The 43142-nt window shown below is 72.9% G+C and carries 40 protein-coding genes and 3 pseudogenes; 13 read left to right on the top strand and 30 right to left on the bottom strand.

Features of this window, described 5'->3' with window-relative positions; translation table 11 throughout:
- Both JWP64_RS22870 and JWP64_RS22865 read right to left on the bottom strand, forming a co-directional pair.
- A pseudogene (locus JWP64_RS22870) lies at window positions 1–212 on the bottom strand (alpha/beta hydrolase); the annotation flags it as partial.
- A complete protein-coding gene (locus JWP64_RS22865) occupies window positions 209–1021 on the bottom strand; it encodes an SOS response-associated peptidase (RefSeq protein ID WP_297500669.1) in 813 nt (270 codons plus the stop codon). The gene JWP64_RS22865 and the pseudogene JWP64_RS22870, both read right to left, overlap by 4 nt.
- Before the next feature lie 104 nt (window positions 1022–1125).
- On the opposite strand from JWP64_RS22865, the gene aroA reads away from it, so the two are divergent.
- From aroA to JWP64_RS22845, 4 genes are all read left to right on the top strand, one after another.
- The gene (aroA, locus tag JWP64_RS22860; RefSeq protein WP_297500666.1) at window positions 1126–2412 is read left to right on the top strand and encodes a 3-phosphoshikimate 1-carboxyvinyltransferase; all 1287 of its coding nucleotides are present in this window, start codon (window positions 1126–1128) and stop codon (window positions 2410–2412) included.
- 10 nt (window positions 2413–2422) lie between these two features.
- On the top strand, window positions 2423–3445 hold the full coding sequence (gene rsgA, locus JWP64_RS22855; RefSeq protein WP_297500664.1) for a ribosome small subunit-dependent GTPase A: 1023 nt from the start codon (window positions 2423–2425) through the stop codon (window positions 3443–3445).
- Window positions 3446–3507: 62 nt separating this feature from the next.
- Window positions 3508–4326, top strand: a complete 819-nt coding sequence (locus JWP64_RS22850; RefSeq protein WP_297500661.1) for a hypothetical protein — start codon at window positions 3508–3510, stop codon at window positions 4324–4326.
- Between the two features lie 65 nt (window positions 4327–4391).
- Window positions 4392–4958, top strand: a complete 567-nt coding sequence (locus JWP64_RS22845; protein ID WP_297500659.1) for a DUF1707 domain-containing protein — start codon at window positions 4392–4394, stop codon at window positions 4956–4958.
- A 19-nt stretch (window positions 4959–4977) separates the two neighbouring features.
- Here the strand turns inward: JWP64_RS22845 and JWP64_RS22840 are convergent, their stop codons facing one another.
- Genes JWP64_RS22840 through JWP64_RS22820 form a run of 5 tightly spaced genes read right to left on the bottom strand, consistent with a single transcriptional unit; the run spans window position 4978 to window position 9808 of the window.
- Window positions 4978–5745: an SDR family oxidoreductase gene (locus tag JWP64_RS22840; RefSeq protein WP_297500656.1), complete on the bottom strand. Its 768-nt coding sequence runs from the start codon at window positions 5743–5745 to the stop codon at window positions 4978–4980.
- Window positions 5742–6626 (bottom strand): crotonase/enoyl-CoA hydratase family protein, encoded by an 885-nt coding sequence (locus JWP64_RS22835; protein WP_297500675.1) that lies wholly within the window; start codon window positions 6624–6626, stop codon window positions 5742–5744. Before JWP64_RS22835 ends, JWP64_RS22840 begins: the two co-directional genes overlap by 4 nt.
- Window positions 6627–6640: 14 nt before the next feature.
- Window positions 6641–7438 carry an enoyl-CoA hydratase gene (locus JWP64_RS22830; RefSeq protein WP_297500652.1) on the bottom strand — a complete coding sequence of 266 codons (798 nt, stop codon included), beginning with the start codon at window positions 7436–7438 and terminating at the stop codon, window positions 6641–6643.
- 14 nt (window positions 7439–7452) lie between these two features.
- Window positions 7453–8565: an acyl-CoA dehydrogenase family protein gene (locus JWP64_RS22825; protein WP_297500649.1), complete on the bottom strand. Its 1113-nt coding sequence runs from the start codon at window positions 8563–8565 to the stop codon at window positions 7453–7455.
- A 28-nt stretch (window positions 8566–8593) separates the two neighbouring features.
- Window positions 8594–9808, bottom strand: coding sequence for an acyl-CoA dehydrogenase family protein (locus tag JWP64_RS22820; protein WP_297500647.1), 1215 nt, complete (start codon window positions 9806–9808; stop codon window positions 8594–8596).
- Window positions 9809–9938: 130 nt separating this feature from the next.
- Between JWP64_RS22820 and JWP64_RS22815 the strand changes: the two genes are divergently transcribed.
- A complete protein-coding gene (locus JWP64_RS22815) occupies window positions 9939–10568 on the top strand; it encodes a TetR/AcrR family transcriptional regulator (protein ID WP_297500644.1) in 630 nt (209 codons plus the stop codon).
- Window positions 10569–10593: 25 nt separating this feature from the next.
- Here JWP64_RS22815 and JWP64_RS22810 read toward each other — a convergent pair whose 3' ends face one another.
- The gene (locus tag JWP64_RS22810; RefSeq protein ID WP_297500641.1) at window positions 10594–11568 is read right to left on the bottom strand and encodes a DUF559 domain-containing protein; all 975 of its coding nucleotides are present in this window, start codon (window positions 11566–11568) and stop codon (window positions 10594–10596) included.
- A gap of 227 nt (window positions 11569–11795) precedes the next feature.
- Here JWP64_RS22810 and JWP64_RS22805 point away from each other — a divergent pair.
- A pseudogene (locus JWP64_RS22805) lies at window positions 11796–12076 on the top strand (transposase); the annotation flags it as partial.
- A gap of 84 nt (window positions 12077–12160) precedes the next feature.
- On the opposite strand, the gene JWP64_RS22800 reads toward JWP64_RS22805, so the two are convergent.
- The 9 genes from JWP64_RS22800 to JWP64_RS22760 form a co-directional block, all read right to left on the bottom strand.
- Complete coding sequence (locus tag JWP64_RS22800) at window positions 12161–13216, bottom strand: phosphotransferase family protein (protein WP_297500638.1); 1056 nt, start codon at window positions 13214–13216, stop codon at window positions 12161–12163.
- On the bottom strand, window positions 13203–13970 hold the full coding sequence (locus JWP64_RS22795) for an enoyl-CoA hydratase/isomerase family protein (RefSeq protein WP_297500635.1): 768 nt from the start codon (window positions 13968–13970) through the stop codon (window positions 13203–13205). Before JWP64_RS22795 ends, JWP64_RS22800 begins: the two co-directional genes overlap by 14 nt.
- Window positions 13963–15687 carry a class I adenylate-forming enzyme family protein gene (locus tag JWP64_RS22790; RefSeq protein ID WP_297500632.1) on the bottom strand — a complete coding sequence of 575 codons (1725 nt, stop codon included), beginning with the start codon at window positions 15685–15687 and terminating at the stop codon, window positions 13963–13965. The genes JWP64_RS22795 and JWP64_RS22790 overlap by 8 nt, the downstream gene beginning before the upstream one ends.
- A gap of 9 nt (window positions 15688–15696) precedes the next feature.
- A complete protein-coding gene (locus JWP64_RS22785) occupies window positions 15697–16641 on the bottom strand; it encodes an SMP-30/gluconolactonase/LRE family protein (protein WP_297500629.1) in 945 nt (314 codons plus the stop codon).
- 40 nt (window positions 16642–16681) lie between these two features.
- Entirely contained in the window at window positions 16682–18235 is a 1554-nt protein-coding gene (locus JWP64_RS22780) for an AMP-binding protein (protein ID WP_297500625.1), read from the bottom strand.
- A gap of 58 nt (window positions 18236–18293) precedes the next feature.
- Window positions 18294–19685, bottom strand: a complete 1392-nt coding sequence (locus tag JWP64_RS22775; RefSeq protein ID WP_297500622.1) for a phosphotransferase family protein — start codon at window positions 19683–19685, stop codon at window positions 18294–18296.
- Between the two features lie 31 nt (window positions 19686–19716).
- Window positions 19717–20373 carry a TetR/AcrR family transcriptional regulator gene (locus JWP64_RS22770; RefSeq protein ID WP_297500619.1) on the bottom strand — a complete coding sequence of 219 codons (657 nt, stop codon included), beginning with the start codon at window positions 20371–20373 and terminating at the stop codon, window positions 19717–19719.
- An 84-nt stretch (window positions 20374–20457) separates the two neighbouring features.
- Window positions 20458–21381, bottom strand: coding sequence for a cyclase family protein (locus JWP64_RS22765; protein WP_297500617.1), 924 nt, complete (start codon window positions 21379–21381; stop codon window positions 20458–20460).
- On the bottom strand, window positions 21381–22634 hold the full coding sequence (locus JWP64_RS22760) for an acyl-CoA dehydrogenase family protein (protein ID WP_297500614.1): 1254 nt from the start codon (window positions 22632–22634) through the stop codon (window positions 21381–21383). The genes JWP64_RS22765 and JWP64_RS22760 overlap by 1 nt, the downstream gene beginning before the upstream one ends.
- 71 nt (window positions 22635–22705) lie before the next feature.
- Between JWP64_RS22760 and JWP64_RS22755 the strand changes: the two genes are divergently transcribed.
- Together JWP64_RS22755 and JWP64_RS22750 are read left to right on the top strand one after the other, a co-directional pair.
- Window positions 22706–23482 carry an enoyl-CoA hydratase/isomerase family protein gene (locus tag JWP64_RS22755; protein WP_297500611.1) on the top strand — a complete coding sequence of 259 codons (777 nt, stop codon included), beginning with the start codon at window positions 22706–22708 and terminating at the stop codon, window positions 23480–23482.
- Window positions 23483–23505: 23 nt separating this feature from the next.
- Window positions 23506–24312, top strand: coding sequence for a crotonase/enoyl-CoA hydratase family protein (locus JWP64_RS22750; RefSeq protein ID WP_297500608.1), 807 nt, complete (start codon window positions 23506–23508; stop codon window positions 24310–24312).
- Between the two features lie 246 nt (window positions 24313–24558).
- On the opposite strand, the gene JWP64_RS22745 is transcribed toward JWP64_RS22750, so the two are convergent.
- Both JWP64_RS22745 and JWP64_RS22740 read right to left on the bottom strand, forming a co-directional pair.
- The gene (locus tag JWP64_RS22745; RefSeq protein WP_297500605.1) at window positions 24559–25071 is read right to left on the bottom strand and encodes a hypothetical protein; all 513 of its coding nucleotides are present in this window, start codon (window positions 25069–25071) and stop codon (window positions 24559–24561) included.
- Window positions 25072–25088: 17 nt separating this feature from the next.
- Window positions 25089–26498 carry a wax ester/triacylglycerol synthase family O-acyltransferase gene (locus tag JWP64_RS22740; RefSeq protein ID WP_297500602.1) on the bottom strand — a complete coding sequence of 470 codons (1410 nt, stop codon included), beginning with the start codon at window positions 26496–26498 and terminating at the stop codon, window positions 25089–25091.
- On the opposite strand from JWP64_RS22740, the gene JWP64_RS22735 reads away from it, so the two are divergent.
- The 3 genes from JWP64_RS22735 (at window position 26497) to JWP64_RS22725 (ending at window position 28838) form a co-directional block, all read left to right on the top strand.
- On the top strand, window positions 26497–27291 hold the full coding sequence (locus tag JWP64_RS22735) for an RNA methyltransferase (RefSeq protein ID WP_297500600.1): 795 nt from the start codon (window positions 26497–26499) through the stop codon (window positions 27289–27291). The genes JWP64_RS22740 and JWP64_RS22735 overlap by 2 nt on opposite strands.
- Window positions 27292–27354: 63 nt before the next feature.
- Entirely contained in the window at window positions 27355–28575 is a 1221-nt protein-coding gene (locus JWP64_RS22730) for an alpha-hydroxy acid oxidase (protein ID WP_297500597.1), read from the top strand.
- Between the two features lie 44 nt (window positions 28576–28619).
- The gene (locus JWP64_RS22725; protein WP_297500594.1) at window positions 28620–28838 is read left to right on the top strand and encodes an antitoxin; all 219 of its coding nucleotides are present in this window, start codon (window positions 28620–28622) and stop codon (window positions 28836–28838) included.
- A gap of 53 nt (window positions 28839–28891) precedes the next feature.
- Here the strand turns inward: JWP64_RS22725 and JWP64_RS22720 are convergent, their stop codons facing one another.
- Together JWP64_RS22720 and JWP64_RS22715 are read right to left on the bottom strand one after the other, a co-directional pair.
- The gene (locus JWP64_RS22720) at window positions 28892–29311 is read right to left on the bottom strand and encodes an HAD-IA family hydrolase (RefSeq protein WP_297500591.1); all 420 of its coding nucleotides are present in this window, start codon (window positions 29309–29311) and stop codon (window positions 28892–28894) included.
- A complete protein-coding gene (locus tag JWP64_RS22715) occupies window positions 29304–29759 on the bottom strand; it encodes a MarR family transcriptional regulator (protein ID WP_297500588.1) in 456 nt (151 codons plus the stop codon). The genes JWP64_RS22720 and JWP64_RS22715 overlap by 8 nt, the downstream gene beginning before the upstream one ends.
- 95 nt (window positions 29760–29854) lie before the next feature.
- On the opposite strand from JWP64_RS22715, the gene JWP64_RS22710 reads away from it, so the two are divergent.
- On the top strand, window positions 29855–30436 hold the full coding sequence (locus tag JWP64_RS22710) for an Rv3235 family protein (RefSeq protein WP_297500585.1): 582 nt from the start codon (window positions 29855–29857) through the stop codon (window positions 30434–30436).
- A 78-nt stretch (window positions 30437–30514) separates the two neighbouring features.
- Here the strand turns inward: JWP64_RS22710 and secA are convergent, their stop codons facing one another.
- From secA to ahcY, 9 genes are all read right to left on the bottom strand, one after another.
- Window positions 30515–33490 carry a preprotein translocase subunit SecA gene (secA, locus tag JWP64_RS22705; protein ID WP_297500582.1) on the bottom strand — a complete coding sequence of 992 codons (2976 nt, stop codon included), beginning with the start codon at window positions 33488–33490 and terminating at the stop codon, window positions 30515–30517.
- 207 nt (window positions 33491–33697) lie between these two features.
- Complete coding sequence (raiA, locus tag JWP64_RS22700) at window positions 33698–34366, bottom strand: ribosome-associated translation inhibitor RaiA (RefSeq protein ID WP_297500579.1); 669 nt, start codon at window positions 34364–34366, stop codon at window positions 33698–33700.
- Window positions 34367–34623: 257 nt separating this feature from the next.
- Window positions 34624–35292 carry a hypothetical protein gene (locus JWP64_RS22695; protein ID WP_297500576.1) on the bottom strand — a complete coding sequence of 223 codons (669 nt, stop codon included), beginning with the start codon at window positions 35290–35292 and terminating at the stop codon, window positions 34624–34626.
- A 95-nt stretch (window positions 35293–35387) separates the two neighbouring features.
- Window positions 35388–37127: an LpqB family beta-propeller domain-containing protein gene (locus JWP64_RS22690; protein ID WP_297500574.1), complete on the bottom strand. Its 1740-nt coding sequence runs from the start codon at window positions 37125–37127 to the stop codon at window positions 35388–35390.
- The gene (gene mtrB, locus JWP64_RS22685; protein ID WP_297500672.1) at window positions 37124–38791 is read right to left on the bottom strand and encodes an MtrAB system histidine kinase MtrB; all 1668 of its coding nucleotides are present in this window, start codon (window positions 38789–38791) and stop codon (window positions 37124–37126) included. The genes JWP64_RS22690 and mtrB overlap by 4 nt, the downstream gene beginning before the upstream one ends.
- A 127-nt stretch (window positions 38792–38918) precedes the next feature.
- Window positions 38919–39596 (bottom strand): MtrAB system response regulator MtrA, encoded by a 678-nt coding sequence (mtrA, locus tag JWP64_RS22680; protein WP_297500571.1) that lies wholly within the window; start codon window positions 39594–39596, stop codon window positions 38919–38921.
- Window positions 39597–39712: 116 nt separating this feature from the next.
- Window positions 39713–40354: a dTMP kinase gene (locus JWP64_RS22675; RefSeq protein WP_297500568.1), complete on the bottom strand. Its 642-nt coding sequence runs from the start codon at window positions 40352–40354 to the stop codon at window positions 39713–39715.
- Between the two features lie 19 nt (window positions 40355–40373).
- Window positions 40374–40862: an NUDIX hydrolase gene (locus JWP64_RS22670; RefSeq protein ID WP_297500565.1), complete on the bottom strand. Its 489-nt coding sequence runs from the start codon at window positions 40860–40862 to the stop codon at window positions 40374–40376.
- Window positions 40863–40937: 75 nt separating this feature from the next.
- Window positions 40938–42449 (bottom strand): adenosylhomocysteinase, encoded by a 1512-nt coding sequence (ahcY, locus tag JWP64_RS22665; RefSeq protein ID WP_297500562.1) that lies wholly within the window; start codon window positions 42447–42449, stop codon window positions 40938–40940.
- A gap of 352 nt (window positions 42450–42801) precedes the next feature.
- Here ahcY and JWP64_RS22660 point away from each other — a divergent pair.
- Window positions 42802–43142 (top strand): annotated as a pseudogene (locus JWP64_RS22660) (hypothetical protein); the annotation flags it as partial.

Below are 43142 nucleotides of genomic sequence, written 5' to 3'. Positions count from 1 at the left end.
GCGACCCGGTAGGGCTGCTCGACGAGCGCGACGTGCAGCCCGGCGGCGAGCGCGGCCGCCGCGGCGGCCTTCAGGTCCGGGGCCTCGACGCCGCCGCCGGCCCCGTGGCCGAGCAGCAGGACCGCATCGGGATCGCCGTCCGTGCGGTGTACGTGGACCCGGGCGGGGCCGTGCGGGGTGTCGACCTCCGTCGTCGTCGGCCCGGGGGTCATCCGAGCAGGTCGAGCTGGATCGGCTCCTCCACCTGCGCCGGGTCCAGTGGCGTCAGCAGGTCCGCGGAGTTGTTCTTGACGCTGTTCACCCTGTCCGACACCGGGACGATCTCCAGGGAGGCGACGAGCTCCTCCGACGGTGGTCGCAGCCAGGCCTGCACCGAGTCCGCCTTCGCGTCCGTGTCCGGGTCCAGCCAGGCGTCCCACGCGTCCCGCGGGAGGACGAGCGGCATCCGGTCGTGCACCTGGGCGAGCGGCCCGACCGCCCCGGTGGTGAGCACCGTGGCCGTGACCAGGCCGTCCGGGTACTTCTCCAGCAGCTCGCCCTCCTTCGGCCGCCAGAACTCCCACAGCCCGGCCATGGCCAGCGAGCCCCCGTCCGCGTAATGGGTGAAGTACGGCTGCTTCGACGCCTTGTGGTCCTTGGTGGCGGCCCGGCGCTGCCACTCGTACCAGCCGTCGGCCGGGAGCAGGCAGCGGCGCGCCGCGAGCGCCTTGCGGAACGCGGGCTTCTCCGCGGCCGTCTCGGAGCGGGCATTGATCATGCGGGCACCGGCCGAGGGGTCCTTGGCCCAGAACGGCACCAGGCCCCAGCGGACCAGCCGGAGGCTGCGCTCGGTGGTGTCCGGGTCCGCGTTGCCCTCGGCGTCCCGCGGGTGCCGCTGCACCACCGCGATCACGTCCCGGGTGGGCGCGACGTTGTAGTCCGGCCGGCGTTCCTCCCCGGCCTTCTCGGACACGGCGTCGACGGCGGTGAACTCCTCCGCCAGGTCCGTGGGCGCCTTCGTCGAGGCGTACCTCCCGCACATGTGCCCATCGTGGCACGCGACACCGACGGTCGTGGCCCGCGGAAGGACCACCGCGGGCGGCGCGCCCGACCTGCGCGGGTCGGGCACGGAGGTGATGCGGAATCATGGGGTCCGTGGCCGACACACAGCTCTATGCGGCGCCGGTGGCGGGCGGGCCCGTCCGCGGCGTCGTCGCCGTCCCCGGGTCCAAGTCCGTGACCAACCGCGCGCTGCTGCTCTCCGGCCTCGCCGCGGGCCCGTCCGTCGTGCACGGGGCGCCCGCCACCCGGGACACGGCGTTGATGTGCGGCGCGCTGCGGTCCCTCGGCGTCCCGGTCGAGGTCGACGGCGAGCGGGTCGCCCTCGGCGGGGACGGCTCGCTGACCGGCGGCGGGACGGTGGACTGCGGTCTCGCCGGCACGGTCATGCGGTTCGTCCCGCCCGCGGCCACGCTGGCGGACGGCGCCGTCCTGTTCGACGGGGACCCGCACGCCCGCACCCGCCCGATGGGCGCCGTGCTGGAGGCGCTGCGCGCGCTCGGCGCGGTGGTCGACGGGGACCGGCTGCCGTTCGTCCTGCACGGGACGGGCGGCCTGGCCGGCGGGGACGTGACGATCGACGCGTCCGCGTCGTCCCAGTTCGTGTCGGGCCTGCTGCTCTCCGGGGCGCGGTTCGACAAGGGCGTCACGGTGCTGCACGCCGGTGCGCCGGTGCCGTCGCTCCCCCACATCGAGATGACCGTGGCGATGCTGCGCGAGGCGGGCGTCGTGGTCGACGACTCGCAGCCCGACGTCTGGCGGGTGGAGCCCGGACCGATCGCCGCCCGGGAGTGGACGGTCGAACCGGACCTGTCCAACGCGTCGGTCTTCCTGGCCGCGGCGGCGGTCACCGCGGGCGAGGTGACGGTCGCGGGCTGGCCCGCCGGGTCCACCCAGCCCGGCGCCGAGATCCTGCCGGTCCTCGAGCGGTTCGGCGCGACGGTCACGCCGTCGGACGCGGGCATGACCGTGCGCGGGCCGGACCGGCTCACCGGGGTGGACGTGGACCTGCACGAGGCCAGCGAGCTCACCCCCACGGTCGCGGCGATCGCGGCCCTGGCCTCGACCCCGTCACGGATCCGGGGGGTCGCGCACATCCGCGGGCACGAGACGGACCGGCTCGCCGCCCTCGTCGCCGAGCTGACGGCGCTGGGCGCGGACGTGAACGAAACCGACGACGGCCTGGAGATCCGCCCGCGCGCCCTCACCGCGCCGGCGGACCGGCCGTGGGGCGCCTACGCGGACCACCGGATGGCCACGGCCGGGGCCGTCCTCGGGCTCGTCGTCCCCGGTGTCACGATCGACGATGTGGCCTGCACGGAGAAGACGTTCCCGGACTTCCCGGGCCGGTGGGCCGCACTGCTGTCCGGATGAGCCGGCCGAGATGAGCCCCCGCGAGTACGACGAGACGGACGTCCGCATCCGCCCCGGGCGCCGGGGTTCCCGGCCGCGCACCAAGCGCCGCCCGGACCACGCGGACGCCGAGGAGGCCATGGTCATCGCCGTGGACCGCGGCCGCTGGACCTGTGCTCCCGGTGGGGACGCGAAGGCGCCGCCGGTCACGGCCATGCGGGCCCGCGAGCTCGGCCGCACCCCGATCGTCGTCGGGGACCGCGTCGGGCTGGTCGGGGACCTGTCCGGGGCCCCGGACACCCTCGCCCGGATCGTGCGCGTCGAGGAGCGGCGGACGGTCCTGCGCCGCACCGCCGACGACACCGACCCCTTCGAGCGGATCGTCGTCGCCAACGCGGGCCAGCTCGTGATCGTGACCTCGCTGGCGGACCCCGTCCCGCGCACCGGGTTCGTGGACCGCTGCCTGGTCGCCGCGTTCGCGGGCGGCCTCACCCCGGTGCTGTGCCTGACGAAGGCGGACCTGGCCGACCCCGCACCGTTCGCGGCGCACTACGCGGAGCTGGAGTTCCCCGTCGTCGTGACCCGGCGGGACGAGCCGCCGGACAGGCTCGCCGAGCTGCTCGACGGCGGCGTCTCGGCCCTGGTCGGGCACTCCGGCGTCGGCAAGTCCACGCTGGTCAACGCACTGCTGCCGGAGGCCCGCCGGCTCACCGGCGTCGTGTCGGGGGTCGGCAAGGGGCGGCACACGACGGTCGCCGCGGTGGCGCTCCCGCTGCCGGACGGCGGCTGGGTGGTCGACACCCCCGGCGTGCGGTCCTTCGGGCTGGCGCACGTCACGTCGGACGACGTCATCAAGGCCTTCGACGATCTCGCGAGCGCCGTCGAGGAATGCCCGCGCGGCTGCGGGCACCTCGGACCGCCCGCGGACCCGGAGTGCGCGCTCGACGCGCTCGTCGCGGCGGGGACCCTGCGGCCCGGCCGGCTCGACGCGCTGCGGCGCGTGCTCGTCGCACTGCGCCCGGGCCACGCGGGGGCGCCGAGCCCGGACCGATAGCCTCCACCTGGGGAGATCGGACCGGAGGCGGAGCCCAGGTGAACGGAGCGGGATCGAGGTCGATGCCGACCTGGATCTTGTTGCTGGCCGTGCTCGGCGCGTCACTCGCCGGATGCGCGGGGGCCCCGCCACAGCAGACCGCCGCCCGCGGGCTCCCCAAGGTCTACGACGTCCGCGAGCTGCTGGACGCCGTCACCGCCCGCCAGCGCACGGACCGCACCGCCATGCTGCAGGTCGCCGGGCACGTCGAGGACGGCACGCGCGCCTCCGGTGAACCGGCGATGACGGTCGGCGGCACCGGGGCGCTGCGGATCGAGGACTCCGGGGTGTCCGTGGACTTCGCCCAGACCCTCACCCACTCCGGCGAGGCGCCGCAGAGCACCGGGTTCGTCGTGCTGCCGGGTCAGGTGTTCCTGCGGTTGCCGTCCGCGCAGCCCGGGGACCCGCGGCCGTGGACGAAGGTCGACGCGGAGAGCGGGGACGCGGCGGAGCGCACCCTCGCGACGCTCGCCACGAACGTCGTCGACAGCGCGGACCCGACGGCGAACATCAGCCGCTTCGCGGACGCGAGCCTGGTCGCGGACGCCTCGGACGACCCCGTCGACGGGACTCCCGCGGTCCGCTACACGATCGTCGTGGACCTGAACCGGGCCGCGGAGCTGGAGCGCGACCCCGGCGTCCGCGCGCAGCTGCAGCAGCAGGTCGCGGGCGGGCTGACCCGGATCAGCAGCACGCTGTGGGTCGACGCGGAGAGCCGCCCGGTGCGCAGCGAGGCGCGGCAGGACATGCCCGGGATCGGGACCCTGGCGATGACCGCGGACTACCGGAGCTGGGGAACGCCGGTGCTGATCACACCGCCCCCGGCCAGCCAGGTGCGCTGAGGTCCCGGCCTCGGTGCCCGCGTCATGGAGCCAGGACGCAGCTCCCCGAGTGGCACACTCGTGCCATGACGGTGGGGGACGGCGAGGTGGCGGGCCGGGACGTCCGACCGAGGTCCGACGGGCTCCTGGGGCCCCTCGAGACGGGGCCGGGCAAGGCACTCGAGCCCGTCACGGCGGAGGCGCCGAAGCCGGCCGGGCCGCCGCCGTTGCGGATCGGCACGGCGGAACGCGAGTCCGCGGCCCGGGCGCTGAACGCGCATCTCGAGGCGGGACGGCTGGACGTCGAGGAGTACGCGGACCGTTCCGCGCGCGCCGCCGAGGCGACGGTCGCGAGCGAGATCGAGGAGCTGTTCACGGACCTGCCCGCGCCGCACCCGGACCTGCCGACGGCGTCCGGGGCCACGAGGGCCCCGCTCGCGCCGGCGGCGGCGTCCTCGGTCGCGGAGCCCGGCCCGTTCTCGGGCTGGCTGCCGCGGATCGCGGCCGCGACCCCGATCGTCGCGACGATCCTGTTCTTCGTCTTCATCGGCGTGTTTCCGCAGGCCTGGATGTTCTTCCTGCTCATCCCGCTGATGGGCGCCCTGGGCTTCTCGAAGGGCCACCGGGACAGGGAGATCCGCAAGGACGACTGACCCGACATGGGCGCCGAGGTCAGAACAGGGAGTACCCGCCGTCGACCAGGAACGTGTCCCCGGTGTGGAACGTCGTCCCCGGACTCGCCAGGTAGACCGCGATCGTCTCGAAGTCCGACGGCTCACCCCACCGGCGCACCGGCATCCGCGGCATGACCTTCGACGTGAAGTGCGGGTCGTTGAGTGCCCCGTCCGTCATCGTCGAGTGGGTCCAGCCGGGCTGCAGGGTGTGCGCCCGGATCTTGTACCGCGCCAGCTCGACGGCGAGCCCGCGCATCATCGAGAGCAGCGCGCCCTTGCTCGCCGCGTACGGGTGCCCGCGCGGCTGGCCCTGCTCCGCCGCGAGGCTCGACGTGCCGACGAGCACGCCGCCCTCGCCGCGCTCGATCATGTGGGCGGCGGCGGCCCGCATCGTGAGGAACGCGCCCTCGACGTTGACCCGGAACACCCGGCGCAGCTCGCCGAGCTCGAGCTCCTGGAACTTCGCGCCCCGCCCACCCACGCCGGCGTTGGCGAAGCAGGAGTCGACCTTGCCGAACTCGGCGAGGGTCGTCGCGAAGCTCTCCGCGACGGCCTGCTCGTCCCCGACGTCGCACTGCAGTGCGCGGACCTTGGTGCCGTGCTCGGCCAGCTCGGCGGCCGCCTTCTCGTTGTTCTCGGCGTTCGTGCCCCAGATGCAGACGTCCGCGCCGGCCTTCGCCAGCCCGTGCGCCATGCCCAGCCCGATCCCGGAGTTGCCCCCGGTGACGAGGGCGACCTGCCCGGTGAGATCGAAGTACGGGTTCATTCCATCGTCTCCGGGCGGACGGGCCACGGCGGCACGACGTCCTGGTAGTCCGTGCTGACCCGGTCCGGGAACGACGGGGTCCGTTTCTCCAGGAACGACATGACGCCCTCCTTGACGTCGTCGCCCTGGCCGAGGGCGTAGATCGCCGCGGAGTCCAGCTTGTGTGCCTCCCACGGCGTCGACGCGCCGAGCATCGACCACAGCAGCTGCCGGGACGCTGCCACGGAGATCGACGACGTGTTGTCCACGATCTCCTTCGCGATCGCGTAGGCGGCGGGCAGCAGCTCGTCGTCCGGGAGGACCTTCGAGACCAGGCCCCCGGCCAACGCCTCGTCGGCCTTGAAGACCCGGCCCGTGGCGACCCACTCCATGGCCTGCGAGATCCCGACGACGCGCGGCAGGAACCAGCTCGACGCCGCCTCCGGCACCAGCCCCCGCCGGGCGAAGACGAACCCGAACTTCGCGGACTCCGCGGCGAGCCGGATGTCCATCGGGAGGGTCATCGTGGCGCCGATGCCGACCGACGGGCCGTTGATCGCCGCGATGACCGGCTTGCGGCAGGCCGCGATGCGCAGGGAGACGATGCCGCCGCCGTCGCGCGGGACGCCGCCGATGGTCTCGAAGTCCTTGCGCTCGGCCGCGCGCTCCGGGTCGTTCGCGTCGAACGTCGCCCCACCGCGGCCGAGGTCAGCGCCGGCGCAGAACCCGCGGCCCCGCCCGGTGACCACGACGACGCGCACCGAGTCGTCCGCGTCGATCTCGTCGAACGCGGCGACCAGCTCCCTGGCCATCGTCGTGGTGAAGGCGTTGAGCCGGTCCGGGCGGTCCAGGGTGATCGTCGCGACGTGGTCCGCGACGTCGTAGGCGATCTCCGTGTACATGCTCTGCGTGGTCGTCACTTGACCGCCCACTTTCCCGTGAACTCGGGGTCGCGCTTCTCCATGAACGCCGTGAAGGCGGCGGGCGCGTCCTCCGTGGCGAAGTTGATCGCCTGCGTACGCGCCTCGCTGGACAGCGCGTCCCGCATCGTGCGGTCCGCGTTCTCGTTCAGCAGCTGCTTGGACTGGCGTAGGGCGACGGGGGGCCCGTCGGCGAGCCGCTTGGCCAGGTCCGCGGTGAAGCCGTCGAGCTCACCGGGCTCGACGAGGTAGGTGACCAGGCCGAGCTTCTCGGCCTCCTCGGCGCCGATGATCTCGGCGAGCAGCGCGAGCCGCTTCGCCTGCTGCAGCCCGACGATCTTGGGCAGCAGCCAGGAGCCGCCGAGGTCCAGCGAGAGCCCGCGCTTCGCGAAGATCTGCGAGAACCGGGCGGTGCGCGAGGAGACGACGAGGTCGCAGCCGAGCGCGAGGTTCCACCCGGCTCCGACGGCGACGCCCTCGACCTTCGCCACCGTCGGGATCGGCAGCTCGTGCAGCAGCAGCGCGATCTCGTTGACCCCGCGCATGCGCTGCAAGGGGTGCACGTCACCGCGGTCCCCGCTCAGGTCCGCGCCCGCACAGAAGTCCCCGCCCGCCCCGGTGAGCACCAGGACCCGGACCTCCGGGTCGTCGCCCGCCCGCGCGAACACGGCGCGCAGGCCGTCCCAGGAGGCCTGGTCCAGGGCGTTCTTCCGCCGCGGCCGGTTGAGCGTGACCGTGAGGATGCCGTCGTCCAGGCTGGTGAGAACCGCCCGCTCCGCTTCGGTGTCCGGCACTTCGAACCCTTCTCTCAGACGCCGAGGCGGTCGGCGAGCCGGGCCCGGTTGCGTGCCGGCGAACCGAACAGCAGCTCGGTGCTCTTCGCACGCTTGTAGTACAGGTGCGCGTCGTGCTCCCACGTGTAGCCGATCCCGCCGTGATACTGGACGCAGAGGGTGCCCGCGCGGAAGTACGCCGGGCCCACGTAGGTGGCGACCAGCGCGGCCGCGAGCGGCAGCTCGTCCCTCGCGTGGTCCGCGGCCCAGCTCGCGTAGCGCAGCGCGGACAGCCCCTGCTCCCAGTCGCTGTAGACGTCCGCGAGCCCGTGCTTGACGGCCTGGTACGAGCCGATGGGTCGGCCGAACTGGACGCGGACCTTCGCGTAGTCGACGGCCATCTCGAGCGCCCGCTCCAGCCCGCCCGTCTGCTCGGCGGCCAGTGCCACGGCGCCCAGGTCCGCGACGAGGTCGAGCACGGCGGCCGCGTCGGCGCTGGCCAGCGGGGTGGCCGGGGCACCGGCGAAGGCGATCTTCGCGAGCCGCCGGGTGGGGTCGAGCGTCGCCAGCGTGGTGCGGGTGACCCCGCTCGCGGACGGGTCGACGCGGAACCAGCCCGGGCCGTCGGGCGTCGAGGCGAGCACGAGCACGACATCGGCGACGTCCCCGGCGACCACCGCGGTCTTGGTCCCGTCGAGCGTCCACGTGTCGCCCGACCTCGACGCCGTGGTGGCACCGCCGGTGCGGTCCCACGCCCCGCCGCCCTCGGCCACGGCGACCGCGGCGATCAGCTCGCCCGCGACCATCCGCGGCAGCAGCTCGGCGCGGGCGGCCTCGTCGTCGAGGGCCAGCAGGGTGTCGGTGGCGAGGACGGCCGAGCCGAGGAACGGCGACGGCGCGAGGGAGCGGCCGAGCTCCTCCTGCACGATCGCCCGCTCGACGTGGCCGGCGCCCGCGCCGGCGTACTGCTCGGGGACGGCGAGCCCAAGCAGGCCGAGCTCGGTCGCCATCCGGCGCCAGAGCTCGCGGTCGTAGCCGTCGGCGGACTCCATCGCGCTGCGCACCCGCGCGGACGGGGACTGGTCGGTGAGGAACTTGCGGATCGCGGAGCGGAGCTCCTGCTGCTCGGGGTCGAGCACCAGCTGCATTTCGGTCACCTTTCTCGGCAGGAGGGGCTCAGCCCCGCTGGGTACCGACCTTGAGCTCGCGGAACGGGATGTCCCGGTCCACCTGGGGCTCCTTGGGGAGGCCGAGGATCCGCTCGCCGATGATGTTGTGCTGCACCTCGTTGGTGCCGCCGGCGATGCTCGACGCGGGCGCGGAGTTGATCCCCAGCGCCAGCCCGGCACCGCGGGCGTCGTCCGGCTCCCACGCGATGGTGTCCGAGCCCGCGATCTGGCCCGCGGTCTCGATCGCCTTGCGCAGCAACAGCGCTCCGGCGAGCTTGGCGACGGAGCCGCGGGCGCCGGGCGGGTTCCCCGCCATCGTCTCCTGCCGCATCCGCACGTTGAACAGGTCGAGCACGCGCTCGTCGGCGTACAGCTCGGCGAGCCGCTCGCGCTGCGCCGGGTCGCCGGTGACGCCGTGGTCCCGCGCCAGCTCGACGAGCGAGGCGAACTCCATCGGGTTCGTCTTCGGCTTACGGGTCGCACCGATCGACACGCGCTCGTGGCCCAGCATCGTGACGGCCGCGTTCCAGCCCCCGTTGACCTGCCCGAGCACCGCGTCGACGGGGATCCGGACGTCGTCGAAGTACACCTCGTTGAACGGCGCGCGGCCGGACATGTCCTTCAGCGGCCGGACGGTGACGCCGGGCGCGTGCATGTCCAGGACGAACATCGTCAGGCCGGAGTGCTTGGGGCGGTCCGGGTCCGTGCGGGCGAGCAGGGCGCCGAAGTCCGCCCACTGCGCGTTGGTCGTCCAGACCTTCTGGCCGTTGACGACCCAGGTGTCCCCGTCGAGGACCGCCCTGGTCTGTAGGCTCGCGACGTCCGACCCGGCGCCGGGCTCGGAGAACAGCTGGCACCAGATGTCCTCGCCGCGGAGCAGCCGCGGGAGGTAGCCGGTGCGCTGCTCGTCCGTGCCGAGGTCGTTCACGGTCGGGCCGCACATGCCCATCCCGATGATGAACGGGTAGACCGGCAGCTCGTACGCGGCCGCCTCGTCGCTGTAGACCTGCTGGTACGCGGGGCTCAGCCCCTGCCCGCCGACGTCCTTCGGCCAGGTGATGCCGGCGTACCCGGCGTCGAACAGGGCGGCCTGGAACGCCTTCGCCGCCGGGATCAGCTCCGCCGCCGACGGCATCGACGCCGGGGCGTTGGCCTTCAACCAGGACCGGACACCGTCCCGGTACTCCTGGAACTCGGTCGGCGAGCCGTTGGGCACGGACATCCGCGACATCCTCTCGACATCCTCGGCGTGGGCGTCCTCGACAGGAAGCTTCCCAGCTCCTATCGAACAATCGTTAAGTTAACACCGGTGGGCGACTCGTCCAAGGGCCTTCCGGCCCTACACTGAACGGGTGACGACGGCCCAGGAGTCTCCCCCCGGTGGGGAACCCGCGCCTGCCGTTCCACGTGGCGGCGGGCGGGAGGCCATCACGTCGGCGGCCCGTGAGGTGTTCAACGAGCGCGGCTACCACGGCGCCTCCATCCGGGACATCGCCAAGCGCGCCGGCCTCTCCCTCTCCGCGCTCTACTACTGGCACCCCAGCAAGCAGGACCTGCTGGCGGCGCTGGTCGAGGAGAGCACGATGGACTACTTCCGCCGCTGCGACGAGGCGCTGGGCGTCGTCGGGGACGACCCGGCGGAGCGGTTGCGCGCCATGGTCCGTGCGGCCGTGGAGTACCGCGTGGAGCGGCAGACCGAGAGCAACATCGCGGCGCGCGAGTGGCGCAACCTCGATCCGGACAACCGGGCGCGCCTCGAGGGCCTGCGCGTCAACGCCACGAAGCTCTGGTCGGACATCGTGGACGAGGGCGTCCGGCAGGGCGTCTTCCGCTGCGAGCACCCCACCGACGCCCGCCGCGCGGCACAGGCCGCCTGCAACGCGATCGCCCAGTGGTACGACCCCTTCGGCCCCCTCACCACGGCCGAACTGGTGGACCACTACACCGCGATCGTCATGCGCATCGTCGACCACCGCCCCTGACCTCCCGCGAGTCGCGGTATTTCCGTCACCGAGTCGCGGTATTCCTGCGCCGGCGATCGAGCCCGGGTTCACGGTGCCGGCGCCCCCGTAGTGCTCCCGTCGCCCTGCGCAACGCCACTCCCCGGCGCCTGAACGCGGCGTCGAGGCTCAGGGCCAGCTCGCCCGTGTTCCGCAGATCGTCCACCCGAACGCGGATGACGATCCATCCACGGCGTTCCAGCTCCTTCTGCCGGTCGGCGTCGTACTCCGCCCGCCCGAAGTGCGCGGCCCATCCGTCGTACTCGACGACGATGCGCAGCTCGGGCCAGGCGAGATCGAGCTCGAAGATCTCTCTGCCGCCCGGACCACGCAGCCACCAGTTCACCTCCGGCGGCGGAAACCCCATGTCGACGACGTGCCAGTACATCCAGCTCTCCGCCGGCGACCGCACGCGACCGGTTGCCACGGCGAGCATGGCCGCAGCCCGGCGAACTCCCCGCGGATCGACGCGACAGGCGACGCGCTCGTCGAGCCGCTTCCGGGCGGCTTCACCGTCCGCCGCCAGCGCGAGGCACTGATCCAGGACCGCGAACGCGTCGGGCGGGGACCCGGTGCAGAGGAGATCGGAGACGACCCGCTCGAGCGCGAGCGCGGGCAGCTCCGCGACCTCGACCCGGTCCGCCTCGACGTTCCGCCCGTTGTGCACCACGAGACCCCGCTGCGAGCGCAGCCAGTGGCCGTAAGGCACGACGACATGGATCGGCGTCGCCTCGGCCGCGGTGCATCCGTGCAGATATGCCGCCGTGGGACCTGTGAGGACTCCATCGATACCCGCGAGGTAGACAGCCGCCGACGCACGGGTGAGCGGGTCGGCCGTGCGGGCGGGATCCACGAGGACACCGGCCCACAAGGCCGTCACTACTCCGGACTCGAGGGCTCGCCGTACCTGGTGCTCGCCGAAGAGTGCGGCGGCTCGCGGACGGGGCAGGGCGCCGTGCCGGCCGAAGACGGAGAGATCCATGTCCGGGACGATCCGGCACGCGGACCCCGTCGAACCGATGATCTTTCCAGTTGTGGATGGCCAGGGCCCTCTGTGGACAACTCCGCACGGAATCACCGCGACTCGGTGACGGAAATACCCCGACTCGCGGGGGTCGGCGGGTCAGGTGAGGGTGCGGAGGGTTTCGGGGTCCCTGATGCGTCGCGGCCGGCGGGCAGGCGGGCGAGCAGCAGGTAGCGGGTGTGTGCATCGACCTGGACGGGGTCAAGCACGTCCTCGGGATCTGGGTTCAGGCCAGCGAGGGGCGAAGTTCTGGGCCGGGGTCTGCGCCGAGCTGTGCAACCGCGGCGTCCGCGACGTGCTGATCGTGTGCTGCGACGGGCTGACCGGGTTCCCCGAGGCGACCTGGCCGCAGTCGATCGTGCAGACCGGCACGGTGCACCTGCTCCGGGCAGCCATGCGGTTCGTGTCCTACACCGACCGCAAACGCGTCGCCGCGGCCCTGCGGCCCATCTACGCCGCGCCGACCCCTCACCGACGAGGTGTTGCTTGGACCCCTGGAAACCGCCCCTAGTAGTGAGCGAAAGTGCCGTTCGTGAAGATCAACGGTGCCTCAGCCGAGGCCCGCGGCCTTCAGGGCCTGGGCCGCGGCCTCGCCGAGGCGCGGCCTCGACTGCTGCGCCTCGGCGAGGTAGCCGTCGTCCGCCATGACGCCCGCCAGGTAGCGGGCCCGGACGCCCGCCAGGATGCAGGCGGAGCGCCACCGGTTGAAGGCGATCCAGTACGGCAGGCCGCTGACGTCCCGGCCGGTCAGCCGGGTGTAGTGGGCGACGAGCTCGTCGCGAGTCGGGAAGCCCGGTACCGAGGTGGGGCCGGGCTCGGTGCCCTCACCGACGTCGTCCCCCGGCTCGTGCCAGGCTGCGACCAGGTAGGACAGGTCGGCCCTTGGGTCGCCCAGGGTCGAGAGCTCCCAGTCGAAGACGGCGCGGACGGTGCCGTCCGGCCCGAAGGCCATGTTGCCCGGCCGGAAGTCCCCGTGGACGACGCCGCGGGTCTGCTCCGGGATGTGCGCGGCGAGGACATCGTGGATCTCCTCGAGCTGCCCGAGGTCGGGGTCGTCCGCGGCGAGCGAGGCGTGCACCTGGCGGTTCCAGCGGCGCAGCTGCCGCTGCACGTACCCCTCCTGCGACGCCGTGGCACCGAGCCCGACGTCGTCCGGGTCGAGGGCGTGCAACGCCGCCAGCACCTCGACGACGTGTTCCCCGGCCCGCATCCGGGCGGCCGGCGCCAGCTCCTCCGCCGCCGCGCGGTCTGCCAGCACCCGGCCGTCGACGAAGCCCATGACGTAGAAGCCGGCGCCGGTGACGGACTCGTCGTCGCAGAAGGCCAGCGGCGGCGCGACGGGGACGGCCGTCGGGGCCATCGCCGAGATGAACCGCCACTCCCGGCCCATGTCGTGCGCGGTGCTCAGCACCCCGCCGAGCGGGGGCCTGCGTAGCGCGAAGTGCTGTCCCGACGCGTCCGTGACCCGGTAGGTCAGGTTGGACCGGCCGCCCGCGACGAGCACGAACCGGACGGGCGCGACGAGCCCGGGGACGTTGGCGGCCAGCCACTCCTCGACGAGCTCGGGCTCCAGACCCGCGAGCCCCTGCCCCTCAGCGGCCGACATAGTGCGGCTCGCGCTTCTCCAGGAAGGACTTCACGCCCTCCCGGTGGTCCTCGGTCTGGAACAGCTCTCCGAGCCGGGTGCTCACCCAGCGGCCCAGGTCCGACCAGTCCGGGTCGAGCGCCTCGCGCAGCCCGGACTTCAGCGCCGCGACGGCCAGCGGCGGGTTCGCCGCGATCTTCCGGGCCAGCTCCAGCGCGGCCGGCATGAGCTCCTCGTCGTCCACGACCCGGCCGACCAGCCCGATCCGCTCCGCCCGCTCGGCGTCGATCACCTCGCCGATGAACAGCAGCTCCGCCGCCCGCTCCCGCCCGACGAGCTGCGCGAGCCGAGCGATCCCCGCGACGTCGCTGCACAGCCCGCGCTTCACGAACAGCTCGCCGAACTTCGCCCGGCGCGCGGCCACCCGGAAGTCCGCCATCAGCGCCATCTCCATCCCCCATCCGACGGCGGGGCCGTTGACGGCGGCGATCACCGGGATGTTCGTCTGCAGCAGCGCACCCGCGGCCGGGGTGAGCCGGGGGGCGGGCCGCGGCGCCGAGTTCTCCTCGCCGCCGTTCATCAGCTCGCGGACGTCGTCCCCTGAGCAGAACGAGCGGCCCTCCCCGGTGATCACCAGGACCCGGGCGGTCGACGTGCGGACGAGCTCGGTGAGCTCGTCGTAGGTCTTGCGGCGCAGGGCGTTGTGCACCTGCGGCCGGGCGATGGTCACGATCCCGACGTGCCCGTCGAGCTCGTACCGGACGTCCTCAGGCACCCTCGGCCTCCCCTGCCACGGCGGACCGCAGCTCTCGTTTGAGCACCTTGCCGCTCGGTGTGCGCGGCAGCGGCTCCTCCCGGAACACGACGTGCTCGGGCACCTTGAACTCCGCCAGCCGCTCCCGGACGTGCTGCTGCAGCTCCTCGGCGGTCACCGCGATCCCCGCCCGCACGTTCACGACGGCGACGGCCTGCTCGCCGAGCCGGGCGTGCGGCACCCCGACGATCGCGACGTCCGCCACCGCCGGGTGCTCGAACAGCGCGCCCTCGACCTCGGCACAGTAGATGTTCTCGCCGCCGCGGATGACGACGTCCTTCATCCGGTCGACGACGTACACCCAGACGTCCCGGGTCAGGCCGAGGTCGCCGGTGTGGAACCAGCCGTCGGTGAACGCCGCCGCCGTACCCTCGGAATTGTTCCAGTAGCCGCGCACCACGTTCGGCCCGCGGAACCACAGCTCCCCGATCCCGCCCGGCTCGGCGTCCTCGCCGGTCGCCGGGTCGACGACGCGCACGTCTGCGCCTGGTGCGCAGCGGCCGACGCTGTCCGGGTGGGTCACGTAGTCCTGCCCGGAGTTCGAGACGACCGCGGACGTCGTCTCGGTGAGCCCGTAGCCGTTGGCCGGGGCGACGAGCGAGGTGAAGGTGTCGTCGATCGTCCCGATCAGGTCCGGCGGGATCGGCGATCCGCCCATGCTGATCGCGGCGAGTGTGCCGAAGCCGTCCGGGTCCGCGATCGCGTCCTCGACGAGCTGCCGCATCACCGTCGGCACCCCGGAGACCCCGGTCAGGGCCTCGCGGCGGACCAGCTCCCGGGCCTCGGCGCGGTTCCACCTGTACTGGGTGACGAGCTTCCCGCCCGTCAGTGGCGTGTAGGTCATGCTCGTGATGCCGGCGATGTGGAAGAGCGGGAACGTGCACAGGGCGCCCGCCTGCGGCGCGTCGGGATCCGGTTCGGGCGGGACACCGCCGTTCGCGATCGTCGCCCCGACCGTCGCCCCGAGCAGCGTGTTGAGGATGTTCGTGCAGTGGTTGCGGTGGGTGCCGATCGCACCCTTCGGCCGCCCGGTCGTGCCGGAGGTGTAGAGGATCGTGGCGTCGTCCTCCGCCGCGATCTCCACGTCCGGGAGCGGCGCGTCGAGGTCGAGCGAGGCGAGCACGTCGGACCAGGAACGGACGCCGGGCGCGGGGTCGCCACCGCGGACCTCGATCAGGGGTGGGAGCTCGGCGAGGTGCGGCGCCAGCAGCGCGGCGCGCTCGGCGTCCGCGACCACGAGCTTCGCCTCGCAGTCGCCGAGGGCGAAGCGCAGCTCCGGCGCCGTCCACCAGGCGTTGAGCGGGACGACCACGATCCCGCAGACCTGCGCGGCGTAGAACCACGGCATCCACTCGGGGAAGTTCCGCATCGTGACGGCGAGCCGATCGCCCTGGCGGAGGCCGTACTCGTCACGCAGCAGCGCCGCGAGGCCCGCGACGATCCGCGCGTGTTCGGCGTAGGTGACCCGCTCGTCCTCGAAGACGGTGAAGACCCGGTCCCCCCACCCCGCACTGAGCTCGAACAGCTCGCGCAGGGTGTGCGGGCCGCGCTCGTAGACCCGCCACGGGACGCCGCGCACGGTCGCGTCGGTGAGGGCGAAGGGCGCGCCCGGCGCCGTGAACCGGGCGGTGAGCTCGGAGCGGACGCTGCCGCCGAAGCCCGTCGAGACCGTGGTCATGCCGCCTCCTCAGGCCGAGAACGCGAGGTCGAGGCCGGGGTAGGGCCACTCGAGCGTGTAGAGCTTCCCCAGCCCGGACGAGGTGATGAACGCCGTGCGGGAGTCCGCGCCCGCGAAGCAGATGTTGGTGACGTACGGGTCCGGCTCGGGCACCGCGATCTGCCGGAGCAGGGTGCCGTCGTCGGCGAGGATGCTGACGGCCCCGGTGATCAACGTGGCGACGCAGACGTTGCCCGCGCCGTCGACGGCCAGGGAGTCCAGCAGCTGGTAGCCCGCGAAGCCGTGCAGCAGCAGCGCGCCGCCGGGGCCGCGCGGTGGCTCGCCGGGCGGGGAGACGCGGCCCGGCCCGTCGACGTCCCAGGCCCAGACCCGGCCGGGGCCGGTCTCGGCGACGTAGATCCGCGAGCCGTCCGGGGACAGCCCTACGCCGTTGGGCGTGGTCAGCGGGTGCACGACCTCGGTGATCGACGAGCCGTCGGGCAGCGCGTAGCAGAGCCGGCCGACGTCCATGTCCCGCCCGCGGTTCTTGCCGAGATCGGTGAACCAGAAGCCGCCTTCCGCGTCGAAGACGATGTCGTTGGGGCCGTTCAGCGGGAGCCCGTCGACCTCGGTGTAGAGCTCCGTCACCTGCCCGTCCGGGGTCACCCGCTGGATCCGGCCGCCGATGTAGTCCACGGGCTGGTGGCCCGGCGCGGTGATCCCGTCCCGGTCGTGCCACTCGAAGCCGCCGTTGTTGCAGACGTAGAACGCGCCGTCCGGGCCGACGGCGGCGCCGTTGGGGCCACCGCCCAGCTCGGCGATGACCGCGATCTCGCCGTCCGGGTGGACCCGGGAGAGCGTCTGCCGCTTGATCTCCACGAGGACGACCGAGCCGTCCCGCATCGCGATCGGGCCCTCCGGGAACTCCAGTCCCGACGCGACCTCGCGCAGCTCGAGCTGATCAATACGGACCATCGACGCCCTCCAGTGCTGAACGATCGTTAAGTATCCGACGCTAGGAGGGCGTCGGGGCCTTGTCAACGCCCGCCACGAGCGTGCGGAGCTCGCGCTTGAGCACCTTCCCGACGGTGTTGCGCGGCAGCTCGGGCACCAGCAGGACCTTCCGCGGGCGCTTGTAGCCCGCCAGGCGGTCCGTGCAGAACTCGCGGATGTCCTCGGCCGTCGGCTCCCGGCCCGCGCGCGGCTCGATGACGGCGACGACGATCTCGCCCCACACCTCGTCCGGCGCGCCGACGACCGCCGCCGCGGCCACCGCCGGATGCTGGTGCAGGATCTCCTCGACCTCGCGCGAGTACACGTTCTCCCCGCCGGTCAGGATCATGTCCTTCTTGCGGTCGACGACCGAGACGTAGCCCTCGACGTCCCGCCTGGCCAGGTCGCCGCTGTGGAACCAGCCGCCGCGGAACGCCTCGGCGGTGGCCTCCGGGCGGTTCCAGTAGCCGGCGCAGACCTGGTCCCCGCGGATCACCAGCTCGCCGACCTCGTCCGGCGCGGTGTCCTCGTCCCGCTCGTTCACCACGCGCACCGCCGAGAGGAACATCGGCTTGCCGACGGACGTCAGCAGCTCGGTCCGGCCCTCCGCGGCGGCCACATGGTCCGCGGAGCCGTGCACCAGGACGTTGCCCGCCAGCTCGGTCATGCCGAACCCGGTCTGGAACCTCGCCTTCGGGAACGCCGCCATCGCCTCCCGGAGCACCGCCGCGGGCATCGATGCGGAGCCGTAGCCGATCCGCGTGATCGACGACGTGTCGTAGTCCGGGAAGGACGGGTGCCGCAGCAGCATCGCGAGCATCGTCGGCGCGACGGACGTGCTCGTCGCGCGCGTCTCCTGGACCGCGGCGAGGAAGCCCTCCGGGTCGTAGCGGCGGAGCACGACGACGGTGTCCCCCAGCAGGTGCGCGACCAGCACGCCGTAGCCCGCGATGTGGCACAGCGGCCAGGGCTGCAGCGACACGCCGGGCTCGTCGTCGTGCTCCCAGCTGACCGCGGAGTTGAGCACCGCCGCCGTGACGTTGCGGTGGGTCAGCACCGCGCCCTTGGCCCGCCCGGTGGTGCCGGACGTGTAGATCAGCCACGCGGGCACGGTCTCCTCGGGCAGCTCGGGCCGGCCCGGTGGGAGCCCGTCGAGCAGGCGGTGGAACGGCAGGGCCCCTTCGGGTTCGCCGTCGATCACGATCAGCGTGGTGATCGAGGGGACGGTCGCCATCGCCGTCCGCGCCGTCTCCAGGTACTTCATCTCGGTGATCAGTACCGACGGCGTGGAGTCGCTCAGGTTGAGCTCCACCTCGCGCGGGGTGAGCCGGTAGTTGACGAACACGAGCGCCATCCCGGCGAGCGGGACGCCGTAGTAGGCCAGCACGTACTCGGGGTTGTTCTCGGTCAGCATCGCCACCCGGTCCCCGGGGCCCGCGTGGTCCGCCAGCCCGCGCGCGAGGCGCCGGACCTGGTCGTCGAGCTGCGCGTAGGTCCAGCTCTCCCCCTCGAACCGGAGCGCGATCGCGTCCGGGACACGGGCGGCGCCGAACTCCAGGACATCACTGATCCTCACGGAAGTTCCCCTCTCCGCCGACTCCCTCGTCGGCGGCCCGGCCTTCGGATCCGGGCGATCAGCCCGGGTGGGTCAGGTACTTCGGGTTCGCCACGGCGAGCCGGTCGGTGATCGCGGCGCGGACCGCGGCGAGCAGGTCCGGGTCGTCGGGCGCGAGCACCCCGGAGCGGATCGCGTCCGCGAGCGCCCGCTGGTCCGCCTGCCCGAACCGGGCCAGCCGCTCGCGGTGCCGCCGATCCTGGTCCGCGCCGAACGCCAGCTCCCGCTCGACGCCGTCGACCACGTTGGCCGCGACCCGCGCGTTGAACCGGAGCCGCCCCTCCGTCCCGGGCATGACGTCCTCGCGGAGGAACATCGCGACCGCCGCGAGCAGGTCCCGGCTGGCCGGGAGGCCGTGCAGGTCCGAGCGCGGCGCCTCGGCGAGCACCGGAGCCTCCGCCGGTATGCCCAGGGCCAGGAAGAGGTCGTGCTCCTGCTCGCAGACCCGGCGGCCGATCGCGACGAGCTCCACGGACGGCGTCTCCCCGGACAGGTGCCGCTCGGCCATGCCGCGGCAGCCGACGGCCCAGCGGGCGGTGCCGTAGACCTGCCACCAGCGCACGGCCTCGGGATCCGGCCGCCACCCGGCGACCTCGGCGTACCCGTCGAGCAGGTCGTCGACGGTGCCGAAGCCACCCACCGCGGGTGCCGCACCGAAGCGCCAGCACTTCACGCACAGCCAGCCGAGATCCTCCCGCGGGTCCCCGCGGTGCACGACCTCCCAGTCCAGCACGGCCGCGAGGCCCTCGGGCGCGATGATCAGGTTGCCGTTGCGGAAGTCCCCGTGCACGACCGTCTCCGCGACCGGCTCGGGACGGTTGCGCTGCAGCCACGCCAGCGCGATCTCGATCGAGGGCAGGGGCTCGCCGAGCGCGTCGTAGGTCTGCCGCAGATGCTCGACGGGGTCGTAGGCCTCGGCACCGGGGACGGTGGCGACCGGTATCGAGTGGATCCGCGCGACCGTCCGGCCCAGGTCCGCGGCCATGCTCTCGCGGGCCCGCGCGAACCGCGACTCGCGCAGCAGGCGCCGCGCGATGGTCTCGCCGTCGACGTGCTCGGTCATCAGGTACGGCGCCCCGACGACCGCCGGGTCCACCCCGTGGTCGACGAGATGGGGCACTGGCACGCCGGCACGCTCCGCCGCCGCGATTGCCGCCGCCTCGCGGGCCATACCCTCCGGACGCCCCGTGCCGGGCGGGTCCCGCCGGAGCACCAGCCGCCGCGGCGCACCGGTCGCCGGTACCGCCTCGAAGGCCCAGGTCTCCCGGCTCGCACCGCCGGTGAGCCGGCGCAGGTTCGCGACGGACACCCCGCCGTCGAGCACCGTGCGCAGACGCCGGGCCAGCAGCCCGGCCAGGACCGCCGGATCACCGGCGTCCGCGCGTTCGTGGACCGTCGCCGATGCGGTCATGACACCCTCCCGCCGCCCGCAGACGCGACGGTCAGGAGTCGCGCGCGCCCACCATGTCCAGCGCCAGCCGCTGGTACCGCTCGACCATCTCCGGTCGCCCGACCGGGCCCTTGTCGGAGAACCAGCCGGCCACGCCGGTGCACATCACGACGATCGCCCGGGCGGCCTCGTCCGGCAGCGGGGTGCGGAAGACACCCTGCTCGACGCCCTCGCGGACCACGGTGTCGAAGAACCGTTGCTGCGCATGCCGCTTGGCCAGGTGCGGGGTGCGCACCGGCTCCTCCAGCGCGCGGAGCTCGCTCGTCCCGAGCAGGGTTCCGCGCTGGTCCTCCAGGTGGAACAGCACCTGCACCTCGACGAGAGCGCGCAGGCGGTCCGCCGGGTCGTCGCCCGCCGCGCCCAGCGCCGCCGAGGTGCGGGCCAGCAGCGCCTCGATCCCGCGCTCCATGATCGTCGCGAGGACGGCCTGCTTCGACGGGAAATGGTGGTACAGCGCGGCCGGGCTCAGGCCCGCGCGCAGCGCGATGTCCCGCACCGAGGTGCCGTGGTAGCCGTGCGCGGCCATCACCTCGATCGACGCCTCGATGATCGCCGCATCGCCCGGAGGGGCGTCCGCCGGCCGGCCGGCGTGTTTGCGGCCGCGCGGAGCCGCCGGGCCGGCCGGCTCCGATCTTGCGAGATCCGCCACGCGGCCACCTCCTCCTGCTTGCATCCTCCGTGACCACGGAGAACGGCAAGGGTACCGAGGCGGCCCCGCGCCTCCCCTCACGGCTCACTTGATGGCCAGCGGGTTGATCGGCGAGCCCAGGGCACGGCGGAACTTGATGGGCGGCGCGGTGAGGAAGAAGTCGTACCGGCCGTCCGCCGCGCAGTCCGCGGCGAGCTCCTCGAAGTCCAGGATCTCGCCGAGCGTCATCCCCATGTCCCGGATGAGCACCATGTGCACGGGCATCCGCTCGCCCTCGATCTCGCCGGGCAGCACCTCGATCGCCCAGTTGTCCGAGCAGACCGCCGCCACGTCGTGGGAGTGCAGCCACTCGCAGCAGTCGATCCCGAGGCCCGGCTCGCCCGCCATGAAGCCCGCGGGGTCGTTGTCGTTCAAGAACTTCCGGCGCCAGCCCGTCCGGACCGCGAGGATGTCCCCGCCGGCCAGCTCGACGCCCTGCGCCGCCAGTGCCCCGTCGAGATCGTCGGGGGTGATGACCTCGCCGAGGGGCAGCCAGTCCACGCCGCGGTACCGGGCGACGTCGACCAGGACGCCCCGGCCCGCGATCCCCTTGGCCTGCTTCTCGATCGAGTTGGCCAGGGTCCCGTGCGGGGTCACCGACGAGGCGGGGAAGCCGTTGTAGAGGTGGTCGTCGTAGAAGACGTGCGCGAGCCCGTCCCACTGCGACGCGCTCTGCAACGGCATGAACACGTAGTCGTCCGCGTAGTGGAAGGCGCCGGGGAAGTCCTGGTCCTCCCCCGTCTCGGACAGCATCAGCACGGGGTTGATGCGGCCGCCGCCGGGCTGCGGACCGCCCTTGCCGAACGGGATGCCGAGATCGAAGATCTTCCCGTCGCGCACCAGTCGGGCGGCCGCCGCGATGCGGTCCGGAGTGAGCAGGTTCGTGGTGCCCCGCTCGTCCTTCACCCCGTCGACGTCCCAGCGGCCCCAGTTGGACAGCCGCTTCCCGATCTCCCTGAAGTCCCGCATCAGCGCTTGCGCGGGCCGGCGAAGCCGAAGAGGTAGCCGGCCACCTTCCGCATCTGGATCTCCTCGGAGCCCTCGGTGATCCGGTAGCGGCGGTGGTGGCGGTAGATGTGCTCGAACGGCGTGTGCCGGGAGTAGCCCAGCCCGCCGTGCACCTGCATCGCCCGGTCCGCGGCCTCGCAGACGAACCGGTTGGCCCGGTAGTTGCACATCGAGACCTTGTCGCTGATCTCCATGTGCGACACCCGGTCGAGCTCCCAGGCGGTCTTGCGGACCAGCCCGCGCAGCATCTCCGCCTCGGTGTGCAGCTCCACCAGCGGGAACTGGATCGCCTGCCGCGTCGCCAGCGGCGCCCCGAACGTCACCCGGTTCCGGGCGTACTCCACGGCCCGGTCGATGCAGTACTGCCCGGCCCCGACCCCGGAGGCGGCCTGGCGGATGCGGTTCTCGTGCACGAAGGTCTGGGCGACGGCGAGCCCCATGCCCTCCTCGCCGAAGATCGCCGAGTTCGGCACCCGCACGTCGGAGATCGTGACCTCGGCGTGGTCGGTCGGCATGTTCAGCGTCCACCAGTGGAAGTCCACCGAGAAGCCGGGGCTGTCGGTCGGGACGAAGAACGCGGTGATGCCCCGCGCCGCCCCGTCGTCACCGCTGGTGCGGGCGAACACCACGTCGTGCGTCGCCGAGTGCATCCCGGAGTTCCAGCGCTTGGCACCGTTGAGGATCCAGTCGTCGCCGTCGCGGACCGCCCGGGTCTCCATCCACGTCGCGTCCGACCCGTGGTCCGGCTCGCTCAGCCCGAAGCCGATCCGCGCCTTCCCGGTCAGCATCGGCTCCAGGTATTCCTCCTTCTGCTCCTGCGTGGCGAAGGCCAGGAGCATGTGCGCGAAGGGGAAGTTCCCGACCACCGACGACTCGTTCTGCAGGTCGTTGAACAGCCCGAGGCCCTTGTGCGCCAGATGCTCGCGGATGACCGCCATGTCGAAGTTCGTGCCGTCCTGCCCGCCGACCTCCTTGGGCAGCGCGTACCGCAGCCACCCCGCGGCATCCGCGCGGCGGCGCATCTCCCGGAGCAGCTCCTCCCACTCCGGCCGGGGCGTGCCGCCGGCCTCGAAATCGGTCCGCGCCCACTCCCGGCGGTGGTCGAAGAAGCGCTCGTTGTCGTCCTGAGCCTGCAGCGGCGCGATCTCGCGCTCGATGAACGCGTCGAGATCCGCGAGCTTCTGGGACAGCTCCACCGGGAGTTCGAAATCCACAAGTCCTCCTAAACGATCGTTCAGCTAGGATGGCATCGTCACCGGCCGCAGGGGAAGGGTTCAGGTCGAAGATGCGCGAGATCCGCTACGAGGTACGCGACCACGTCGCGACCCTGACGATCGACCGGCCCGAGAAACGCGGCGCCATGACCTACGCGATGCTCGACGAGTTCACCGCCGCCGTCGCCCGGGCCGGCAACGATCCGGACGTGGTCGTCCTGCTGGTCACCGGCGTGCCCGGGAGCTTCTGCGCGGGCATCGACCTGGCGGACCTCGCCGCACGCGACCCGGACGACCGCGGGCGGGCGAACGGGGACGGGGGCGGCGGGGTCCCGCTGCTCATGGGCTGCCCCAAACCGGTGGTCTGCGCCGTCGACGGGATGGCCATCGGGATGGGCGCCGAGTTCGCGACCCAGGCGGACGTCCGGCTCGTGTCCTCCCGCGCGCGGTTCCGGTGGAACTTCGTGCATCGCGGGCTGGTCTCGGACACCGGGGCGGGGACGTGGCTGCTGCCCCGCCAGATCGGCGTCGCGGCGGCGTCGAGGCTGCTCTACACCGGCGACGACCTGGATGCGGACGAGGCGCTCTCGCTCGGCTTCGCGGCGAGTGTCCACGAGCCGGACGAGCTCCCGGCCGCAGCGGCCGCGTTCGCCGCAAGGATCGCCACCGCGTCGCCGTTCGCGCTGGTCAGGACCAAACGGCTGCTGCTCGACGGCGCGGGCCTGGATCTCGGCCGGCACGTCGACGCGACCCGGACCACCATGGCCGAATGCTTCGCCTCGGCGGATCACGCCGAGGGGATCGCGTCGTTCCTGGAGAAGCGGCCGGCCCGGTTCACCGGCCGTTGATCATTCGAATCGGAGAGGACACCATGACCGAGCAGCGCGTGCTGATCGAGATCACCGACGGCGTCGCGGACGTCCGGCTCAACCGGGCGGAGAAGCGCAACGCGCTGGACCCGGCCATGTTCGCCGGGATCGTCGAGGCCGGGGAGACGCTGAAGAAGGATCCGTCGGTGCGGGTCGTCGTGCTGTCCGGCGAGGGCCCGGACTTCTGCGCCGGCCTGGACTTCGGCTCGTTCCAGGCGATGCGGGACGGCGAGCGGCTCTCCGCGAGCGCGGCCGTCCCGCCCGGCAACGGGCCGGCGAAGGCGACCGGGCAGCGCGCCGCGTACGTCTGGGCCGAGCTCGAGGTCCCGGTGATCGCGGCCGTCACGGGCAACGCGCTCGGCGGCGGGCTGCAGATCGCGCTCGGCGCGGACATCCGGATCGTGTCGCCGGACGCGACGCTCTCGGTGTTCGAGGTGGCGTGGGGGCTGGTCCCGGACATGACGGGCTCGCAGCTGCTCCCGGAGCTGGTGGGCCGGGACGTCGCGAAGGAGCTGACGCTCAGCGCGCGCAAGGTGCGCGGCGAGGAGGCCGTCGCGATCGGGCTGGCGACGAAGCTGGACCCGGAGCCCCGCAAGGCCGGCCTCGCGCTCGCCCGCTCGATCGCCGCGCGGAACCCGCACGCCGTCCGGGCCGCGAAGCGCCTGCTGGACATGGCGGGCCGGGTGGACCTGGAGACCGGCTTCGCCGCGGAGCAAACGGAGATCGGCGCGCTGATCGGGAGCCCGAACCAGGTGGAGGCCGTGACGGCGTCGTTCGAGAAGCGGGCGCCGGCCTTCAAGGACGTGTGAGCACGGCGGAGAGGCGTTCCCGGGGCAGGACGGCGTAGCGCTCGGGAGGCGGCGGCGCGACGGCCAGGAGCCACGCCGCCGCCTCCAGCTCCCCGTGCACCCGCCCACATTCCCGCGAGTCGGGGTATTTCCGTCACCGAGTCGCGGTGGATCCGGGCGCGGAGACGCAGAAATTCCCCGACTCGGTGACGGAAATACCGCGACTCGCGGGGGTACGGCGTGGAGCTCGCGGGAGGATCCGGGCGGTCAGAGGTCGCCGAGGTCCACCAGGAACGAGATCTCGGCCGGGGCGTACCAGGCGAGCTCCTGGTCCTCCGCCTCGCCGACCAGGAACTCCGCGTCCAGGTCGCCCAGGTCCGCCTTGTCCACCACCGCAGCCGCCTCCCGGACGGCGTGCTCCGCCTCCTCGGAGTCGACGTGGATCGAGGCGATCCGGTCCATCGGGACGGGTCCGGAGATCCGGACCGCCGCGTCGTCGAGGTCGGGGCGCAGGGTGACGTCGTCCATGTCCGCCGCCACCACCACGCGTCTGGCGGGCGTGGAGTCCTCGCCCAACCCGAACTCGACGGCGAGCAGCCGGAGCGAAGCCCGGGCCGCCTCGTTCATCGCGGCGTACTCAAGCTCCTCCTCGTCCCCGGCCGTGTAGGCCTCCCGCAGCCGTGGGGTCAGGGCGAAACCCGTGCCGCCCATGGGTTCGAACCTTCCGGACTTGACCAGCTTGCGCAGCATCGGCCATGTCCCGGGAAGATAGATCCGCATGCGTCAGCTCACCTTCTTCACCGGCTCGAGGCCAGCAGTTCGTCCAGCGACTCGTCGACGAGCCCCGCGAGGACGTCGACGTCGGGCATCGCGTCGCGATCGCCGTTGAACCCGTAGTACACCCCGCCGTCGTAGCTCGTCAGCCCGATCGCGAGAGCCTGTCCCTTGGCGAGCGGAACGACGGGGAACATCTCCAGCATGCGCGCTCCGGCGGCGTAGAGGGGGAACTGGGGACCCGGAACATTCGTCACGACGAGGTTGAAGAACCGCTTGGAGATCCCGCTGGCCGCCCGCGCCCCCAGCGCGTGCAGCGTCGGCGGGGCGAAACCGCCGATCCGCACGAGGGTGTCCGCGCCGACGTTCCGGCCGTTCGACGTGTGTTCGCGCATCGCGTGCGTGACGTGGTGCAGCCGCACGACCGGGCTCGGCTCGCCGACGGGCAGGTCCACGAGATACGACGACACGCGGTTGCCGAGCGAGCCCGACGCCGCCGAGCTGGGCACGTCCGCCTCGCCGCGCACGGACAGCGGCACCATCGCGCGCACCGAGGCCGACGACGTCACCGGCTCGCCGCGGGAGAGCAGCCAGTTCCGCAGGGCGCCGGCCACCACGCTGAGCACGACGTCGTTGACGCTGCAGCCGTGCGCGGCCCGGATCCGCCGGTAGGACTCGAGCTCGGTGCGGGCCATCGCGAACCGGCGCTGGGTGGAGATGTTCACGTTGAGCGGGGTGCGTGGCGTCGGCCGGGTGGCGGTGCGCGCCATCGTCAGGAACTTCCCCGCCATCCCGACGACCTTGTCCACCGTGGCGAGGGCGTCCCCGGTGGCGGCCCGGACGTTGTCCGCGATCTCGCTCGGCCGCGCCACCGCGTCCCCGATGGCCTCGGCGATCAGCTGCCCGTCGCTGGGTTCGGGCCGCGGCATCCACACCTCCTCGGTGGCCGGCCGCGGATCGGGCGACACGTCGAGGATGACCTGGCTGATGTCGATCGCGGAGATCCCGTCGACCATCGCCTGGTGGGTCTTCGTGACGACGGCGATGCGCCCCTTCACCAACCCCTCGACCAGGTACATCTCCCACAGCGGGCGGGTGTGGTCCAGCGGGCGGGACATCAGCCGCGCGACGAGCTCGGTGAGCTGCGCGTCGCTGCCCGGACGCGGCAGGGCCGAGCGGCGGACGTGGTAGGCCACGTCGAACTCGGTGTCGTCGATCCAGACCGGGCGCGCGAGGTTGCCGGGGACGTGCCGGACCTTCTGCCGGTACCGCGGGACCAGCGAGATGCGCTGCTCGACGAGCTCCACCAGCCGGTCGTAGTCCAGGCCGTTCTTCGGCCGGCGGAAGATCGCCACCCCGCCGACGTGCATGGGCGTGGTCGCCTGCTCCAGGTACAGGAAGGAGGCGTCGAGCGCGGAGAGCCGGGGCGGCATGACGATGATCCTATCGCCGCGTGCGACCCTTGCCCGCGTGACCGAAGCTTCCTCACCGAAGGACCGGTTCATCACCGTCTACGGCCGCAAGCCGGTCCTCGAGGCGCTGGCGGACGACACCCTGACCGTGGACAAGGTGATCCTCGCGGACACCGCGCGCGGCGAGCCGGTCAAGGAGATCACCGCGGCGGCCCGGCGACGGGGCGTGGAGGTGCAGCGGGCGAGCGCGCACCGGGTGAAGGTGCTGGCGGGGAACGGCCGGCACGACCAGGGCGTGCTCGCGGACGTCGTCGCGCCCCGGATGACCACGGTCGCGTCGTTCCTGCGGGACCTCGGTTCGCGTCGCGGGGCGTCCGTGCTGGTCCTGGACCGGGTCACGAACCCGTCGAACGTCGGGATGGTGCTGCGCTCGGCCACCGCCGCCGGGCTCGACGGCGTGCTGCTCCCCCGGCGCGGCGTCCCCGCGATCGACCCGCTGGTCATCAAGGCGTCCGCGGGGGTCGCGTTCTCCGCGCCCGTGCTGCGCTCGGGCACCGCCGAGGAGGGCTGCGTGGCGCTGCGGGAGGCGGGTTTCCGCGTCTTCGGCCTCGACGCCGGAGGGGCGTCCCTGCTCGACGCCGAGCTCCCCGGCCGGGTGGCCCTGGTGCTGGGCAACGAGACCGACGGGCTGTCCGAGCCGGTGCGCAAGGAGCTCGACGGGGTGCTGTCGATCCCGATGTTCGGGGGAGTCGAGTCGCTGAACGTGGCCAGCGCCGCCGCCGTCGCGTCGTACGAGCTGCTCCGCCGCCGCTGACCGGCCCTGCTCTGTGCACGACCGGCGGGTGGACGACGGCTCGGTGGCGACTACGGTCGAGCCATGGTGCAGCGTCGGATTCCCCGGTTCAGCGAGCTGAAGCCCCTGCTGCGGCCCGCGCCCTTCGTCCGCGACGCCACCGAGCGCCGGTTGGCCCGCGCCGCCTCCATCGCGGACCTGCGGGATATCGCGCGGCGGCGGACGCCCCGGGCCGTCTTCGACTACACCGACGGCGCCGCGGACGGCGAGCTGAGCCTGAGCCGGGCCCGGGACGCCTGGTCGCGCGTCGAGTTCAGCCCGAGCGTGCTGCGGGACGTCTCCGCCGTCGACACCTCGCGGGAGATCCTCGGGCAGCGCTCCGCCCTGCCGTTCGCGTTCGCCCCCACCGGGTTCACCCGGATGATGGGCAGCGAGGGAGAGCCCGCGGTCGCGTCCGTCGCCGAGCAGGTCGGCATCCCGTACACGCTCTCCACGATGGGCACGACGACGATCGAGGACGTCGCCGCCGCCGCGCCGGGCGCCCGTAAGTGGTTCCAGCTCTACCTCTGGCGGGACCGCAGCTTCGCCAAGGACCTCGTGCAGCGGGCGGAGGCCGCCGGCTACGACACGTTGATGCTGACGGTGGACACCCCCGTCGGCGGCAACCGGCGCCGGGACGTGCACAACGGGCTCACCGTCCCGCCCGCGCTCACGCTCCGGACCTTCGTCGACGGGGCGCTGCACCCGCGCTGGTGGTTCGACCTGCTCACCACCTCCCCGCTCAGCTTCGCCAGCCTGGAGTCCACGGAGGGCACCGTCGCGGACCTCATCAACCGGGTGTTCGACCCGGCGCTGACGATGGACGACGTGGTGTGGCTCCGGAGCGCCTGGCCCGGCAAGCTCGTGATCAAGGGCATCCAGAACGTCGACGACGCGCGCCGCGTCGTCGACGAGGGCGCGGACGCGGTGCTGCTCTCCAACCACGGCGGCCGCCAGCTGGACCGGGCACCCGTGCCCCTGGAGCTGCTCCCGCCCACCGTGCAGGCCGTCGGCGGCCGCGCGGAGGTCTTCGTGGACACCGGGATCATGCACGGCGCGGACGTCGTCGCGGCGATCGCGATGGGCGCGAACGCCGCACTGGTGGGGCGCGCGTACCTCTACGGGCTGATGGCGGGCGGACAGCAGGGGGTGCGCAAGGCGGTCGACATCCTCACCGGGGAGATCGTCCGGACCCTGCAGCTCCTCGGAATCACCCATGTTGACGATCTTCGGGCAGAACACGCGCGGATACGCCCGATCGGGTGAGGCCCGACGTGCGCGCGGTCCGGCGCAGGGCCATGGTGGGGCGCATGGGATTCATGGACAAGGCCAAGGAAATGCTGGGTCAGCACGACGACAAGGTCGACCAGGGTCTCGACAAGGTCGGGGACATGGCGACGGAGAAGTACGGCCACGGCGAGCACGTGGACAAGGGCGTCGACTTCCTCCAGCAGCGCACCGGTGAGGGCGACACCACCGGCGCGCGCGGTGAGGCCCCCGCGCCCGAGGGCGAGCAGCCCCCGGCGTGACCCTCCTCCCCTGACGTTCGACGGCGCCGCCCCGGCTCGGGGCGGCGCCGTCGTCATGCCGGGGGCAGGTCCAGCAGGACCCCGAGCTCGCACAAGGTGACCTCCGGTGCGGAGTGCAGGACGCCCACGGCCCCGGACGCCGCCGCACCGCGCACGTTGACCGGCACGTCGTCGACCACCACGCACTCGCCCGGCTCCAGGCCGAGGAGCTCTGCGGTGCGCCGGAACACCTCGGGATCGGGTTTCCGGGCGCCGACCGTCGCACCGAGGACGACGACGTCGAACGCCTCCCGCAGCTCGTCCGGGATCGCGTGGGCGTCCGAGACCAGCGCCAGGCGCAGCCCCGCGGCGCGGGCCCGGCGCGGCACGTCCGCCATGTCCTCGCCGTCGGTGAGCACGCCGCCGTAGTCCAGGATCAGCCCCCGCAGGTCCGCCACCCCGGCGACGCTACCCAGCTCGCCGGGCTCATGCACCGTCCTCGTCGACCGCGTCGAGCACCGCGAGCAGGTAGCGCCGGACGACGGCCTCCTCCTCGGCGGTCAGGTGCGGCAGCCGTTCCCGGTACACCACCTCGACCTGCTCGTGCGCGGTCGCGAGCCGGCGCCGCCCGGCGTCGGTGATCCGCAGCCGGACGACCCGTCGGTCCGCCGGGTCCCGCTCGCGCCGGAGCGAGCCCTCCCGCTCGAGCGTGTCGACGACCGGGGTCAGCGTGGCGGGGGTGACGCCCAGCTCCGCCGCGAGCTCCCGGTGGGAGAGGCCGCCGGCGTGCGCGAGCACGCCGAGGCCGGCGAGCGAGGTCGTCGTGAGGCCGTGCCCGGCGGTGACGCCGTGCCGGAAGCGGCCGACCGCGGCGCCGGTGCGGGCCAGGAGCGCGGGCAGCGGCATGTGCTCCGGCCGGGACTCGAAGTGCGGGGAGGCCACGCGAAGACCGTACAGATCCGTACGGCGACATATCATCCGGCGCCGTAGCGTCCGAAGCTCCCGCGGGTCCCGCGGCGGGGCCGGATCCTCGGCGCATGACGACGGTCCTCACCGCCCCCACGGACACGCCCCCTGGACCCGCCACGCCGACGACCGCACCGGCGGTACCCGAACAGCGCTGCGCCGAACAGCGCTGCGCGGCCCGGCCACGCCTGCGGCGCGTGCGCTACGAACCCGAGCCCGAGGACGTCGTCCCGCCCCGGACCGACCGCGGGACCGCCTGGCCCGGGGCCGCACCCGCTCCACCGGCCCCGTCCACCTTCGCGGTGGCCACCGAGCGGAGGGCGACCGAGCGGGAGCTCTCCGCCCGGCGGCGGGCGGGGACGACGATGCGGCTCGTGGTGGAGGTCGTCGACGGGCGACGGCCCGTGCGTCAGCTGCACGGGCTCGTCGGACCGCGGGTGCTCCGCTACGTGACGGCGGCGATCCTGGCGCCACACGCCCGGCGCCCGACCGCCAGACTGACCAGCGTGCACGTCTCGCTGCCCGCCCGGGACTCCGCCGAGGTGACGGCGGTGTGCAGCCTCGGCGGGCGGGTCCGGGTGATCGCGGCCCGCCTCGAGCTGGGCGGGCCGCTGCCAGGCGAGTGGACGTGCACCGCCCTGCGGGTCCTCTGACAGCCTGAACAGACGGCTGTGACGGCCTGCGCAGCAGGCGATCACCGGGCCCGGAGGGCGGCGACCGCCTGCGCGAGGTCAGCCGTTCTGCTTTCGCGCGGCCCGCTCCTGCCGGCGCCGGTCCGCACGGTTGGTGGTGCCGCCCTGACCGCCTGCGCGGCGCGGCGCACCGGTCTGCGGACGGCCGCCGTTGCCGCCGCCGTTCTCGCCGCGGCGCACGGACTCGCCGCCGTCCTCGTCCGGCCCGCTGTACTGCAGGTTCTGTGGCGCCTGGCCACGGAAGGCGGCCGGCAGGACCGAGGTGGGCGTGTCGTCGTCCGCGCCGTCGGCCGGGGATCCGTTCGCCTGGGCGGCCGCGGGGACGTGGCCGATCGGCGTGGTCGCGTCGGCCGGAACCGAGGTCTGCCGCTGCGCGGACGCCGCGTTCCGGACCGGCGCAGGCTGCTGGGCGGGCTGCTGCTGGGCCGCCATCGCGGAGAGCGCCGCCTGCGCCTGCGCGACCCGGTCGGCCGGCTGCGGCTCGGGGGCGGCGGGCTCGGCGACCTGGACCTGCACGTTGAACAGGTGCCCGACCGTCTCCTCCTTGATGCCCTCGAGCATCGCGGAGAACATGTCGAAGCCTTCGCGCTGGTACTCGATCAGCGGGTCCCGCTGGGCCATCGCGCGCAGCCCGATGCCCTCCTTGAGGTAGTCCATCTCGTAGAGGTGCTCGCGCCACTTGCGGTCCATGACCTGCAGCAGGACCTGCCGCTCGAGCTCGCGCATCCCGCCCTGGGTACCGATCAGGGTGTCCATCTCGGCCTCGCGGGCGGCGTAGGCCCGCTCGGCGTCGGCCAGGATCGCCTCGGTCAGGGACTCGCGGGTGAGGTCGTCCAGGCCGCCGTCGGCCGGATCCCCGTCCGCGAGGTCCTGCCAGCGGATCTGGAGCGGGAAGAGCTGCCCGACCGCGGTCCAGAGCTTGTCCAGGTCCCAGTCCTCGGCGTAGCCCTCGGCCGTCGCCCCCGTGACGTAGGCGGTGACGACGTCGCGGAGCATGTTCCGGACCTGGTCCTGGACGTCCTCCCCGTCGAGCACACGGCGGCGTTCGGTGTAGATGACGAGGCGCTGCTGGTTGAGCACCTCGTCGTACTTGAGGACGTTCTTGCGGATCTCGAAGTTCTGCTGCTCGACCTGCGTCTGCGCGCTGCGGATGGCCCGGGTGACCATCTTCGCCTCGATCGGCACGTCCTCCGGCAGGTTGAACCGGTTCATGATCGACTCGACCACCGCGCCGTTGAACCGGCGCATCAGCTCGTCGCCGAGGGAGAGGTAGAAGCGGGACTCGCCCGGGTCTCCCTGCCGGCCCGCGCGACCGCGGAGCTGGTTGTCGATGCGGCGGGACTCGTGCCGCTCGGTGCCGAGGACGTAGAGGCCGCCGGCCTCGCGGACCTCCTGCGCCTCCGCCTCGACCTGCTGCTTCATCTTCGCGACGGCGCCGTCCCACGCCGCCTCGTACTCCTCGCGGTGCTCCACCGGGTCCAGCCCGCGGCTGCGCAGCTCGAGATCGGCGAGGAAGTCCGGGTTGCCGCCGAGCATGATGTCCGTACCGCGGCCGGCCATGTTCGTGGCGACGGTGACGGAGCCCGCGTGACCCGCCTGCGCGATGATCGCGGCCTCGCGCTCGTGGTGCTTCGCGTTCAGCACCTCGTGCGGCACACCGCGATTCAGCAGCAGCTTCGCCAGGTACTCGGACTTCTCCACGCTCGTCGTACCGACGAGCACGGGCTGGCCGTTCGCGTGCTTCTCGGCGATGTCGTCCGCGACCGCCTCGAACTTCGCCGGCTCGGACTTGTAGATCAGGTCCGGCTGGTCGGCACGGACCATCTCGCGGTTGGTGGGGATCGGCACCACGTGCATCTTGTAGATCTGGTGCAGCTCGGCCGCCTCGGTCTGGGCGGTACCGGTCATCCCGGAGAGCTTGTCGTAGAGCCGGAAGAAGTTCTGCAGGGTGATGGTGGCCAGCGTCTGGTTCTCCGCCTGGACCTCCACCTCCTCCTTGGCCTCGATGGCCTGGTGCATGCCCTCGTTGTAGCGGCGCCCGGCCAGCACGCGGCCGGTGAACTCGTCGACGATCAGGACGCTGCCGTCCCGGACGATGTAGTCCTTGTCCTTCTTGAACAGTTCCTTCGCCTTGAGGGCGTTGTTCAGGTAGCCGACGAGCGGGGTGTTCGCGGCCTCGTAGAGGTTGTCGATGCCGAGCTGGTCCTCGACGAAGGTGACGCCGTCCTCGCTGACGCCGACGGTCCGCTTGCGCTCGTCGACCTCGTAGTGGACGTCCTTCCTGAGCATCGGCGCCATCCGCGCGAACTCCTGGTACCAGCGCGCGCTCTGCTCGGCCGGACCGGAGATGATCAGCGGGGTGCGGGCCTCGTCGATGAGGATCGAGTCCGCCTCGTCGACGATCGCGAAGTTGTGGCCGCGCTGGACCATGTCCGCGGCGTTCCACGCCATGTTGTCGCGCAGGTAGTCGAAGCCGAACTCGTTGTTCGTGCCGTAGGTGATGTCCGCGGCGTACTGCTCGCGCCGCTGCGCGGGCGCCATCTCGGACAGGATGACCCCGACCGTGAGGCCGAGGAAGCGGTGGATGCGGCCCATGTTCTCGGAGTCGCGCTTGGCCAGGTAGTCGTTCGTCGTGACGACGTGGACGCCCTTGCCGGAGATCGCGTTGAGATAGCACGGGAGCACCGAGGTGAGCGTCTTGCCCTCACCGGTCTTCATCTCCGCGACGTTGCCGAGGTGCAGCGCGGCGCCACCCATCAGCTGCACGGTGAACGGGCGCTGGCCCAGGGTGCGGCGGGCCGCCTCGCGGACGACGGCGAACGCCTCCGGGAGCAGCTCGTCGAGGGACTCGCCGTCGGAGTGGCGCTTCTTGAACTCGTCCGTCCTCGCGCGCAGCTCGTCGTCGGTGAGCGACTCGACGTCCGGTTCCAGCTCGTCGATGTGGGCGGCGATCCTGCCCAGCCGCTTCACCAGCTTCGTCTCCCCGGCACGGAGCAGTCGGTTCAACAGCGGCACTGGTCGACCTCATTCACCATCGCGGTCAGGTGCCGATCAAAGCGGACCCGCGAGGGCCCGCCGATCGGCGGCGGCGCCGTGGGACGACGCCCGCTCCTCTCCATGGTAGAGCCCCGCGGGTAGTGGTCCCCACGCACTCGGCGGCCCGCACCTGCGTGAGGTCCGAGCCGCCGGTGAGGGTGGTGTCTCCTGCGGTGAGCGGTGCGATCAGCCGCCCAGCCGGATCACCCCGTAGTCGTAGCCCTTGCGTCGGTACACGACGGACGGGGTGCCGCACTCGGCGTCGGAGAAGAGGTAGAAGTCATGCCCCACGAGTTCCATGCGTGAGAGCGCCTCGTCGATGCTGATCGGGTCGGACGGGTGGGTCTTGCGCCGGACGATCTGCCCGGGCCTGGCGGGGTCGCGGTCCTCGGCGAGATGGTCGCCGTGGTCGCGCGGTGAGGGGATGTCGTAGTCGTAGGTCGCGCGGTCGTCCTCCACCAGGTCCTCGCGGCGGTCGGTTCCGGGCATCTGCTCGAGCAGCGCGACGGCGGCGGGTGCGTCCCGGCCGACCGTGATCCGCGTCCGGCGGCCGGTGACCCGGCGGCGGTCGTGCGAGCGTCGGAGCCTGCTCTCGAGCTTCGAGATGGCGCAGTCGAGCGCTCCGTAGAAGTCCTGCGCACAGGCTTCCGCGCGGGCGACCGGCCCGCATCCTCTGCCCGTGATCTCCACCCGCTGGCAGTTCTTGCTCTGCCGGCGGTTCGGCTCGTGGAAGAGTTCGACCTCCATACCGACGATCTTGTGATCGTAACGCTCCAGGCGGCCGATCTTCTCCTCGACATGGATCCGGAAATGCTCCGGGACCTCCACGTTCCGGCCGGTGACAACGATCTCCACTCGACTTCCCTCGCTCTCCGTGCTCATCGGCGTCGGGTCGCAGTCCCGGACGTCGCGGGGGCTGTCGGATCGGTTCCCGCGGCTCCGGAACGGTCGATCGGCGTTTCCCCTCCGTTGTGGCGTGGGTAACTGATTGGAGGGACGGTAGTGCGCATCACGGTTCGGCAACAGGCCCGAGCGGTGAGTGACATCAGGTTGGAGGAATTCGCCGAACGAGGTTCCCCGCACGCCCTGGACCAGGTATTTTGGATGGGTTGTCACGAAACGGCAACGATCCCGGCCGCGCCGCCCGTGGCGTCGCAGAGCACCAGCGCCGCCGTGATCCGTAGGGCCGAACGGGTGAGTTCCGCGGTGCACGCGCGCAGCGTCGCCCCGGTCGTCACGACGTCGTCGACGAGCACCACCGGGGTTCCCGGCGGCGGCCTGCGGGCCACCGTCCGCAGGCTCCCCGCGAGGTTCGCCGCCCGCCCCGCCGCGTCCAGCCCGACCGAGTCCCGGGTTCCTCGTGCGGCTCGGAGCACCGGCGCCACGGTGACGGCCCCGGTCTGCAGCGGCGCGCGGGCGAGCGCCCGGCACAGCCGCAGGACGTGGTCCCCGCCCCGGGCCCGCGCCGCGGCCGGACGGGACGGCGCGGGGACGAGCACGAGCGGTCCCGGCAGCTCCGCGGCGGCCTCGGCAAGCAGCGCCGCGAGCGCCGGCCCGAGGTCCCGCCGGCCGCGTTCCTTGTAGCCGAGCAGCGCGGCCCGCAGCGGCCCGCGGTACCGGCCCACGGCGCGGACCTGCGGCGATCCGGGGATGCGGAGCGGATAGGACGCGGGTAGCTGGGCGGCACAGCGCTCGCACCACGGTGTCCCGGGTTCCCCGCAGCCCCCGCACGAGGTGGGCAGGACGAGATCGAGCAGGCCGGCGGCGAGGGAACGTGTCATGCGAGCACTCTCGCGCGCCGCCCCGACGACAGCGCGGTTCCGCGTTCCGGGCGGGCCCGGTTGTCCACAGGCCGGTTCCCCACCGGCGGCGCCGGTCAGCCCGGGTAGAGCGGCACGGCGTCCGGCACCCCGCCGACGACCTGGCGCCAGGTGTTCAGCTCGCCGCCGTCGTAGCTCCAGACCCCGCCCTGGTCCGCCACCAGGAGCGCCCGGCTGGACGCCGCGGCCACCGCGTGCAGCGGCGGCGTGAGGTTGCTCGACGGCACGAACTGCAGCGTCAGCCCGTCCGAGGACACCAGGGAGACGGGCCGGGCCGCCCGCGTGCCGACCACGATCAGTGACTCCGCCGCCCGCCAGTCGACGGACACGACGTCACCCAGGTCGCTGGCGCGCAGCCGACGGACGTTGCGGATCGCGACCTCTCCGTCCGAGGTCCGCTCCACCGCCGCCGTGACCAGCCGCCCGCCGACGACCGCCGCGACCCGCAGCCCGTCCCGGGAGAGCCGCAGGTCCTGGATCGGCCCGGATGCCGCGAGGTCCGCGGTGTTCACCTGCCCGGTCCGCACGCTGCCGTTCTCGTCGACGACGACCCGGGCGACCACGGTGTTCCCCAGCACCGTCCACACCTCGCCGCCGGTGGGCGTCCAGGTGGGACGGGTCAGCGTGGGGGCGGAGAGCTGCACGGACTGCAGCTCCCCGTCGGTGGGGCCGAGCAGCAGCCGCTGCCGGTCCCCGTCGCGGGCGACCGCGGCGATCCGCCGGCCGTCCGGGGTCACGGCGGCCTGCGTGACGTCGTAGGCGCCGTTGCCCGCCTGCCCGGCGAGGGGGACGCCGGCCTGCGGTCCGGTCAGGTTCCGGACCCGGCCGCCGGAGACCACGAAGCCCGCGACGTCCGCGCTCGGCTGCACCTCGCCGACCATCGCGACGACGTTCTCCCGGGTCAGGTCCGCGCCCCCGTCGAGCAGCGGGGCGCCGTCGACGAGCAGCCGCACCCGGGGCACGTTGATCTCGGCGAGGGTGAGCACCAGCTGCGCGGCGAGCAGCCGCCGGGTCTGTTCGTCCAGGTCGCCGAGCTGCGTGAAGTCCACGATGACGGCGCCGTCGGGCGTCTCGCCGACGTTGCTGCGCAGCCGGGCCCCGCGCGGGATCGCGCTCTCGGCAGCGCCCTGCAGGGCCGCCGACGGGCCGGCGAGCAGCATGTCCACCGCACGCGACGGCAGCGCCTGCGCCGGGACGGCCGGCAGGTACCGCAGGTCCGCGACCGTCACCCGGCGCACCGGGTCGACGAAGTAGGCCTTCAGCGAGCGGGTGTTCGCCCGGAAGTCCGAGAGCCGGACGACGACGCCGTCCGGCAGCCGGTCGATCCGCCACTGGCCTTCCTGCCGGACCACCGTCACGTCCGTCTCGACGGGGGACTCGGCCGGCTCGAACGCGCCGGCGGCGGTCACCGTGCCCACCCTGCTGCCGCGGATCCGCACGGTGGCGACGTCCGGGTCCTTCGAGGTGGGGGTGGGCGGGTAGACCGTGTCGAACTGCTCGTCGAGGATCGTCAGTGAGACGCCGTCGTTCCAGGCGCCGGCCGCGGCCGGGGTGAGGAAGCGCCGCGCCGCACCGTGCCGGTCCACGGTGCTCCCGGAGGCGTAGACGTAGCCACGGACGAGGTCGAGGGGGTTGCTGCCGGCCGCGGGGCCGGCAGGCAGCCCGGGGGCGTCGCCGTCGGTGACCTTGCGCAGGACCTGCACGGTGGACTCGTCCGGCACGCTGGCACAGCCCGCGGCGACGAGCAGCGCCAGCACCAGGCACACCACGGCGGCGAGCCGGGAACGCGGCCTCACCGCTCGCTCCCCTGGTCCAGCACGGCGGGTTCGGCCGGGACGGTGCGCACCCCGTCGGCGGCGTCGTCCCCGCCGGGCCCCGCAGGTGGGGGCCAGTCGATCCGCGGCGTGCCGAGCGGCGGGGTCGGCACGGACGCGGGATGCACCGGGACCTCCGCGTCCCCGTCCGGCTGCAGGGCCAGCGGGCTGCTCTCCAGCAGGTCGCCGACGGTGCGCGGAAGGGTGAGCCGGAACGCCGAGCCCTCGCCCGTCTCGCCCCATGCCTGCAGCCACCCGCCGTGCAGCCGTGCGTCCTCCAGGCTGATCGAGAGGCCCAGGCCGCTGCCGCCGCTGCGCCGGGCCCGGGACAGCTCCGCCCGCCAGAACCGGTTGAACACCAGGTTGGCCTCGCCGGGCCGCAGCCCGACGCCGTGGTCCCGCACCACGACGGCGACCGCGCGGTCGTCGCCCCGCAGGGTCACCTCGACCGGGCGTCCCTCGCCGTGGTCGATCGCGTTCGCGACGAGGTTGCGGACGATCCGCTCGACCCGCCGCGGATCGACCTCCGCGTCGGTCTCCGCCGGGAGGTCCAGCACCAGCGGGGTCCCGCTCTCCTCGGCGAGCCCGCGCACGGCCTCGACCGCCCGCGACACCACGTGCTGCATGTCCATCCGCTCGGCGCCCAGCTCGGCGACCCCGGCGTCCAGGCGGCTGATCTCCAGCAGGTCCCCGAGCAGCGCCTCGAACCGGTCCAGCTCCGTGACCAGTAGCTCCGAGCTGCGGCGCAGCGCCGGGAGGAGGTCGTCCCGGGACGCGTAGAGGACGTCCGCCGCCATCCGGACCGTGGTGAGCGGGGTGCGGAGCTCGTGGCTGACGTCCGAGGTGAACCGGCGCTGCAGGGCACCGAACTCCTCGAGCTGGCTGATCTGCGTCTGGATGCTGGTGGCCATCTCGTTGTAGGACTCGCCGAGCCGGGCCACCTCGTCGTCCCCGTGTACCGGCATGCGTTCGTCCAGATGACCCTCGGCGAAGCGCTCGGCCACCTCCGCGGCCTGCCTGACCGGTCGGACGACCTGCCGGGTGACCAGGCTGGCGATGCCGACGAGCAGCAGGATCAGCACGAGCCCGCCGACGATCAGCGTGCTCTGCACCAGCCCGAGCGTGCGTTGCTCGGCGTCGAGCGGGAAGAGCAGGTAGAGCTGCAGATCGCGGCCGGCGGTGCGGACCGGCTGCCCGACGATCTGGTTCGGGGTGCCGTCGACCGTCGTGTACTTCGAGGTCAGGGCCCCGGTGGCGACGAGCTGGCGCTGCTCGGACGAGACGTCGGCGAGGGACCCCGTGGAGATCTCCGGGCCCGCGCCGGTGCCCGTGGTGAGGACGGCGCGGAACTCCCCCGCGGTCGGGGTGCCGCCGCTGTCCGCGGCCGCGAAGTTGCTGAGCCGGTCCAGCGCGTTGTTCAGCGTGCCCTGGGCGCCCTCGCGGTCCGGGTCCACGCCGGACAGGTCCCGCTCCAGGACGGCGCGGGCGGACTCGGCCTGGGCCACCGCGGCGTCGAACTTGGCCTGCAGCAGCCGGTCCGCGATCTGGGTCTGCAGGACGAGGCCGAGGACCAGTACCACCGCCGTCGACAGGGCGAGCGTGCTGACCACGATGCGCAGCTGCAACGACCGGCGCCAGGCCGCCATGAACGCCGCGCGGACGTCGCTGAACAGCACCGCGGCCCGCCCCAGCGCCCGCCCCACGGCGGGAGCGAACGGGAGGCGGGCCAGCAGGGCGAGGACTCTCGTCATCGCCGCGGTCTCACCGGCCGGATCACGGGGGCCCGGCCTTGTAACCCACGCCGCGCACGGTCAGCACCACCTCGGGGTGCTCCGGGTCCTTCTCGACCTTCGACCGCAGCCGCTGCACGTGCACGTTCACCAGCCGGGTGTCCGCCGCGTGCCGGTAGCCCCACACCTGCTCGAGCAGGACCTCGCGGGTGAACACCTGGCGCGGTTTGCGGGCCAGCGCGACCAGCAGGTCGAACTCCAGCGGGGTGAGCGCGATGTGCCGGCCGTCCCGGGTGACCTGGTGGGCGGGCACGTCGATGGTGACGTCGCCGATCGAGAGCTGCACGGCCGGCTCGGTCTCGGTGCGCCGGACCCGGGCCCGGATGCGCGCGACGAGCTCCTTGGGCTTGAACGGCTTGACCACGTAGTCGTCCGCACCGGACTCCAGGCCCAGCACGATGTCGACCGTGTCGCTCTTCGCGGTGAGCATGATGATCGGGACGCCGGACTCGGCCCGGATCGCCCGGCACACGTCGATACCGTTCATGCCGGGGAGCATCAGGTCGAGCAGCACGACGTCCGGGCGCATGTCCCGCACGGCCGGCAGCGCACGGGTGCCGTCCCCGACGACGGCCGTGTCGAAGCCCTCTCCCCGCAGGACGATGGTCAGCATCTCGGCCAGGGCCGGGTCGTCGTCGACCACCAGAACGCGCGACTTCATGTGCGCAGCATCCCATTCGCCACCGACGGTCCGTCCCGGGCCTGCCGTCTCGACCGCTCCGTCCCGTTCTGCAGGCACACCCGTCCGGCTCGGACACCTCGTGCGGCGGAGATCGTCTACCTCGCGAGCCGAGCGGCCAGCGCCGCCGGATCCGCGTCCCTGGTCCCGTCCAGCACCGTCCACGGGCTGAGCCAGGACGCCGCCGCGAGCGCACGGTAGACGGCGTCGGTGCGTTCCTGCAGCGCGTCGTCGGACTCGTAGGCGTCCCGCTCCCGGCCCGGGTCCGTGCCCGCGCGCCGGCGGGCCCGCTCCGCGGCGACCTCGCGCGGCACCCCGAGCAGCAGCTGGTGGTCCGGGACGGGGATCCCGAAGCGCTCGATCTCCAGCTCGCGCACCCAGCCGACCACCTCGCCGTCGACGTCCTGGTGCAGGCGGGCCGCGTTGTACGCGGCGTTCGAGGCGACGTAGCGGTCCACGAGGACGACATCGTGCTCGGCGAGCTGTTTCCGCAGGTCGGAAGCGGCGTCCCGCCGGTCCAGGGCGAAGAGCACGGCCATCCCGTGCACCGAGGCGCCGAGATCCCCGAGCCGGCCGTAGAGGGCGTCGCGGGCGAGCTCCGCGTGCACGTCGGCGCCATAGCGGGGGAAGGCGAGCGTGTCCACCCGGGCGCCACGCGCCTGCAGCGCGGCGACGAGCGACGCCGTCAGCGTCGCCTTGCCCGCGCCGTCGAGTCCCTCGATCACGATCAACCGGCCCACGGGGGGCGACGGTAGCCGGTCAGCCGATGTCGCGGACCCGCGCCCAGGTGTCCGCGAAACCGGGGTGCAGCAGCGGGCCCTCGTCGGTGCCGATCAGGTCCGCCGGGAACCACGCGAACTCGACGCTCTCGCTGCCGCGGATGGCCACCGGCGGTGCCTCGTCCACCCGGACCACGACGGTGGTGTAGCTCCAGCCGCCGTGGTCGTCGACGAAACGGCCGGTCACGTGCATCGGGGCGGTGTCCAGGTACGACTCCTCGGCGACCTCGCGGCGGGCGGCGACCTCCGGCGTCTCCTCCGAGTGTCGGGCGCCGCCCGGGATCCCCCAGGTGCCGCCGTGGTGGCTCCACAACGCGCGGTGCTGGAGCAGGACGAACTCGCGGCCGTCCGGGGCGTGGTGGCGGACCAACAGTCCCGCGGCCCCGTAGACGCCCCAGTGCTTGTGCCCCAGCGCGCAGAAGGCCCAGCCGTCGCCGCTGGATCCGAGGGGCTGCGGCGCGACGGTCACACAGCCGAGCCTAATACGGAAAGAGCGGGTGGCGGCCGCTCTCGCGACCATCACCCGCCCCGGGGATCCGAGGGATCAGTAGCGGTAGTGCTCGGGCTTGAACGGGCCCTCGACGTCCACCCCGATGTACTCCGCCTGCTCCTTGGTGAGCTTGGTCAGCTCCCCGCCGAGCGCCTCGACGTGGATCTTCGCGACCTTCTCGTCCAGGTGCTTCGGCAGCCGGTAGACGTCCTTGTTGTACTCCTCGTGCTTGGTGAACAGCTCGACCTGCGCGATCACCTGGTTGGAGAAGCTGTTGCTCATCACGAACGACGGGTGGCCGGTCGCGTTGCCGAGGTTCATCAGCCGGCCCTCGGAGAGCACGATGACCGTGTGCCCGTCCGGGAACACCCACTCGTCGACCTGAGGCTTGATGTTGACCCGGTTGATGCCGGGGATGCGGCCCAGGCCGGCCATGTCGATCTCGTTGTCGAAGTGGCCGACGTTGCCGAGGATCGCCTGGTGCTTCATCTTCTGCATCAGGTCGGTGCTGATGATGTCCTTGTTGCCGGTCGTCGTGATGACGAGGTCGGCCTTGTCGATCACGTCCTCGATGCGCGCGACCTGGAAGCCCTCGAGCAGCGCCTGCAGGGCACAGATCGGGTCGACCTCGGCGACGATGACGCGCGCGCCCTGGCCCTGCAGCGCCTCGGCCGAGCCCTTGCCCACGTCGCCGTAGCCCGCGACGACCGCGACCTTGCCGCCGATCAGCACGTCCGTCGCGCGGTTGATGCCGTCGATCAGCGAGTGCCGGATGCCGTACTTGTTGTCGAACTTGCTCTTGGTGACCGAGTCGTTGACGTTGATCGCCGGGAACAGCAGCAGGCCCTGCTCGGCCAGCTGGTAGAGCCGGTGCACGCCGGTGGTGGTCTCCTCGGTGACGCCGCGGATGTCCGACGCGACCGTGGTCCACTTCTGCGGGTGGCCGGCCAGCGAGCGGCGCAGCGTGTCGAGGATGATCCGGTACTCGTCGGAGACCGTGAGGTCGTCGTCCTCGACGCTCGGGACGACGCCGGTCTTCTCGAACTCGACGCCCTTGTGGACGAGCAGGGTCGCGTCCCCGCCGTCGTCCAGGATCATGTTCGGGCCGACGAGCTCGCCGTTCTCGTCGGTGAAGTCGAACAGCCGCTCGGTGGCCCACCAGTACTCGTCGAGCGTCTCGCCCTTCCAGGCGAACACCGGGACGCCCTTGGGCTCCTCGGGGGTCCCGTTCGGGCCCACGACGATCGCCGCGGCCGCGTGGTCCTGGGTGGAGAAGATGTTGCAGGACACCCAGCGGACGTCCGCGCCGAGCGACACCAGGGTCTCGATCAGGACCGCGGTCTGCACGGTCATGTGCAGCGAACCGGCGACCCGGGCGCCGTGCAGCGGGCGCGCGTCCGCGTACTCGCGGCGCAGCTCCATCAGGCCGGGCATCTCGTGCTCGGCGAGCCGGATCTCCTTGCGGCCGAACTCGTGCAGCCCCAGGTCGGCGACGGCGAAGTCGATCCCGTTGCGGACCTGCAGCTTGCCGGTCGGGTCGGTGACGGTGTCGGGAGTGGCGGTCATGGGGTGGAGAAGCCTCCTCGGCTGAAGTACCGGATCCGACGTGCACACGGCACGCCGGGTCCGTCGGAGGTGGAAGTGGAAGGTGACACGGGTGCCTCCTCTCGTCGTTCGAGGGAGGCGCCCTTCAAGTCGGACGGCCTGGGAACCGAGCGTGGCGGACGAAGATCCGCTGCAGCGCCTCTCGGACCCGGCGATGTGCAGCATCCAGGATCGTGGGGACGGCGCGGCCTGTCAACGTGACACTGCTCCGGCAGCCGGAGCGCCGTGTCCGTCGACACAGCTCCCCCTGCAACGCGGGGTGCGCCCCGTCGCGTCACACCGGCGACATCGGTGGCGACGGAACGGGAACGACATGACATCCAGGTACGCAGGACCGGCGGGCCGACTCCTCGGCGGGATCGCGACGGCGGGGGCGCTGGTCCTCCTCGGCCCGGGCCAGGCCGTGGCGGCCGAGCAGCCCGTCCCCCCGACGGTGTCGGCGTATCCCGCCCCGACCTCCGTGCCGGTCTCCGCGCGGGAGACGCGGAGCCCGGAGCCGTCGGCCGTGCAGGACACCGCGACGACCGGGCCCACCGCCGGGCCCCGGCCGAGCCGGTCCGTCGCCGTCCCCGCCGACGGCCAGGTCTCCCGGGTTCCGGTCGGCGCCCCGGACACCGGCGCGCCGGACACCGGCGCGCCGGACGTGCCGCTGCT

The organism is Pseudonocardia sp. (assembly GCF_025465255.1).
Classification (GTDB): domain Bacteria; phylum Actinomycetota; class Actinomycetes; order Mycobacteriales; family Pseudonocardiaceae; genus Pseudonocardia.
Note: the sequence above shows the minus strand (reverse complement) of the source record. Positions and strands in the feature narration are given on the sequence as shown.

Coding starts and splice junctions, on each gene's coding strand:
- JWP64_RS22840 (WP_297500656.1), bottom strand. CDS start 5,745: ATGAACCCGTACTTCGATCTCACCGGGCAGGTCGCCCTCGTCACCGGG.
- JWP64_RS22835 (WP_297500675.1), bottom strand. CDS start 6,626: ATGTACACGGAGATCGCCTACGACGTCGCGGACCACGTCGCGACGATC.
- mtrA (WP_297500571.1), bottom strand. CDS start 39,596: ATGAAGTCGCGCGTTCTGGTGGTCGACGACGACCCGGCCCTGGCCGAG.
- JWP64_RS22725 (WP_297500594.1), top strand. CDS start 28,620: ATGGGATTCATGGACAAGGCCAAGGAAATGCTGGGTCAGCACGACGAC.
- JWP64_RS22825 (WP_297500649.1), bottom strand. CDS start 8,565: ATGCAGCTGGTGCTCGACCCCGAGCAGCAGGAGCTCCGCTCCGCGATC.
- JWP64_RS22790 (WP_297500632.1), bottom strand. CDS start 15,687: ATGACCACGGTCTCGACGGGCTTCGGCGGCAGCGTCCGCTCCGAGCTC.
- JWP64_RS22810 (WP_297500641.1), bottom strand. CDS start 11,568: ATGGATCTCTCCGTCTTCGGCCGGCACGGCGCCCTGCCCCGTCCGCGA.
- JWP64_RS22850 (WP_297500661.1), top strand. CDS start 3,508: ATGCCGACCTGGATCTTGTTGCTGGCCGTGCTCGGCGCGTCACTCGCC.
- JWP64_RS22800 (WP_297500638.1), bottom strand. CDS start 13,216: ATGTCGGCCGCTGAGGGGCAGGGGCTCGCGGGTCTGGAGCCCGAGCTC.
- JWP64_RS22765 (WP_297500617.1), bottom strand. CDS start 21,381: ATGCGGGACTTCAGGGAGATCGGGAAGCGGCTGTCCAACTGGGGCCGC.
- JWP64_RS22710 (WP_297500585.1), top strand. CDS start 29,855: ATGACGACGGTCCTCACCGCCCCCACGGACACGCCCCCTGGACCCGCC.
- JWP64_RS22820 (WP_297500647.1), bottom strand. CDS start 9,808: ATGTCCGTGCCCAACGGCTCGCCGACCGAGTTCCAGGAGTACCGGGAC.
- rsgA (WP_297500664.1), top strand. CDS start 2,423: ATGAGCCCCCGCGAGTACGACGAGACGGACGTCCGCATCCGCCCCGGG.
- JWP64_RS22730 (WP_297500597.1), top strand. CDS start 27,355: ATGGTGCAGCGTCGGATTCCCCGGTTCAGCGAGCTGAAGCCCCTGCTG.
- ahcY (WP_297500562.1), bottom strand. CDS start 42,449: ATGACCGCCACTCCCGACACCGTCACCGACCCGACCGGCAAGCTGCAG.
- JWP64_RS22755 (WP_297500611.1), top strand. CDS start 22,706: ATGCGCGAGATCCGCTACGAGGTACGCGACCACGTCGCGACCCTGACG.
- JWP64_RS22775 (WP_297500622.1), bottom strand. CDS start 19,685: ATGACCGCATCGGCGACGGTCCACGAACGCGCGGACGCCGGTGATCCG.
- JWP64_RS22695 (WP_297500576.1), bottom strand. CDS start 35,292: ATGACACGTTCCCTCGCCGCCGGCCTGCTCGATCTCGTCCTGCCCACC.
- JWP64_RS22785 (WP_297500629.1), bottom strand. CDS start 16,641: ATGGTCCGTATTGATCAGCTCGAGCTGCGCGAGGTCGCGTCGGGACTG.
- mtrB (WP_297500672.1), bottom strand. CDS start 38,791: ATGGCGGCCTGGCGCCGGTCGTTGCAGCTGCGCATCGTGGTCAGCACG.
- JWP64_RS22745 (WP_297500605.1), bottom strand. CDS start 25,071: ATGCGGATCTATCTTCCCGGGACATGGCCGATGCTGCGCAAGCTGGTC.
- JWP64_RS22750 (WP_297500608.1), top strand. CDS start 23,506: ATGACCGAGCAGCGCGTGCTGATCGAGATCACCGACGGCGTCGCGGAC.
- JWP64_RS22740 (WP_297500602.1), bottom strand. CDS start 26,498: ATGCCGCCCCGGCTCTCCGCGCTCGACGCCTCCTTCCTGTACCTGGAG.
- JWP64_RS22845 (WP_297500659.1), top strand. CDS start 4,392: ATGACGGTGGGGGACGGCGAGGTGGCGGGCCGGGACGTCCGACCGAGG.
- JWP64_RS22735 (WP_297500600.1), top strand. CDS start 26,497: ATGACGATGATCCTATCGCCGCGTGCGACCCTTGCCCGCGTGACCGAA.
- JWP64_RS22865 (WP_297500669.1), bottom strand. CDS start 1,021: ATGTGCGGGAGGTACGCCTCGACGAAGGCGCCCACGGACCTGGCGGAG.
- aroA (WP_297500666.1), top strand. CDS start 1,126: ATGGGGTCCGTGGCCGACACACAGCTCTATGCGGCGCCGGTGGCGGGC.